Origin of the sequence: Bradyrhizobium genosp. SA-4 str. CB756 (assembly GCF_000473125.1) — a bacterium.
In the GTDB taxonomy this organism is placed as follows: Bacteria; Pseudomonadota; Alphaproteobacteria; order Rhizobiales; family Xanthobacteraceae; genus Bradyrhizobium; species Bradyrhizobium arachidis.
The window spans coordinates 2,926,593-2,980,387 of sequence record NZ_KI421499.1 but is presented as its reverse complement, the minus strand read 5'-3'; the positions used below and the strand labels follow the sequence as shown (position 1 = coordinate 2,980,387).

Sequence of the window (53,795 nt, the reverse complement as noted above, 5' to 3'; positions counted from 1 at the left end):
TTGATGCGCTGGATGGTCTTGAAATCGAACGGCAGCTTGACCGGCAGCGAGACGCGCTCGGTCGCCATGTCGACATAGCGCGCGAGCGTATGGCCGACCACTTCCGGCTGCTCGTGGATCTCCTTCGCCATGAAGTGGCGGTAATTGGCCTTGTCGACCAGCGAGGTCGAGGCGGCGTGCTTGATCTTCTCGCGCTGGACGGCGTTTCCGTCCTTGTCGAAGATGGTGGCGCTCTTGCGGGTCAGCACGACCCAGTCGCCGTCCTCGAGATAGCTGATGGTGTCGGTGAACGGGCCGAGCGCGATGGCGTCGGAGCCGAGATACATCTCGCCGTCGCCATAGCCGATCGCGAGCGGCGGGCCGTTGCGGGCGCCGATCATGAGATCGTCGTCGCCGGCGAAGATGAAGCCGAGCGCGAAGGCGCCGCGCAGGCGCGCCAGCGTCAGCTTCACCGCCTCGACCGGCTTGTTGCCGCGGGTCAGCAAATCGTCGACGAGATGCAGCACGATCTCGGTGTCGGTTTCGGTGTGGAACACCGTGCCCTTGGCCTCGAGCTCCTCGCGCAGCTCGCGGAAATTCTCGATGATGCCGTTGTGGACCACGGCGACGCGCTCGGTCGCATGCGGGTGGGCGTTGTTGACGGTCGGCTTGCCGTGGGTGGCCCAGCGGGTGTGGCCGATGCCGGTCGTGCCCTTCAGCGGCTCGGCTTCCAGCCGCTTCTCCAGATTTTTCAGCTTGCCCTCGGCGCGGCGACGCTCGAGATGCTTGCCTTCGAGCGTGGCGACCCCCGCGGAGTCATAACCGCGATATTCGAGACGTTTGAGCGAATCCACCAATTGCTCTGCAACCGGCTCGCGCCCGAGAATGCCGACAATCCCGCACATGCGGATCACTATCCCCCAAATCGTCGAAAAATCGCCTAAACGACGCGCTCGGTTTTTAGCGAAGTTCCTAAGGAACCAGATACTCAATAATTATGACGGATTACGACAGCAGCCGATGACGGCGCGTCGTCCGTCTGCGTCGATGTGGCCGGCCTTTAACCGCGCGCGTTAACGCCTTGTCAACAAGTTTGGCCAACGATTCCGGTCAGGAGAACAAGGCCATGAAAGGCTCATCCGACCGCAAGGGTCTGTCGTCGATGTATCTGCGTGCCAGCGAGACCTCGGGCACGCACCTTGCGCATTGGCCGCCCCCGATGCGCGGTAAGGAAAGCAAGCCGGTCTTCGTCAAGCATGTGCAAGGCGAGCCGGCCAAGCGCGCCAAGCCGCGTGGCTGGCGCCTGACCCGCGCGATCTTCTCCGAATTCGCGGACGACGAATAGCGGCGCGCCTCACCACCTCAGGACCGCGGCAAACACGAGGATGGCGAGGAGCCCCCAGAACACCATTCCTGCGAACAGCGAGGCGATCTCCTGCGGGCGCCGCACGCCGAACAGCTTCAGCACACCTCGTCCCGTCGCCGTAATGAATATCTCCACGAGAAAAGCGATCAGGCTGCCGATGAACTCGACCATAAGCGTGCAGTCCTAGCGACGCTCAGAAGAGCCTAGCACTCCGCCAGTCACTTCTCCGGCTTCTTGCCGCCCGTCTTCATCTCGCGATAGCGCGTCGCGCCGCCTTCCCGGACGGTCTGCTGGTTGCGCTCCAGCGCCATGGCGTCATCAGGCACATCGCGCGTGATCACCGAGCCCGAGCCGATATAGGCGCCATTTCCGATCTTGACGGGGGCGACCAGCGAGGAATTGGTGCCGACGAAGGCGCCCTGCCCGATGACCGTCTTGTGCTTCTTGAAGCCGTCATAGTTGCAGGTGATGGTGCCGGCCCCGATGTTGGAGTTGGCACCGACGGTGGCATCGCCAATGTAGGAGAGGTGATTGACCTTGACGCCGGCCTCCAGCGTTGCCGCCTTGGTCTCCACGAAATTGCCGATCCGCGCGCCGTCGCCGAGCGAGGTGCCGGGACGAAGCCGCGCATAGGGGCCGATCGAGACCTTCTTGCCGAGCGTGGTCTCGACGATGTGCGAGAACGAGTGGATCACCGTGCCGTCGGCGATCGACACGCCCGGCCCGATCACCACGAACGGCTCGATGGTCACGTCCTTGCCGAACACCGTGTCGGCCGAGAGATAAACGGTCTCGGGCGCGATCAGTGTCACGCCGGCCTCCATCGCGGCCTTGCGCAGGCGTGTCTGCATGACGGCTTCGGCCTCGGCGAGCTGCGCCTTGGTGTTGATGCCGCGCACTTCGTCTTCGCTGGTCTCGATCACCACGGACTCCCATCCCTGCTTGCGGACGATGCCGACCGCGTCGGTGAGATAATATTCGCCCTTCGAATTGGCATTGCCGATCTGCCCGAGGATGTCGAGCGCGCGGCGTCCGTCGATCGCCATCACGCCGGCATTGCACAGGTCGATCTTGCGCTCTTCCTCGCTGGCATCGGCCTGCTCGCGGATCGCGACCAGGCGGTCGCCCTCGACGATGAAGCGGCCATAGCCAGTGGGATCGGCGGCGCGGAAACCGAGGGCGGCGATTGCAGCGCCCTTGGCCAGCGGCGCGCGCAGCCGCGCAAAGGTCTCGGCCGAGATCAGCGGCGTGTCGCCGAACGCGATCAGGAGATCGTCGACGCCCGGCGCGATCGCCTCGCGCGCCGCCAGCACCGCATGCGCGGTGCCGAGCCGCTCGGCCTGCACGAAGGTGAGCGCGTCGGGCCTGATGCGCCTCGCCTCGTCCGCGACCGCCTGATGGTCGGGGCCGATCACCACGGCGAGCGAGGTGCCGGTTCCCTTGGGCGCGGCGGCGAGCACATGGGCGAGCAGCGTCTGATGCGCGACCGGATGCAGCACCTTCGGCAGGCTTGATCGCATGCGCGTGCCCTCGCCGGCGGCGAGCACGATCGTGAGGCTTAAGCGGGCGGTCATCGGAATCCTGTCAGATATGGCCGAATCAATTGCGTGACGGGTGGCGAGCCGCCCTCATGGACGCCTTGCTACCTCCGCAAACGCCCGGAATTCAAGTGCGAGTGGGTTTTCCTGTTAATGTTCCCTATTGATTCGGGGACGCCCGATGGGGCTGGGCACTTAACGTTCATGGCAAAGGATTCCGACCCACTGGCGGACGCCTTCGGCACCAAGGAGACCGGCGGGCTGTTCTCCGGACTTTTGGCCGAGGAAAGTGCGTTCGACCGCCGCATGATGTGGCGGCTGGGCACGTGGGGCGTGGCGGCCGTCGGCGCCGTCGTGGTGGCGGTGATGGCCAATCAGGCCCAACTCGGCTGGCGGCGCGACCAGGTCGCCTCTGCCGATCTCGTGCGCCAGGCCGACCGGCTCCAGCTGCTGACCAAGGAGAGCCAGAACGAGGCGCGCCGGCTCGCTGCCGCCATCGAGACCCTGAACACCGATCGCGATCGGCTCTATTCGCGCGTCACCGTGCTGGAGCAAGGGCTCGATTCCGTCACCGGCGCCATCGCAAACCAGACCGCTGCGACGCCGCAGGCGGCAAGGCCCCAGGACGCCGCGCCTGTGCCCCCCAGCGTCGCGCCGGTCGCCTCGACGCCGGCCCCCGGCGGCGACAAGCCGCGCAGCGAGGCGTCCAGAGACACCGCGAAGGACGCGCAGAAGGACACTGCAAAGGAGCCGGCAAGCCCGCCGCCGCAGACCGCGGCCGCCGCCTCGCTGGTGCAGCAGGCGCCGGCAACGACCTCGGCGCTGCCCGTCATTGCGCTGGTGCCGTCCAAGTCGATCATGGCCCCGCCCGATCCGGCCGCATCGAAATTGATGCAGGCTGAGGCGACCGAGAAGGCCGCCGAGAAGAAGACGGAGCCGGCGCCTGCCCCGACCGAGATCGCGGCCGCGTCAGCCAAGCCGCCGGAAGCTACCGAGAGCGAGGCGCCGGCGATCGCGGTCCAGCAGACGCGCTTTGCGATCGACCTCGGCGGCGCCAATTCGATCGACGGCCTGCGTGCGCTCTGGCGCGGCGTGACCAAGACCAACCCGGAGGTTGCGGGCCTGCGGCCAATCATCATGATCAAGGAAGGCGGCAGCGGCCTCGGCATGCAGCTTCGCCTCGGAGCCGGCCCGCTGATCAACGCCGCCGCCGCCGCAAAGCTCTGCGCGGGCCTCACCGAAAACGACCGCCATTGCGAGACCACCGTGTTCGACGGCCAGCGGCTGTCGATGCGCGGCGGCTCGGACAAGGGCCAGGAAAAGGGACAGGAGAAATCTCAGGACCGGGTCCAGGAGAAAAACTCCGAGAAGAACCAGGACGGCGTTCCGCAAGCCGAGACCGCCCCTGCTCCCGCACCGGCCGCCAAGCCGGAGAAGCACCGCCGCAGCTACTCCTCAAAGCGTTCATCAAAGCGCGAGGAACCCGCGCCTGCCCCCGCGGCGCCCCAGCAGCCGGCCGCACAGGCGCCGAAGCCGGAAACGGCATCGGCTGGATCGACGCTGTCGTCGTTCTTCAGGCGGTAGTCATCCCGATCACTTGATTTGGCCGGACATCCCTTGCGTCAATTCGCAGGAAACCTGGCCCTCCCTGTTGCCCCCTCCCTTCATCCCGACCATATTGGCCCCATGACAAAAAAGCCCTTCCGCCTCACGCCCTACCAGGTCCAGTTCCTGATCGTCGTCGGCTTCGCATCGGTCGGCTATGCGCTTTACTTGCGCTATCTCGGGATCGAACTCTCGACGGTCGGGCTTGCCTGCGACGCCGGCCTGCAGACGCTGATCTGCAAGGCGCGCTCGGTTTCGACCGTGCTGTTCAAGAATTCGGTGTTCGGGATCGTCGCGCTGGTGGCGGCGACGCTGAACCTGATGCGGCCCTCGATCGTGCTGCTCACCGTCGGCATCATCGCCGCCGGGCTCGGCATCGTGCTCTACAATGTCGTGCTGTCGGGCCTTGCGATCGGCCTGCTCATTCTTGGATTTGCTCGGCCCGCGCCCGCCACAGCGTGAGCGCGAACAAGAAATAGATCGCGCAGGTCCACAGCGACTGCCAGTTCTCGCGGCCCTCGTTGAACAGCACATAGACCGCCGACAGCGCGAGCACGCCTGCGAACACCGCTTCCGCGATCGGGCGCTGGCCGATCTGCGGCCGGTTCAGCATCAACAGCGCGAACGGCACCACCGCCATCGTCAGCGAAGCGTAGGGGAAGTCGTGGTAGCGGGGGTCGAACACGAAGGCGAGCGCGGTCTGCGCCGCGATCACGGCAGTCAGCGCCAGCGTGAGACCCAGCACCGCCGTCAGCTTCGACCATTTGCGTCCCTCGCGCGGGCCGAGCAGATCGAGGAAGGTCGGCAGGCTCCGGCCGATCACCATCGCCTGCGCGCAGAAGATCGGCGACAGGATGCCGGCGAGCAGCAGTGCGCCCCAATGCACCCAGCCGCCGATGCCGTAGCTCTCATAGTACATCTTGTCGGCGCCGATCCCGAGCAGGATGCCCGCTGAGGTCGCCGAGATGGCGACGCCGAGCCAGGCCGGGAAGCGCGGCGTCCAGGGCCGCCGCCGCAGCGTGAGGCCCGCGACCGCGAACACCAGCACGCAAAGGCCCATGCCGGCGCCCATGTACCATTTCCAGTACGGGAAATTGCTGATCGGCTGGCCCGGCGGATATTTCAAGTTCCTGCGCACCGAGTCATAGAGACCCCAATAGCCGCCGACGGTGCCTTCTAGCTTGCGCTTCCAGGGCTGGTCGTAGGACTCGATCAGATTGACGCGGAATTTCTGCGCTTTTGCGAGGCTGAGGATTTCCGAGACGACGCGCGCCTGGTTGGTGCGCGAGGGCAGCGCGCCGTCGCGCATGCGGCCTGCGCTCGGCCAGCCGGTCTCGCCGATCAGGATTTCCTTGCCCGGAAACGCCACCGCCATGCGCTCGCGGATCGTCTCGACGTGGGCGGCTGCGAACTTCGCCTTCACCGGGAAATCCTCCCAATAGGGCAGGATGTGGATCGTGACGAAATCGACCGCGTCATAGATCTCGCGGTTCTTCAGCCAGAACTCCCAGACGTCGGCATAGGTCACGGGCACGCTGACCTGCGACTTCACCGAGCGGATGATCGAGACGAGGTCCGCCGTCGTCATCTCGCCGCGCAGCAGCACCTCGTTGCCGACGATGACCGCGGTGATGACCTCAGGGAATTGCTTGGTGAGGCGGACGGCGAGCGATGCCTGCTCGAAATTCTTGGTGCGGTTGCTGGACAGCCAGATGCCCTGGAGCACCTTGATGCCGCCGACCTTGGCGGCGATCGCCGGCACCTGGTCGAGCCCGTTCTCCATCGAATAGGTGCGGACGCAGTCGGTGATTTCCTTGAGCTGGCGCAGGTCCTGCTCGATCTGATCGGCCTCAATGTGAGTCCAGGCGTTCAGCGGCGACTGCTCGCCGCGGAACGGCGCGTAGGAGACGCATTGAACCTTCTCGGTGGGATCGATCGGGGCGCGCGCGAGCGTGATCGGCGTGGCAAGCCACCACCACACGGCAGCGATCACCCCAAGTGAGACGAGCAGAAGCGCCAGTGGCGTACGAAGAGAAATCGGTTCCGTCCTCCGCGAAGGGCCGTCGATTACCCGCATCCACGCCGTCTGCCAAGGGGGCACCCGGCGTGGATCCATCCCTCCCCCGAGGAATTTACCTGCGGCCGTTCGACAGGGGCCTAGCATCGTGACTTTGCTGGACAAAATTCCAAATACAGGTCATGGGACTCGGCGGGAATTTTCCGCCGCATTGGAGACCCATTTGGACGCCATCACCGTCGCGTCCGCGGGATCCTGACGCGGGCGGTCAGTGGAGAAGTTGGGGAATTCATGCGGCAACGGGTGCGTCAGTTACGAAATGCGGTCCTGCGGCAGTTCGCCGCCACCTTGGCCGTTTCCTCCCTGGTGGTCATGGTCGGTTTCGGTGGCGCGTTCGCCCAGAGCGGCACGCCGGCCCCGGACCAGGGCAAGGCCGCCGCCCAGCCCGCCGATGCCGCCGCCAAGGACGCCGCCCAGAACCAGCGCCGCACCGACGAGTTCGCCGAAGCCGCCCAGGTCATCAACGGTCCGGCCGGTAACCCCGAATGCGTCTGGCTCGGCCGGCGCGTTGTCCGATTGATGTGGCGGGATGACCTCGATACCGCGTTCCGTCATCTCGACCTCTACGACCGCTTCGGCTGCCCCGGCGGCCACATCCAGGCCGCCTTCCGCTGCCTGACCCGGTTCGGCGGCCAGATCGATCCCAAGGTCGCCGAGACCCTGGACAGCCGCGTGCACGCCTGCTGGATCAATCCGGCGTCCCAGCCGCAGCAGGCGGCGGCCGCGGCCTCCCAGCCCGCGGCGGCGGCGCCAGGCAATTCGCCGGCTCCGCAGCCGGCCGCGAGCCCCTCGCCTGCGGCAAGCCCGACGCCGGCGCCGTCGAAATAGTCGCAGGCACTTTCACCCGCCGTTCAGGAACGATCCTCCAAAGAGACGGTTGGCACTGCCGCGCATTTCCTGAAAAGGCCATGCCCTCATAAGGACATGAGGCCATGACAGTTGTGAAACCGCGCGGCGGAGGTATGCTCCATTTGCCGCGGACTCGGTCGGATCTCGGGGTCGGATCCGCTTCCCTGCCACCTCAGCCCCTTTTGGTTTAGCCGCGATGCGCGTTGTCGCCGCCGTTCTGTTGCTTGTGTCCGTGCTTCATGCGGGGCTGTGGGGAGTCTTGCGCGACAGGGAGCCCGCGCCGGACTTTAAGGGCCTGTTGCCGAGCCTCTCCTACACGCCGTTTGAGCCGGGACATGTCGTCGACAACAACGTCGACCCCGAAAAGATTCGCGCGGACATGAAGAAGCTCTCGACCCTCACGCGGGCCATCCGGTCCTACTCCGCGACGGAGGGCAACGAGCTGGTGCCGCCGATTGCCGCCGAGTTCGGTCTCAAGGTCACGGTCGGCGCGTGGATCGACAAGGACGAGGATCGCAACGAGCGGGAGATCAAGGCCGCCATCGAGCTTGCCCGCAAGAACAGCAACGTGATCGGCATCGTAGTCGGCAACGAAGTGATCTTCCGCGGCGAGCAGAAGGTCGAAGACCTCATCAACAAGATCAAGAAGGTCAAGAGCGCGGTTCGTGTCCCCGTCACGACGGGCGAGATCTGGAACATCTGGCGCGACAATCCCGACCTCGCCTCCAGCGCCGATTTCATCGCCGCTCACGTGCTGCCTTACTGGGAAAATTTCCGCTCGGACCAGGCGGTCGACCAGGCCGTCGACCGTTACAACCTCCTGCGCGATCTGTTCCCTGGCAAGCGCATCGTGATCGCCGAGTTCGGCTGGCCGAGTGCCGGCTACAATCTGCGCAATGCCGATCCCGGCCAGTTCCAGCAGGCGCTGACCCTGCGCAACTTCGTCGGCCGTGCCGAAGCCCTTGGCATGGAATACAACATCGTCGAAGCGATCGATCAGCCCTGGAAATTCTTCGAAGGCGGCGTCGGTCCTTACTGGGGCATCCTCAACGCCAGCCGCGAGCCGAAATTCGCCTGGACCGGCCCAGTGGAGAACCCTGATTACTGGAAGCTGATGGGAATCGCGCTGCTGGTCGGCATCCTGCTGTCGCTGCCGATCGTGCGACTGTCGCAGCCGACCGCGCCGCAGGTGTTCCTGCTCTCGGCGACCGCCAATGGCGTCGGCGCGTGGGCCGCGACGGTGTTCGCTTATTGGAACGGGCACTACTTCCTGTTCGGCTCGGCCTTCGCGCTGACGCTCGGCATGATCCTCCTTGTTCCGCTCGTCCTCATTGCGATGGCGCGCATCGACGAGATCGCGGCCGTCGCCTTCGGCCGGCCGCTGCAGCGGTTGCTCACCAAGGGCAAGCCGGTCGAGAACGTGCCTGACAATTACTATCCGAAGGTCTCGATCCACATCCCAGCCTATTTCGAGCCGGTCGAGATGATGAAGCAGACGCTCGATGCGCTCTCGCGGCTGAACTATCCGAACTACGAATGCGTGGTCATCATCAACAACACGCCGGATCCAGCCTTCTGGCAGCCGATCCAGGACCATTGCCGCGCGCTCGGTGAACGCTTCAAGTTCATCAACGCCGAGAAGGTGCAGGGCTTCAAGGCCGGCGCGCTGCGCATCGCGATGGACCGCACTGCCGTCGATGCCGAGATCATTGGCATCATCGATGCCGACTATGTCGTCGATCCCGACTGGCTGAAGGACCTCGTGCCGGCTTTCGCCGACCCGCGCGTCGGCCTCGTGCAGGCGCCGCAGGAGCATCGCGACGGCGACCTATCGATCATGCACTACATCATGAACGGCGAGTATGCCGGCTTCTTCGACATCGGCATGGTCCAGCGCAACGAGGTCAACGCCGTCATCGTGCACGGCACGATGTGCCTGATCCGCCGTGCCGCGATGGACATGGCCGGCGGCTGGTCGTCCGACACGATCTGCGAGGACTCTGATCTCGGCCTTGCGATCCAGGAGCTCGGCTGGGTCTCGCATTACACCAATCACCGCTATGGCCGCGGCCTCCTTCCCGACACCTACGAGGCCTTCAAGAAGCAGCGTCACCGCTGGGCCTATGGCGGCCTCCAGATCGTCAAGAAGCACTGGCGCCACTTCCTGCCCGGCAAGAGCCGGCTGACGCCGGACCAGAAGCGCGAATACGGCCTCGGCTGGCTGAACTGGCTCGGTGCCGAAAGCCTCGGCGTGGTCGTGGCGCTGCTCAACCTCGTCTGGGTGCCGATCGTCGCCTTTGCCGACATCGCAATCCCCGACAAGATCCTGACGCTGCCGATCATCGGCGCCTTCATCGTCTCGCTGGTGCACTTCCTGTCGATGTACCGCGCCCGCGTCGCGATCAAACCCGGCCAGATGCTGGGCGCCATGATCGCGGCGATGAGCGTGCAATGGACGGTGTCGCGCGCGGTCGCGCAGGGCCTGATCACCGAGCACATTGCCTTCGCGCGCACCTCCAAGGGCGGCCTGTCGCGGATGTCGATCGAGTTCCAGGCGTTCTGGGAGGCCGTGATCGGCATCCTTCTGCTGGTCGGCGCCGGCGTGCTGGTCGCCTCCAACAGCTTCCGCCAGATCACCGAGATCTACATCTTCGCCGGCGTGCTGGTGCTGCAGAGCCTGCCGTTCCTGGCGGCAGTCGCGATCGCCATCCTCGAGCTCAGCCGCATCAACTCGTTCCAGTTCTGGCGCGACAGCGCGATCCGCACCGCCGAGCTGATTGGCCTCCGCCCCGTCGCCCTGCCGACCCCCGCCGGCACGCCGCAGCCGGTGCCGAGCGAGGTCCGGCGGGAGGCGAACTGAGGGGCGCGTGCCTTGCGGCGCGAACAAAAGCTCCGCGCCGAAGCCGCAAGTGGCAGTTCGGCGTGGATGACGGGCCGCCAATCGGGTTGAAAAATCCGCCTTAAGCCACGGACGCCGCGAGCAAATCCCCGCCCCTGGCGCTAGTTTCGGCAACCACCCGCACTATTGACCTCCGCAGCCACTGCCCCTACACAGCGCGGGCCGAAAGCATGATCCGGAAACAGCCGGTTTTCCCCGCAACGCCAAAGTCAGACGTCGCGGCAAGACATGCTTCTCAAATGTCCGAAGGCGATGGCGATTTCTTGCAAGCCATCCGCGGCCATGGGAGCGCGTAGCTCAGCCGGTAGAGCACGTGACTTTTAATCACGGGGTCCTGGGTTCGAGCCCCAGCGCGCTCACCAATTGAATCAAGCCGCCAGCATGTGTGCCTCGGGTCCATATCAGCTCGCCGTGCTCTCAGCCTCTTCTGAAGAGCCCGAGAGGGTGCGGTATGCCTGGTCCGCCTGCTCTTTCGTCAAGTTGGCTGCCCAATCGGTCTCAATTAACGCTGGACCCCGGCGCACTCGATCATAAACCATCCAACCAACACCTCCCATCCGAATGAGGAACCTGCTCGCTGGCGGTGCCCTTTCGCTCACTGTGGCCTCCTCTCGCTCGGCGATATGGGGGGCAGCAGCGTGAACCTGCAGCCCCTAGATCAACGCCATATCGTAGGTGGATTCAGGGCCTTGCGGCCCACCGTTCTCAATGCGTCGGTCGAAAGATGTCCCTGTGCCGCGGCCTCAAGGATCTTCGACGCAACATGCGTTCGGGCGCCGACTTCGCTGACGGGGATGTTTTCGCAGACTTCTTCAAGGACGGCTCTAAGGAGCGCAGTCGTTTCCGCACTGAACATGCACCAACCTCAAAATAAGAGACCGAGTTGCACACTGCTCGCGCGGAGTATGTTCGCTTGGCAGCGTTGGCAAAATGCATTCCAGTCTGGGCTCTGAAATCCCAGCCGGCAGACGCTGGCACACGTCCGTCAAGGTTTTGTGACAGAGCCCCCCAAGAGCGAGAACGGCAGATTCACAATTGTTGTGGCGGGAACCGAATGCGCCGGGAAGATTCGGCAAACCGGGGCTGGCGAATAGTTCACCTAAATCGTTTCACCCGGTTCATTTGACCGTGTCGCGGGCCGCAGCGATCAGTTCGCTGCGGCCTTCGTCATCGTGGCCCCGACGCATTGGCGGTGGCGCTTTACTTACCCTCGCCGTAGCTCGCGATCTCGCGGAGCGATAGCCGCACGGTGTGTATCGGCTCGAGCGCGAGCCCGACCACCTCCTGAGGCAGCGTAAGGGAGTTCTTCTCGATGTAGAGCCGCAGGTCGACCAACGCCTTTGGGTCGGTCGGGAGTAAGTTGACCGCGCCCTCAACCTCGTCCGTTCCAACAGCCTGATCCAAAAAGCCGCGAGACACCGCGCCGGAAAGGTGTAGGATTCAAGAAAATCAGGAGGGAGCGGCATGTTTGAAATCAAGGGCTTCGACACGGCAGGCGTCGTTAGCCTCAAGCGGCTGTCACTCGCGGCGGCCCTCAAGAAGGCCAGAGAGCTCGTCCAGGACGGGTGCTGGGACGTTCAGATCGTTGATCCAACCGGCCGCATCTACACCTCGTTTGAAGAGCAAGCCGCCTAAAGCGCGATGAGATTGGGATGAATCGTCATCGCGCTTTAGGTTGTTGTTTGAGCATGATCTTTTCGGAAAACCGCTTCGCACTTTTCCGGGTCATGCTTTAGCCGCTCCGCCTTCGCCATCCAGAGATTAGTCCCCCATCGGATCGCCGGCGCGGGCTGGCGATGCAATCGATCGTTATCCCCCTCGGCCGACATTGGACGAGGCATTGTTCAGCCAGCGCTGCGTTGCTTCGTCGCTCCAGCCGGGAACTGCGAAGCGCGCCCGAGGATTCACGTCCGGACCAAAACGATCGACCGCGGGATCGCGCGGGTGATGTGCGCGGGAGCGATGCGCGGGCGCAGCGTTCGCAGCGGTGCACAGGACAATCAACAGGCCCATCAACAGCCCGTTGGCGAGGACAGAGCGCATCGTATCAGCTCCTATCGGGCTACCGCCGGGGCTGATGTGATGTGCCGCCGATCCCACCGCAACATGAGGCGGCATCACGGCTTGGCGATGGACATTGCACTTGATGCGGAGCGGTCTAGCGTTCGCCTTGATACGCCTTCAGCTCTCTGGAGCCGACGTTCGCAGATAGGAACGTTTCTACGCGTGGGGAATCTTACAGGCGCAAATCGATCCTGTGTTGCGCGTAGATCGAACGATGGAAAAAGCCCTGGCCTATGCCATCTCAGCGCTCCTCGTGGGCTTCGGTGCCTGGATACTGGTTGTTGGCCTTTCCTCCAGCTCGCCCGCCCTGTGGACCGTCGTGGCGCTGGTCCCAATCACGATCGGACTCGTGAGCGCTTTTGGCCCGACGTGACTTGATGGGGACAATCGGGGATGGGTCAGCGCGTCTGCATTTTCCGAATCGACGTTCTGTGGTCGCTCCACTGATGGGTCGCGTTCAGGGATGTAAGCGTGAGCCAGTTTCTATCGATGCTGCTGCTAGTTGCCGCCGTGGTTCTGACCGTCTGCTTCGGAGTGGCGGCCTGGCGCCTCTCTGACGAGAAGGAGCTCGAGGTCACCGGCCAAATCGCGCGTCAGACCTATGGATGGAAGGCGCCTCCGACCCGGTAACCCCTCGCGCTCGAGCTCCGCCGCCACCGGGCATCGTAGAGCCGTCAGCAGCTGAGGCGGCCTTACGGTCCAGCGTCTTTGCGCCGCTCCAGCATCGCCATCTCGACCTGTTGCGCGAGCACGGTCAGATGATTGGCCAGCCGATCGAATAGCTCGCGCTTGGCCTTGTCGGTCGCAAGATCACGGATCAGTGCGCACTCGGCCGCGTCCGTGCGCAATTTCTCCAGCTGAGCCTGATAGTCCTTCATGGCGCGCGCCCATCTGCCATCTTTTCCCGAATATTTCGACAGGGAGACAGCAGAGTCAATCCGACTCACGGAGGAAGACTTGGGAAGCCCTGACGCATCTCGACAGAGCCGCAAGACGGCCCCGGCCGTGGGGCTTTTGGGGGGGTAAGGCCGGGGCCGCTGGAGGTGCTCGGCCTTAGGGGAAGGCCCAAGCAGCTGCGAGCTTACCCTGAGATCGAAGCGGCGCTCTGTTCGTTTCAGCACATTCGAGACGTGTTCCGGGCAGGAACACAGCACGACAGCAAATTGCCAGTTTTTCCCGAATCGATTCGCATGCACGAATGCATTCGAGAAAATGGTGCGGCCTACTTGGCCCGTCGCGGCAAGTAAGTGGGAGGCTATCCGTGAGTGACAGAGCGCTGGCGCAGGGCAGATTTTTGGTTCGGACGGGAGGCATCGGCTGGATGGTCTACGATCGAGAGCGCAAGGGGCCGGCACTGATCGGAACGGACTGGGCAGCCAACTTGACCAGGGAACAAGCAGACGAAGCCTACCGGATACTCTCTGAAGCGGAGGAGAGCTGAAAGGTTGATCTCAGAAGCAACGCGCCAGCACGAACCGGCCGCCCCTGGTCAGGGGCGATGGCCAGCTTGATCGGGACATCGCGCCAAACGATCTGCCTTCAGCTCTCCGGAGCCGACGCCGCAGCCGGCACGCTCAGCGGAGCCCCGCCGACCGAAACAGGCCCAACAGGCCCGACTGGTCCGGAAGGTCCGGAAGGTCCGGAAGGTCCGACTGGCTTCGACTGCCGCACCAGCCGCTTGCGCATCGCCGCGGACATTCCATAGCGGGCATTCGCGCGTCGAATGGACGACGTGACGTCCGACATCATCGTGTTTTGCAGCGAGTCGACTTTCGCGATCAGCGTGGACAGCTGCGAAGATATCTTCCTCACATCGACCCGCTCGTCCGTGATGCTCTGGCGCAGGGACAGCAGCACCATCGAGTCCTGCTGGAGCAGAGCCGCATTCTGCTGCACAAGATCGTTGTTCGCCTGCAACGAAGCCGTGTGTTGCTGCTGGGCCGACTGAATGTCCTTCAACGCAGCGACGACCGGATCCGGTTTCGGTGCGGGAGCCTTCGGGCGCGGCAGCAGTTCGGCCAGACGACCGACATCCAGCGACGGCAGATCAGACGGCAGCGTGTAGATCGCCGCTGCGCCATTGATGGCCAGGGCACACACGGCCAGGACCAGCACCGATTTCCGGCTGGAAGGCCTGATCGGCAGTTCGGCTTCCGGGGCTAGGGGTTCAGGCGCTGCGGCGAGCGCGAGCGCTACGGGATCGAGTTGTTCGACAAGGCCTTGCGCTTCAGATGTCGTGGTCACGGGCATTGACCTCAAATGAGCGAGCAAAAGGAAGCCGACGCTGGAACGTCCTCGCGACGAGTCCTTTACGCAGCACCCACTTACACAACTGCCTAAAATTGTGGACTTTTTTTGATTAATTCCACGTTAGCGGCGTAGCCGTCTGACGGGCCTCGCCACCCCGGCCGATTACGGGGTCCATGCGATGGAATGAAGCTGCGCCGACGATGCGCTGCCTGCGGCCCGGCGGCAGCTATAACGGATTTTCCGAATTTTGCCAGAATGCCACTGTTTTGCCCGACGTGTCAAACCGATCTTTCCGCCGGATTGCACAAGTCATTGTGCCGGCAGCACTTGCTACTGTGCATGGGGTTGTTTTCGCGTTTTGAGACGCCTACCCCTCGTCCAGCACCTCGAACAACTCCTCGACCCGCTCGAACGGCGCGTCCTGCATCTTGGCGTGATACACGACGCGATCGCCGTCGCGTTGCAGTGACTTCCCGCGCGACTTGCGCAGCCGCCCCGGCAGGAACGTTGCGGCGACCGCTCCAGGGCCGACGTCGAGGCGAACGATGCCCCTGCGCTTGCACTCGATCCTGAGCTTGGCCGCGGCGAAGAAATCGCGCGCGGCCTTCGGCAGCGAACCGAAGCGGCGGGAGGTTTCCTCCTCGAGGTCGTCGAGCTCGTCCTCGTTGCCGCATCGTGCGGCGCGCGCATAGAGCTCCAGCCGCACCGGCTCGGACTGCACATAGGTCTCGGGCAGCATGTCTCCGACCGGAAGGTTCAGGTCGGGCACCCAGACCGCGGCGCGCTCCTCGTCGACCTTCTCCGAGGCCATTTTCAGGAGGTGGCTGTAGAGCACAGGCCCGAACACCTGGACATGGCCGGACTGCTGCTCGGAGAACAGGTCGCCGGCGCCGCGCAGGTCGAGATCCCGCTCGCTGATGGCAAAGCCCGCGCCGGGCCGGCTGAACTCCTCGAGCACGGCGAGCCGCTTCTCGGACTGCCCGGACGCCGTCTCGGTCAGGAGATGGGCGAAGGCGCGGATGCCGCTGCGGCCGACACGCCCGCGGAGTTGGTGCAGCTGGGCCAGACCGAATTTTTCGGGCCAGCACACCACGATGGTATTGGCGCGGGGAATGTCGAGGCCGCTCTCGACGATGTTGGTGGCGAGCAGGACGTCGGCTTCGCCCTCGACGAAGCTCATCATGCGGTCGTCGATCTCCTCGGCCGGCAATCTGCCGTGCAGACAGACGATGCGCAGGTCCGGCGCCACCGCCTGCACCCGCGCCAGCATGGGCTCGAGATCCTGGATGCGCGGGCAGATCAGGAAGCTCTGTCCATGGCGCCGCTGCTCGCGCAGCAGCGCGGAGGCAATGGCCGCATCCGACAGCGGCGCGATCCGTGTTGCGACCGGAAGCCGGTGCACCGGGGGCGAGGCGATCACGCTGAGGTCGCGGAAGCCGGCAAGGCCCGCGGCGAGCGTGCGCGGGATCGGCGTCGCACTCATCATCAGCACATGGACGTTCTTGGCGAGCGCGGCGAGCTTCGCCTTCTCGGCCGCGCCGAAATGCTGCTCCTCGTCGATGATGACGAGGCCGAGATCGTCGAACCTCACGTCCTTGCCGGTCAGCGCCTGCGTGCCGATCACGACCTTGATGCGGCCGCTGCGCAGGCCCTCCCGGGTCTCGCGCAGCTCCGCGCCCGAGGTTGCGCGCGACAGGTTGCCGACCTCGATGTCGAACGGAGCAAAGCGCTTCTGGAACGTTGCGGTGTGCTGCCGTGCCAGCACCGTCGTCGGCACCGCGATCGCCACCTGCTTGCCCGAGAGCACCACAGCGGCGGCCGCGCGCAGCGCCACCTCGGTCTTGCCGAACCCGACGTCGCCGCAGACCACGCGGTCCATCGGGTGACCTGAGGCGAGATCGTCCAGCACGTCGCGGATCGCGTTGGCCTGATCGACGGTCGTGAAGTAAGGGAAGCGCGCGACGAACTTCTCGTAAGCCGATCCCGGCGGAACCAGCTTCTCGCCGCGCCGCCGGCGGCGCTGGCTGATGTGCTTGGCAAGGGCCTTGCCGGCGATCTGGATTTCGCGCTCGGCTTCGGTGCGGCGGGCCCACCAGGTGCTGCCGTCCGCCTTGTCGAGCGCCAGCTTGCCGAGTTCGGTGGAATAAGGCCACATCAATGCCAGATCCGGCGGCGGCACCAGCACCGCATTGTCGCCGGCAAAGGACAGCCTGACCATCTCCCGCAGCGCGCCGCCGCCGGTGTTCACGGTCTGCAGGCCGTCGAGCACGGCAAGACCGCGCTGGAGATGCACGACCACGGTGCCCTGCTCCGGAGCGTCGGCATGATCGAACGCCGTGCTCCAGGCGCGCGCCATCGGCTGGGCATGATGCGCCCGGCTGCCGAGCACGTCGGAAGCGGTCACGACCACGAGCGGCTTTTTCCCGGGCACGATGAAGCCCGCATCGAGATCGGCCAGAAGCGAGGCCTCGCCGCCCCGCCCGCTTGCGGCCTCGTCCCAGTCGTCGCAGCGCTCCGTCTTGACGCCGCTCATCCGCTCCATCACGCGCAGATCGTCCTCCTGCGCCGCGACGAAGATCAGCCGCGAGCCAGCCCGCTGCACGTCCTCGACGAAGGCGCGCAGCACCTTCCGCGCGGACGTGACTTTGGAGAAGTCCGGCACGGTCTGAAGGGCGGCCGTCCGCGGCAGCACCTTCATGCCCTTCGAAAGCTGCTTCCAGTCGCGCTGTCCGAGATATTCGCGCTCCCGCTCCGCGCGCGGCGCGGCCTCCTCGATCGTGCTCAGCCAGCCGTCGGCATGCGTGGGCACGCCTGCATCGGCGATCCATTTGGCCCGTCCGCAATAGTCGAACAGGCTCGCGCGCTTGCCGCGTTTGCCGGCAAAGGCGAGCCGCTCCGACATGGGATCGACGAGCAGCTCTTTGGTCTCGAAGATGATCTCGTGCTCCTTCGGGTCGAACGCCACGATGCGGTCGATGGTGCGATCCGAATGCTCGATCCGGAACGGGCCGAGCGCGCCCGCAGGGAATATCTCGAACGTCTGGCCGTGAAACAGCGCCCCGCCCGGATAGTCCGGTTCGTCGTCGAGATCATATCCGAGCGACTGAAGGCGCGCCTCGAGCTCGGGCTCGGAAAACGCGCCGCCCACCTTCAGGCTCACGCTGAGGCGCGACAGGCTCGCAGGCGGCGGCAGGCGCTCCATCACGGCTTCCGCCGTCGCAATGAGAAATACCGGATTCCTGGATTTGGTGAGGCGCCTCAGCACGGAGGCTCTGCGCCCTGCGAGCTCGTGGGACGGCTCCAGCTGATCGAACGGCAAGGTGTTCAGACGCGGAAACACCAGGACCTCGCAGGCCGGGTCGAGCGCGTGAATGATGCTGCCGAGCCGCTCCGCCCTGGTCTCGCTCTCGGCGAGAAAGACGATGCCGCTCTGCCCGGACTGCTTCCATTGTGCAAGCAGATGCAGCGCCAGCAAACCGAGAGGCGACGAGGACGAGATCGTGGCGCGCTTCGATCCTTTGCTCTTCTTGGGCGATGTCTTGGTCACCCGCGCTTTTTTGGCAAGCCTCACTTGAACCCGTCTCTGGTCGTCAACTGAACGCGCGCGGTCCGCATGTCGATTCGGCGGCGCGCCGCCCTGCATATGGGATTTGTCCTGCGAACGCACGCCTCCTGGCAACGTTCGGGCCGCCGTCGCGCTGCTAAATATTTAGCTGTTGACCAAGCCCAGCCGGGAACTTGCCTCTTGCTCAGAGTGCGATCGAAGGCGCGCATGGCAAGCACGAAAAACCCCAGCGCTTGGAGCCACGCTGGGGCGTTTCGTTCAAAATGAATTGGTCAAGTAATGAAGCACTCATAGTAGCGATTTCGCCCCGCGCTTGTGAACTGGTTCACATTTGGCGCGGCAAAGCAAACGACCCCAGTGCAGGGGGCTACTGAGGTCGCCAACCTTGTGGGAAGGTTTTCTCACGGCCCGGGGGCTTGGGGGGCTTGGGGATGGGCCGGGAGCCCGGAGTCTACGTTTTGCGCGCACAGTCGTTCCAATGCCGGTGTGCGGGAAGTTCGCCGGGCTTGGGCCAGCCCATGTTGGCGGAACGGGGTACCGCACCGTGCCGGTTTGAGCGTTCGCGCGCCGCGCGCTAGGATCGCGCTTTTCAAGGAGGCTCATTTGAAACAGCTCATTGTCGTTGCGGCCATTGCACTGTCTTTTGCGGCGCCTGCGCGGACGCAGCCGCTGGTCGATCCCAACAAGGTTGCTCCCGAATACCGCGAAGCCGCCGAGAAGCGCCGCGCCGAACAGTTGCGACAGCGCGAATGCGCCATCAAGGCGGATCTCGAGAAGGTGCTGCCGAGGGATCGCACCGCCTATCTCAATCATTGCCTGGACATGATGGCGGCCAAGCAATAGCGGCCGATGATGTCGTGCGCGCCCGCAGGTGGCGGGCTTTCGCGGCGCAAGCACATGCCGCGCCGCGAGGGCGACGCGCGCGATGAGTCCTGGAGCGCGTTCAAACTTTCTTCAGACATTTGGGATGAGCTGATGATCCATTTCCATCAGTCATTGTTGTCCGCGCATGAGTTCGGTCCAGATTCAGTGCACGCGGTGCAAGAGCGTGTTCCGCGATCGCGCCGGGCGGTTGCAGGACGGCTATTCCAGGCAATGTCCGAGCTGCGAGGTGGTGCTGTTCTTTGCCGAGGATTCCCAGCACCCGTTCATCAAGCGTGCGATGCGGAGCGCGCGCCAGGTCCGCAAGGAGCTGCGCGAGGCCGAAGCGGCGAGGCTCCTCGCGCCAGAGACGCAAGCGGCGCCGCCACGCTCGTTCGAAGGCCGCAAACGGTCGGCCGGCAGATCGGATTAGAAGCCGCCTTGGCGCAGGCGATTTGTCGCAGCCGCACAGCGCAGCAACGACGCTACTGGCGTGACCGCTTCCTCGGAAACAGGCGATCGCGGATGTAGCGGGAGGTCGCGGTCAGGCGGATGCCGCGCGGCTTCTGCCAGGCGGCGCGATCGATCTCGTTCTTGTCGCCGATCGCAAGCCGGCCCTTGGCGTTCTTGGCGATGAAGATCGCGTCGCTCATCTTGCGGCCGGACCGCTTGTTCCTGGCCGTCACTTCCTTCCAGAGGCTGATCCTGCCGAGCTTGAGCTTGGGCAGCTCCTCCTTGATCTCCCGCCGGAGGCAGTCCTTGTCGGACTCGCGCGCACGCTTGCGGCCGCCCGGGAACATCCACAGGCCGTCCGATCGCCGCCTGACCAACAAAACCTTGCCGCGCTTGGCGGCGACCAGCTTGGAAGACTTCGCCATTACTTTCGTAGACTATTGCAGGCTCACAACCAGAATCTCGCCTATCGTAACTTGTCTAGCTCGATAGACAAGTTCGGCGGGGACATTGATCACAGCCTTGGCGGGACGCTCAGCCCTCGCCCGCCTCCGCCCGGTCCTCGGTCCTGATCCAGGCCATCATCATCTCCCAGGCGACCGACAGGATGATCGGACCGATGAACAGGCCGACGATGCCGTGGGCAAGCGTGCCGCCGATCACGCCGACGAAGATCACGATGGTCGGCGTGGTCAGCCCGCGCCCCATGACGAGCGGCTTCAGCATGGTGTCGATGAAGCCGACCAGGACGAGAAACACGGTGAGCAGCAGCGCCGTGGTGACGTCCTTGGCGGTCCAGATCCAGATGATGACCGGCAGCAGCACGAGGAAGGCGCCGATCTGCACGATCGAGAGCAGCAGCACGATGAAGGCGAGCAGGCCAGCGCTCGGCACCGCTGCGAGCTTGAAGCCGATGCCGGCGAGCAGCGCCTGCACGATCGCGACGCCGATCACACCCTGTGCCACGGCGCGGATGGTCGCGCCCGCGAGCTCGAGGAAATGCTCGCTCTGCTCGGGCACGATGCGAAACAGGAAGCCGCGGCCTGCCGCGACCAGCCGCGGCCCATGCGGAAACAGGAAGCCCGCCACGAACACCGAGACCAGAAACTGCAGCGTGCCGACGCCGGCATCGCCGGCGAGCGACAACAGCGGTCCCGCCAGCGGCTGGAGATACGGCGCCACCTCGCGCAGCACTGCGCGGATGTTGTTATAGGCCTGCTCCCAGAGGTCATAGAGCCACGGGCCAACCAGCGGCCAGGATTTGAGCTGCTCCGGCGCCGACTGGAGCGCGAGATCGCCGGTGCCGAGCTGGCGCGCCAGCTCGCGCACGCCATCCACCGCGCTGATGCCGAGCCAGGTCGCCGGTCCAATGACGATGCCGAGCGTGATCAAGGTGAGGATCGCAGCCGCGGTCTTGGGCCGGCCGCCCAGGACTTTGGCGACCCAGCTGAACGCCGGATAGAACGCGACCGCGAGCACGCCGCTCCAGGCCAGGATCGGCACGAACGGGCGAATGATCAGGAAGGTCCAGATGATCAGCAGGCCGAGCAGGACGACCCTGATCAGGAGCTGGATGATGTCCTCTCCCGTCAGGAGCTGACGGAGACTTTTCACGGGCACGACCTTCCTTGCTGCATGAACGCGGGGTTCCGAGATTTGCGCAACCTTGGCGTTATTGCGAGCCGCGCCACCGGCGTCAAGACAACCGGCCTGTCCCGCGCCCCGGCGATTAGGAACGCATCGGGCCCATCCGCATTCCGGATTGATGGCGCCCCCTCCCAGACAGCCCGATGCACACGCGGGAATCCACCGCGGCGTCCACTATTCGCTGAGACGGAACGGCGCGCCCGGCTATTGGCGCTACGCTTACGCCATTGGCGAGAAGGTCCATTCCGGCCGGGTGCAAGGCAGGCTGGCGCTGCTCGCCATCAGGCGCGTGCAGATGCGCATCGATCGGGAGATGCGGAATGGTCAGACCAACGACTGAGCTTGCGGCGGCATCGGCGCAGCGCGGCTTGGCTAACGCTCGTTAACCGGATTTCCCCGGCCCGGTTTACGCCGCTGCAAATGCCCGTGGCTACCGTGGGATCGAGGTCCCAAGAAACATTCCGTGCAAATGGCCAACAGCATCTGGACGATCGAAGAATTCACCTGTGCGGGTTGCAGCATGAACTACACTGCGACACGCGAGGAGCACGCCGAAGCGCACTCCGGCAGCTTCAAATGCAGCATCTGCAGCGGCGTTGTGCACAGCTGGTCCGGCAAGCATCACTTCTTCGGCTGGCAAGCCGTGAAGACCAAGCCCCCCGTGTTCGGACGGCGCTGGGCCGGCGTTGCGTGATAGCTGCCGGCGATGGTCTCGTAGCCCGCTCCTCCTGCCGCGAAAGCTCCACACTCCCTCATAACGGCCTGCGCGAACTGCGGCTTCTGCTACTCTGCGGCACGGGTTAGATTCCCCTTCCCGCAACTGAAGCCGATCCGCAATGACCGCTCCCTTCGTTCCCCAGATCGCCCTCTACCGCAACTGGCTCGCCACGCAGCGCGGCCTCACCTTCGCGAGCTATGAGGAGATGCGGCAGTGGTCGGTGCGCGATCTCGATGCGTTCTGGCGCAGCATCTGGGACTATTACGACCTGCAATCGCCGAGCCCGTTCCAGGCCGTGATCGCCGAACGCAAGATGCCAGGCGCGGTCTGGTTTCCCGGCGCGCAGGTCAACTACGCGCGGCAGGTGTTCCGGCATGTCGAGGCGGCCAACGCCGCCGGCCTGCCCGCGATCGTCAGCAGTGGCGAGGACGGCAACCTCACAGAAACGAGCTGGCTAGAGCTGCGGCGCAAGGCGGCTGCGCTCGCGCTGCATCTGAAGGAAAAAGGCATCAAGCCGGGTGATCGCGTCGCGGCCTACCTTCCCAACATCCCCGAGACCATCATCGCGTTTCTCGCCAGCGCGAGCATCGGCGCGGTCTGGAGTGTCTGCGCGCCCGACATGGCCGCGCCCGCCGTCATCGACCGATTCAAGCAGATCGAGCCGAAGGTGCTGATCGCCTGCGATGCCGTCACCTATGCCGGGCGGCGGCACGACCGACGCGATGTGGTGGCCGAGCTGCGGCGATCGCTGCCGACCGTCGAGCACGTGATCCTGCACAGCGAGGCCGCTGCTGGTGCCGCTGACGCCCTGCTGTCCGATATTCTCGCAAGGACGGGCGCGGCGGTCGAAGCGTTCGAGCCGATGTGGCTGCCGTTCGATCATCCGCTCTGGATCGTCTACTCCAGCGGCACCACCGGCCTGCCGAAACCGATCGTGCACGGTCATGGCGGCATCGTCATCGTGGTGCTGGCGCTGCTCGGCCTGCACAACGACGTCGGCTGCTCCTACCACGAGAATTCTTTCGGCGAGCGCTATCACTGGTACTCTTCGACCGGCTGGATCATGTGGAACAGTCAGGTTGGCGGCCTGCTCAGCGGCACCACCTGCTGCATTTTCGACGGCAGCCCTGGCGGGACCAAGGACAAGCCGGACTGGGCCACGCTGTGGCGCTTCGTGGCGCAGTCGAAAGCGACCTTCTTCGGCGCTGGCGCTGCGTTCTTCGCCAATTGCGCCAAGGCCGAGATCGATCTTGCCGCCGCCGGCGATCTGTTGCGGCTGCGCTGCCTCGGCTCGACCGGCTCGCCGCTGAGCGCCGATACGCAGGCCTGGTTCAACGACCGCTTCGCGGCGCTGGCGAAGATCAACGGCAGCAAGGCACAGGCCGACATCTGGTGGGCCAACATCTCCGGCGGCACCGATTTCGCCGGCGCCTTCATCGGCGGCAACCGCGAATTGCCGCAGACGCCGGGCGCGATGCAGTGCCGCCTGCTGGGCGCTGCGGTCGAAGCCTTCAGCGAACAGGGCCACGCCGTCACGGATGAGGTCGGCGAGCTCGTCTGCACCGAGCCGATGCCGTCGATGCCGCTCTATTTCTGGAACGACAAGGACGGTGCGCGCTATCGCTCCAGCTATTTCGAGACCTATCCGGACAATTTCGACGACAGTGGCCGCGGGCCGGTGTGGCGGCACGGCGACTGGCTCAAGGTCAATCCGGACGGCTCCTGCATCATCTACGGCCGCAGCGATGCGACGATCAACCGACACGGCTTGCGCATGGGCACCAGCGAGCTCTACTCCGCGATCGAGGCGCTGCCCGAAGTGCTCGATAGCCTCGTCGTCGACCTCGAATATCTCGGCCGCGACAGCTACATGCCGCTGTTCGTCGTGCTGCGCGAAGGAACAGCGTTCGACAGCGCGATGCAGGCCAAGATCAACAAGGCAATCGAAGCCAGTCTTTCCCGGCGCTTCCTTCCGAACGAGATCTTTGCCGTCGCCGAGATCCCGCGCACGCTCTCCGGCAAGAAGCAGGAGCTGCCGATCAAGAAGCTGCTGCTCGGCCAGCCCGTCGAGAAAGTCATCAACAAGGAGGCGATGGCCAATCCCGCCTGCCTCGACTGGTATCTGGAACTCGCGCGCAAATATCTCGCGCGGACCATGGCATAAGCCGCCTGAAGCGCGATGAGATCAGGATAAATCGTCATCGCGCTTGAGCTTGTAGTCGACGCATGATCGTTTCGGAAACCGCTGCGCAATTTTCCGGATCATGCTTTAACCGCCGCCGAAGTTGGACGGATCCAAATTCCTGTTCTCCGATGGCGGGATCGGCGGATAGCCGGGAAACTTGTACCAGCCTGGCGGCACGGGCGCGTCCTCGGCCGGACGAACCACGACATGATGGCGCGGGTAGGCGTGACGGACCGGCGCGGCAACAGCCGGCGCGCCGGTTGCGATCACGAGAATCAGGACCAGGACAGAGCGCATTGAACCGTGCTCCAGACGTCCACCCGCAATGTCATGTAGTGCGGACCACGCTGCACCCCACGCCTCCGTGGCTCACGATCGGTCACATCGACGGCATCGACCGTGCCGCCGGTCCGAAAGATCCGCCCAATTGCGCCGACTGCATTTGGAGTCCGTTCACCGATCGCCGCTAGATCAGGATGAACTCTCCGCAACCAGTGTTTGCCATGGCCGACCTCAACGCCGTCCTCACCAGGCTCAACGACCGCCTGCTCCGCCTCGAGGGCGAGCTGTTCGTGCTGCGCTCGCTGGCGCGCGCGACGCTGACGGCGGGCGACGACCACGCCGCGCGCATGCGCAAGCTGGTCGAGGCCGCCAAGGTCGCGCTCGACGACGAGGCGAAACGCGAGCTCGACAAGCCGACGCGCAAATATGTCGATGCAGCCACCGCATTGGTGGAGGAATTGCTGGTCGAGCCGACCCCGGCACGGCCGCTGTTCACCGTCATCGACGGCGGCCGGCGCGACTAATTCGTCAGAATGGCTGGCGGCCGCCCGATGTGGCGGAATCCCCGGCCTTCAGCCGGCTGAGACCCGCCTCGATGACGGCGATCTCCTCGTCGATCTTTTCGATCGGCCGGCTGAAATCGTAGCCCGACCTACTCTTCAGATCGACCGCAAGCCGCTGCCTGTGCATCATGAGTTCGTCGAGCCCACGGCGGTTCTTCAGCCGCACATAGGCGTCCACGATCTGCTCAATTGCGCTCGGCATGAAATCGGTCCCGGCAAAAATGCCCGCGCGGCGCACCCACGCCGGCGGGACATTCTTGGTGTCGCGGTACGCAATACAAATCCGCGACGGATTCGTCGATACGACAGCCAGGTTGAAAACGTGTTACCGTCGTGTGATTTCGTGATGCACGGCATGAAAAAGCCGCTGGCGATAACGCCAGCGGCTTAAGCCGGGTTCGAAAAGGGCTTCGGATTGAAATGCAGCCAGCCCCGGTGGACGCTAGTCTAGCGGCACACTGGATGGCCTTCTGTCTGAAAAGAAACACAGGAACCGGCGCATCCGCATTTGCCGTCCGATCGTGGCCGCGCGGCAACGCTTAATCGACCACGCAAAAATACTTGCGCGGCCATTTGCGATAGGCGCTGTAGCGGTAATACGGCCGGTAGGCGTAGCCGCGATAGATCGCCGGCGGCTCCTCGCCGTAATAGGCGCCGTGGTAGAAATTATAGGGCACCCCTTCGGCGCAACGATAGACGTCCCAAGTCGGACCGATGAACGGCGCGACCCCGATTTCGGGCGGTATCGCCGGGTATGGCCCACCGGCCTGCACCGGAGCCGCCACGATCAGTGCGGCGAGAACAACAAACCACGCGCTTCGCATTCGCTCGCTCCTGGCCCTCGAAAGTGCGCCCATCGAAACGCGCCAATGGAAACACCGGCGCGGACGGCCGCGCAATCGCCGAGTTCGGCGCAGCCCCCGGCCGACGCATTGTTGATAACCGGCCGTAACGCCTCGTGGGTGGTGACAGGATGCTCCAGCGTGTTATCGGGAGTGTGACGCAGTTGCGAGAGAGATCGGACACCCATGCGCATTACCCTTGTCGGCTCCCGCCATTTCGGCGTGACCACCCTGAACATGCTCCGGGAGCACGGCGTTGGGGTCGTCCGGGTCGTGGTAGCCGACGCCGAGGACCGCCTCGCCGCAGCCGCCAAGGCGGCCGGGATCGAGGTGGCGGTGCAGGCCAATCCGAAGCTGGTGGTCGCCTCCGAGATCGCCCCCGACACCGACCTGATCATCACCGCGCACAGCCATGCCCGGATCGGCAAGGACGCCCTCGCTGCGTCGAAGCTGGGCGGAATCGGCTATCACCCCTCGCTGCTGCCGCGACATCGCGGCAAGGCCGCGGTGGAATGGACCATCAAGGAGGGCGATCCGGTCGCCGGCGGCACGATCTATCATCTCGCCGACCGCATGGACGCCGGCGCCATCGCCGCCCAGGACTGGTGCTTCGTGAAAAAGGGCGAGACCGCCCGCGAGCTCTGGGAGCGCGCCCTCGCCCCCCTGGGCCTCAAGCTGCTGGCCGACGTGATCGACTATGCCAAGGTCCACAAGGCGCTGCCGGCGAAAGTCCAGGACGAGCAGTTCGCGACCTCGGCACCAAGCCTTTCCTAAATCCCCGCCCCTGAGTCTCTCGCCTCACGTTTACAATTAACGTGAGGTCGCATTGATTTTGCTTCGAAAATTGGAGCCGGAAACGCAAATAAACTATTGTTTCCACAGGAACAATTTTCGCTTTGGCATTGCAACAAATTTCCGTCACATTTCGTCCGAATAAGCGTCAGCATCTCAGACATGTTCAAGGACGGAATTCATGCGTTTTGGTCGCATCGCGGCGTTCTGTGCCGCTTCAGTTGTCGCCGGCACCCTCGCCGCTCCCGCTTTCGCCCAGAGCCCCTATGACGGCAACTGGCATGTCACCATCGTGACCAAGACCGGCTCCTGCGAGCCCACCGCAAGCTCCATGCTCACCGTTGCCGACGGCAAGATCACTGCGCCCGGCGCTAACGTTTCCGGCACCATCGGCAGTGGGGGACTTGTGAAAGTTTCGATCAATGGTGCATATGCCAACGGTCAACTCAACGGCAACGCCGGATCGGGGAAGTGGAATGGAGCATCTGCAGGCATACCGTGCAGCGGGCGGTGGGAAGCATCGCGCCAATAAACCTATCGAGGCTCGCGCCCGAAACCGGCGGCTGCTGATCGCGGCCGCCGTTTTGTTTGCGGCAGGGCTGGCCAATTCTGAAGGCAAGGCCCAGTCCAGCCCGTTTGCTTCGCTGGCGGGGACGTGGAGCGGTGGTGGCACCGTCACGCTGGACGACGGCTCGACCGAGCGGATCCGCTGCCGGGCCAAATACGCCCCGATCGGCCCCACCATGGAGATGTCGCTGACCTGCGCCAGCGACGCCTACAAGTTCAACCTCGGCGCCAACGTGAGGGCTGAAGGCGGCGCCATCGCCGGCAGCTGGTCCGAGGCCAGCCGCAACATCTCGGGATCGCTGCAGGGCCGTGGCGCCGGCGGCAATTACGAGCTGGTCGCCTCCACCGCCGGCTTCAACGCCAACATCTCGCTCAAGACGAGTGGCAACAAGCAGAACGTCGCGATGCGCGCCGACAGCCAGTTCCGCGGCGCCAACATCTCGCTGTCGAAGTAAGACAATCAGTGACACGACAATCGACCCGGCGTCGGCGCCGGGTCGATTTTTTTATGCGACAGGCACGAACGCGGTGACCTCGATCTCGACCTTGGCGCGCTCGTCGACGAGACCTCCGATATAGAGCAGCGTCGAGGGCGGGAAATTGCGCCCGAGCGTTTCCTTCCAGGCCGCGCCGATGCCGGCGCCAGCAGCCTCATATTCGCTGCGGCTGGTCAGGTACCAGGTCAAGCGGACGATGTGCTCAGGACCGGCGCCGGCCTCACCCAAAAGCTTGATGATCCGCTTCAGCGCGGTCGCAACCTGCGCCGCCATGTCAGACGCGTAGTTGCCGGCCTCGTCGCCGCCGGTTTGCCCGGCAAGCACTACCCAGCGGCCCGGCCCCTCCACCTCAACGCCATGAGAAAAGCCGCGCGGTTTTTTCCATTCGGCCGGCTGCAAGATACGCATGAGCGATATTCTCCCGGTTTTTGTCGTTGTTCACCCAAGCCTTAGCACGCCATCCTGCATCGCTGCATCCGCAGATTTGGGCGTTGCAAACGGTGCCGATGTCGCCGATACCGGCCGTCCCCTCACGTTCGATCTCCCACGCCGCCGATGACCCCGACACCGTCCAAAACGATGGCTGCACTCTGGATGGCCGGCTGGCTGGCACTGATGCTGGTCATGGCGGTGGCCGGGCGCGAGACCACGCGCGAGCTCAACGTCTTCCAGATCATGGAAGTGCGCTCGGTGATCGGGTTCACGCTGCTGCTGCCGATCATCTACCGCAGCGGTGGCTTCAAGGCGGTCGCGACCAAACGCCTGCCTCAGCACCTCGCCCGCAACGGGGTTCATTATTTCGCACAGCTCGGCTGGTTCTATGCCCTGACGCTGATCGGAATCGGCCAGGTGGTGGCGATCGAATTCACCATGCCGATCTGGACCGCGCTGTTGGCTGCAACCTTCCTGTCCGAGCGCATGACCGTCTGGAAGATCGCCGCGGTCGTGCTCGGTGTCGTCGGCGTCGTCATGATCGTGCGTCCCGCCACCGGCGAGATCAATCCGGGTCAGCTGATCGCACTCGGCGCCGCCATCGGCTTCAGCATCTCCATGATCCTGGCGAAATCGCTGACCCGGACCGAGAGCGCATTGTCGATCCTGTTCTGGATGATCATGGTGCAGATGGTCGTGGGCCTGCTGCCGACGCTCTATGTCTGGACCTGGCCGTCGACTTATCTCTGGGGCTGGCTCTTCATCATCGGAGTCTGCGGCACATTCTCGCACTACTGCCTCGCCAGCGCGCTCCGCTACGCTGACGCCACGATCGTGGTTCCCATGGACTTCCTGCGGGTTCCGCTGACCGCGACCGCCGGCTGGCTACTGTATTCCGAACGGCTCGATAGCTGGACCGTGCTCGGCGCTGCACTGATCCTCTCCGGCAATCTGTTGAATTTGAAGCCGGCTTCGCCGGTTCCCGCCCGCGCGCAGTGAACCCTGCGCCGCCTCGCGCGACAAAACAGAGTGGTCGAGCGTGATTTGGATCACGTTGGAGAGCCCCTCCAACGTGCACATTCGGCCACACAGCAGCGGGTTCAACGAGACGTCCTGCCGTTTTGGTGGCGCGGAGTCGGGCACTTCGTGTAGCTTCGTTGTCAATTTGTTGCTGCCTGCAATTCGATTCTGGGGATTTCAGATGCGCTTTCTCACCCTCCTCGCCTCGTTGATGTGCGTGGCGTTGTCGGTCAGTGCCGCGAAAGCCGACCGCCGCGTCGCCTTCGTCGTCGGCAACGGCTCCTACAAGAACGTCGCGCAATTGCCGAACCCGCCGATCGACGCCAAGGCGATGGCATCGACGCTGCGCAACGTCGGCTTCGAGGTGATCGAAGGATCGAACCTCAGCCGCGACCAGATGACCGAGAAGCTGCTCGATTTCGGCCGCAAGGCGCAGGGCTCCGACATCGCGCTGTTCTATTATGCCGGCCACGGCATCGCCGTCGGCGGCACCAACTATCTCTTGCCCGTCGACGCCGACATCAAGTCGGAGATGGACGTCAAGCTTGGCGCCGCCATCAACATCGACCTGACGCTCGAGCAGACCATGGGCGATGCCAAGGTCAAGCTCGTGTTCCTCGATGCCTGCCGCGACAATCCGTTCGCCGCCAAGATCAAGTCGAACTCGGCGACCCGCAGCGTCAACGTGCAGAGCGGCCTTGCCGAGATGAAGTCCGGTGAAGGCACGCTGATCGCGTTCGCCACCGGCCCCGGCCAGACCGCGCTCGACGGCCAGGAAGGCAACAACAGCCCGTTCACCCGCGCGCTGATCGACAACATCACCAAGCCCGGCGTCGAGATCCAGCAGGCGATGACGTCGGTGCGCGCCCAGGTCAACGAAGAGACCCACAAGGGCCAGCTGCCCTGGGGCCACACCAATCTGATCGGCGCGGTCTATCTCAACCAGGCTCCGACCACCCAGGTTGCCAACGCGGCCCCCACCGCTGCCGGCGTCGTACCGGCGGCGAGCGGCAGCAATGACGGCGTCGAGCTCGAATACTGGCGCTCGGTCAAGGAGAGCAACAAGCCGGAAGAGCTCAACGCCTATCTCGCGGCCTATCCGAACGGCCAGTTCAAGGCGCTCGCGCTGGCGCGGATCGCCGCGATCAAGAGCGGCCCGTCGACCACGACCCGCACCCTCAATGCTGGCGTCGATCCCGCTGCCTTTACCGATGAGGCCTCTCAGCTCACCGAGGACCAGATCGGCCTCGACAAGAACCAGCGCCGCGACGTGCAGCGCCGCCTCACCGGGCTCGGCTTCGACACCAAGCAGACCGGCGTGTTCAGTGAGGAGACCCGGTCCGTCATCAAGCGCTGGCAGGCCGCGCGCGGCTATCCTTCGTCGGGCTATCTCAACAAGCCCCAGCATAAGGCCCTGCTCGCCGAGGTCGTGGCCGCGCCGCCGACCGCGAGCGATAACAGCCAGAAAGCGGCCCGCCGTGCTAGCGCCCCCGCAGGCAGCAGCGCGCCGGCTCCGGCTCCCCAGCGCAGCAGCCCCGGTGATGCGGCCGGCGCAGCCTTCGTCGGCGGGGTCGTCGGCGGCATGATGGGCGGCATGTTCCGCCGCTGAGGCAGGCCAGTTCGCGAAACACAAAAGCCCGGCTCGCGCCGGGCTTTTTTCTTTTGGTCGCTCCTCATCCTGAGGAGCGCTCCGCAGGAGCGCGCGTCTCGAAGGATGAAAGGCCCGGCCGGCAGCAGCGGGGCCTTTCATGGTTCGAGACGGCGCTGACGCGCCTCCTCACCATGAGGAGTTGAGACTTACTTCCCCGCCGCCTTGCGCAGCGCCTCGTTGATGCGATCCTGCCAGCCGGGGCCGCCTTCCTGGAAGAACTCCAGCACGTCCTGGTCGATGCGCAGCGTCACCTGCTCCTTGATGCCGGGGACGGCGGTCTGCTTCGGCGGCGCCGCGGCGACCTTGGCCGTCACCTTCTTGAACGCCGCCTCGGCCTCGGTCCTGGCATCGCCGAGCGTGCGTGGCCGCCTCGGTGGTTGATCCGCCATGTTCTAGATTCCCTCAAACAGAGCCGTCGAAAGATAACGTTCGGAGAAGGACGGCACCACCGCCAGGATGGTTTTTCCCGCAGCTTCCGGCCGCTTGCCGATCTCGAACGCTGCCGCGATCGCCGCGCCCGAGGAGATGCCGCCGGGAATGCCCTCATGCCGCGCCAGCGCGCGCGAGGTCTCGATCGCGGTGGTCGAGTTGATCTTCACGATCTCGTCGATCACCGAGCGGTCGAGAATGTCAGGCACGAAACCCGCGCCGATGCCCTGAATCTTGTGCGGCGTGTGCTGGCCGCCCGACAGCACCGGGCTCTCCTCCGGCTCGACGGCAACGACGCGCAACGACGGCTTGCGGGGCTTGAGCACCTGGCCGACGCCAGTGATGGTGCCGCCGGTGCCGACGCCGGCAACGAAGAAATCGATATTGCCTGCGGTGTCGTTCCAGATCTCCTCCGCCGTGGTGCGGCGATGCACCTCGGGATTGGCGAGGTTCTTGAATTGCTGCGGCATCACCGAGTTCGGCGTTGTCTTCAAGAGCTCCTCGGCGGTCGCAATCGCGCCCTTCATGCCTTGCGCGGCCGGCGTCAGCACCAGCTCAGCACCGAGGAACGCCAGCATCTTGCGCCGCTCGATCGACATCGATTCCGGCATCACCAGCTTCAGCCGATAGCCGCGCGAAGCGGCGACGAAAGCGAGCGCGATGCCGGTGTTGCCGGAGGTCGGCTCGATCAGCACGGTATCGGGCTTGACGATCCCCGCCTTCTCCATCGCGATGATCATGGCCGCACCGATGCGATCCTTCACGCTCGCGGCAGGGTTGAAATATTCAAGTTTTGCCAAAATGGTCGCGTTCACGCCGTGCATGCCCGGCAGCCGGCGCAAGCGCACGATCGGCGTGTCGCCAAAGGCCTCGACGATCGAAGAATAGATCCGGCCGCGGCCGGGTTGGTGCGCTGCACCCGTGTTTGCGGCCTTTTCGGACGATGCGTCCATGATGAACTCCCTGTGGCGATATTCGCGCTTCTTTCACAGCTCTTGCGCAGTTACGGACAGCTTGCGACGGCACGCAAGCGACAATGCGGCACATGTTAAATACGCTGCATCGCAAAATTGCGTGAGCAGTAATTATCAGAAAACCAACGCATTTGTGTTGCGACCTCGTCAACTGATTCTGCTTATGTTAGACTTAGGTCTCAAGCAGGGAAGCAGGGAGGTCACCACGATGTCAGCAGTTGCTGAAGTGTTGTCGGCCGTCGCGTATCATCGCGATCCGCGTTGTAGCGAGTTGCCCACCTGTCCAGTCTGCGCTGACTCCATGGTCGCCGCCGAAGCATCTGCCTACGTCTCGGACCAGATGATCTCGTATCTCTGGACCTGCGACAATTGCGGCTACGGCTTCGTGACCAAGCACGCCGTCAAGCAACGGATCGTCTGCAATTGACGTTGCGCCGTTGATCAGCGCGGGGCGATGTCGCCCCTCGACCAGTCTGCGCGCGTACGCTGATAGAACTCCTCGAACGTTCCGTGTGCGATCGCGTCCCTGATGCCCTGCATCAGGAACTGGTAGTAGGCGATATTGATCTCGGACAGCAGCATCGCCCCCAACGTCTCGCCGGCCTTGACGAGATGGTGCAGATAGGCGCGCGCGTAGTTGCGCGCCGACGGCCACGTGCTCGCCTCATCGAGCGGACGCGGATCGTCGGCGTGGCGCGCGTTGCGCAAATTGACCTGGCCGAAGCGCGTGAAGGCGACGCCATGGCGGCCATTCCGCGTCGGCATCACGCAATCGAACATGTCGACGCCGCGCTTCACTGCTTCGAGGATGTCGTCAGGCGTGCCGACGCCCATCAGATAGCGCGGCCGGTCGGTCGGCAGCGCCGGCGCGGTCTCGTCGATCATCGCCAGCATCACCGCCTGAGGCTCGCCGACGGCAAGGCCGCCGATCGCATAGCCATGGAAACCCATCTCGACCAGGCCCTGCGCGCTCGCGTGACGAAGCTGCGGGATGTCGCCGCCCTGCACGATGCCGAACAGCATGTAACCGTCAGGCGCGCTTTCGAAGGCGCGCTTTGAGCGCTCGGCCCAGCGCAGCGACAGCCGCATCGCGCGCTCGATATCGTCACGCTCGGCCGGCAGCCGCACGCATTCGTCCATCTGCATGGCGATGTCGGAACCGAGGAAGCGCTGCACCTCGATCGAGCGCTCCGGCGACAGCTCGACCTTGGCGCCGTCGATATGCGAGCGGAAAGTCACGGCGTGCTCGCTGACCTTGCGTAAGTCGGCGAGCGACATCACCTGGAAGCCGCCGGAATCGGTCAGCATTGGCCCGTTCCAGCCGGTGAACCGCTGCAATCCGCCGAGCGCCGCAATCCGCTCCGCGCCGGGACGCAGCATCAGGTGATAGGTGTTGCCGAGCACGATGTCGGCGCCGGCCTCGCGCACCTCGCGCCAGTGCATGCCTTTCATGGCGCCGGCGGTTCCGACCGGCATGAAGGCGGGCGTGCGGACCATGCCATGCGGCGTGGTCAGGCGCCCGGTGCGCGCGGCGCCATCGGTGGCGAGCAGTTCGAAATGATTGGGTAGAGTCATGGCCGTGCTTATTGCGTGTCGGGGGATGCCGATCAACCCGCCCGGACCGCGCCATGCTCCAGACTGGGACACAACGGGCGCGGATATTTCCACGCGCCGCGCTTGTTAAATAAAACGATACAGTGTAGTTTTACCGTGGGGCTGGACGAGATGCCGCGGCAAAGTTGCCGGCGGCCTTAGATGCGTGATCGCCAGCCACCGACGATGCCCCCCGCTTCATGTTCGACCGAGATGTCCGGCCCCACGCGCGGCTGGATCACGCAGGCAGGTGCCCGCCTGACCGGCGCCCTGGCCCTGACGTGCAGTCTGGCGCTCGCGGCCTGCACGTCCCTGCCCCGCACGCCCTATACGGCAGCTGAGGCCAGCGCATCGCGTGTGCTCGATATCGACGGCCTCAGGCGCTATGCCGACGAGCCGGTCACGAAATTCAGCTTCGAGAAGGACACCAGCACCGCGACGAAAACCTATCTGGCGCTCTCGGGCGGCGGCGCCGACGGTGCCTATGGCGTCGGCGTGCTCAACGGCTGGACCGCGGCCAAAACCCGTCCGACCTTCTCGGTCGTCTCGGGCGTGAGCACCGGCGGCCTGATCGCGCCATTTGCGTTTCTGGGGCCGCAATACGACGACACGCTGAGAGAGGTCTACACCAGCGGCATCGCGGAGAGCCTCCTGAACGACCCCAGCATCGTGCGCGTGCTGTTCGGATCCGGCCTGTTCGGCAACACGCGGCTGCGCGAGCTGGTCGCCCGCTATGTCGGGCCGGAGATCCTGGCGCAGGTCGCGCGCGAGAATGCCAAGGGCCGAAGGCTGCTGGTGGTCACGACCGATCTCGACACCCAGCGGACCGCGATCTGGGACATGGGCAAGATCGCAGCCGTCGGCACGCCCGAGGCGCTCAAGCTGTTTCGCGACGTCATGGCCGCCTCCGCCAGCATTCCGCTGGTGTTTCCACCGATCATGATCGACGCCGAAGGCCAGGGCCGCAAATTTCAGGAGATGCACGTCGACGGCGGCGTGACGGCGCCGGTGCTGACGCTGCCGGAGGCCCTGCTATTCCAGGGCAGCCGCCTGCCGGGCACCGCGAAGATGGACATCTACATCCTCGTCAACAAGAAGATCGAACGCAATTTCGAGCTGGTTTCCAACAGCACCATCGACGTCGCCTCGCGCAGCCTGTCGGCGATCACGCAGTCGCAGACGCGCTCGATCATCTTCTCCACCTACGATTTCGCCAAGCGCAACCGCCTTGGCTTCCATCTGTCCTACATCGCGCGCGATTATCCCGCTCCGCCGTCGGAAGGGTTCGACACCGCTTATATGCGGGCGCTGTACCAGTACGGATATGAGAAGGCGGCGGCGGGCGAGGCCTGGACCTCGACGCTCCCATGAGCACGTCGTGACGGAACGAGGTCGTATCGAGACCGTTGACGATACGGCCAATTCGGCCAGATTCGCGATGACGCCCTCGCTCCCGCGCGATATAGAGCGAATGACAGGCAACGCGCAGGAATCATTGGGCATGGGATTGACTGCGACCAGGACAAGATCGGCAGCGCAACGGCGCGAGGTGCCGAAATCGCGTGGCGGCCGGCCGACCAAAACCGCCGCGATCGAGCGCGACCAGCGGCTGATCGAGGTCGCCACCCGCCTGTTCCTGGACCGCGGTTTTGATGCGACCTCGCTCGACGCGGTCGCCGAAGCTGCACGGGTCAGCAAGCCGACCGTCTATTCCCGTTACGGCGACAAGCGCGGCCTGTTTGCCGCCGTGCTGAGGCGCGAGATCGAGCGCTGGCTTGCGCCGCTGTCGGCGGCGGCGGAGACGCAGCTCTCCAGCGCCTCGGATATCCCTGTCGAGCAGCGCCTGGTCGAGATCGGGCGCGAAATGCTGACCTTCACCTGCGGACCCGATGCCGTCGCCTTCAGCCGCATGATGACGTCACAGGCCATCAACTTCCCCGACGTCGCCAAGCTCGGCAAGGAGGAAGGCTGGCTCAAGGCCGTCTCCACCACGGCGCGCTTCTTCGACCATCTGGTGGCGCAAGGCGCGCTCGACCTCGAGGACACGACGATCGCAGCGGAAGTGTTCCTCGACGTCGTCGTCGGCCACACCCACCGCATGGCGACGTTCGGAATGGCGCTCGAGATGAAGCCGGCGGAAAAGCGCATGCGCGCCGCCATCAAGCTGTTCCTGGCCGGTGCGCTCGGCCCTGCGGCCCGCGTCCAAGACGCGGCTAAAGGCCCGCAACGGCGGCGTCCCTCCCGCTGACAATTCCGTGAGCTTGCGATCTATCCCCTGGGCGAGCGCGCCCTCGCCATTGACCAAAATAAAACGATACGGTATGGTTTAGTTATAGGTGAGGCGGACCGCTTTTTTCACCAGCCCCAAAAGAGGTCCGTATCGCCAAGATCGCCGCGACGGGTACAGCCCGCCACGACGCTCCGCGGCCGACCGATGCCCAAGGTCGGCCGCGTCTACTCTGGGTGACCAAGCCCGCTCGCCGACCAAAGGTTTCGAGCATGACGACAGCCACACGATGGACCTTGCCGTTGCTGGCGATCAGCCTGTCCGCGCTTCTCTTGGCCGCGCCCGCGCGAGCGATCGTGACCGCGGGGACGCCGACCTCCCTGCACAGCGACACAGATGGGGATGCCGAGGCCGACCGCCAAGCGGTCAGCCGCGAGATCGAACGCTTCCGCAGCTCGTCGATCTCGATCAGCCAGGCCATGGCGATCGCCGAGGCCCGTCACGCCGGCGCCACCACCGCGGATGTGAGTTTTGACGGCGGCTCCGGCGTGCCGGTCTACCGCGTGAAGACCCTGCACAACGACCGGATCTGGCGCCATACCATCAACGCCAGGACCGGCGAGCTCGTCGGCGGCGAGGCCGCCCTTCCCCTTGCCGAGCTCGACCTCGAGGACCGCGACAACCTCGCAGCGCTCGGCGCGATCAGGCACCGCCTCGTGGACGCCGTACGCGTCGCCGAGCGCGCCGCCTCGGGCAAGGCGATCAGCGGGGGCCTCGTGCGCGAACGCGGTCGGCTGAATTTCTCGATCGTCGTCGTCAGCGGCGACGATCTCAAGGAGGTCACCCTCGAGCCGCCGGGTGCCCGGGCCAAGTAGCGGCGGCCACATTCCCGCCGAAAAGCCATTGACGGGCGCCAGACTCTCCCGCATAAGTCGCCGCCATGTTCACGACCACCAAACGCACGACCAAAACCACCACGGCCTTCGGGGCCCGGGGAGGCGTGCGCGTGTAGTCGTCGACTAAAACGCATCAGGTCTACCGAAGCCCCGCCCTCGATGGTCCGGGGCTTTTTTGTTGTCTCAATCGATCTCAATGGAGGACAAAGTGAGTAACGATCCCGTCGTCGCGATTGTCGGCGTCACCGGTGCGGTGGGCGCCGAATTCATCGCCACCATGGACAAGCGCGGCTTCCGCGTCGGCAAGCTCAAGGCGCTGGCGAGCGCCCGCTCGGCCGGCAAGACGGTGTCGTTCCGCGGCCAGACCGTCGTCATCGAGGAGCTGACCGAGCGCGCCTTCGAGGGCGTCGACATCGCGCTGTTTTCGGCCGGCAGCGGCATCTCCAAGAAGTTCGCGCCGATTGCGGTCAAGTCGGGCGCCGTCGTCGTCGACAACTCCTCCGCCTTCCGCATGGATCCGAACGTGCCGCTGGTGATCCCCGAGGTGAACGGCAACCGCATCCGCGACCACAAGGGCATCATCGCCAACCCGAACTGCGCCGCCATCACCGCACTGGTGCCGCTCTGGCCGATCCACCAGAAGAACCGCATCAAGCGCGTCATCATCTCGACGTATCAGGCCGCCTCCGGCGCCGGCGCCGCGGCGATGGAGGAGCTCGTCGAGTCCACCCGCGCCAATCTCAACGGGCAGGTCTATACGCCCAAGGTGATGCCGCACCCCTACGCCTTCAATCTCTTCAACCACAATACGGCCGTCGACCCTGACACCGGCTACAACGACGAAGAGACCAAGGTCATCAAGGAGACCCGCAAGATCTTCGAGGACGAGAAGATCGCAATCGGTGTGACCTGCGTCCGCGTGCCGGTGCTGCGCGCCCATTGCGAGGCCATCACCTTCGAATGCGAGAAGGAGATCACCGAGGACCAGGTTCGCGCGATCATGGCGCAGGCGCCAGGCGTGAAGGTGGTCGACGACCGCGCCAGGAACTATTTCCCAATGCCGATCGACGCCTCAGGGCAAGACGACGTCCTCGTCGGCCGCATCCGCAAGGATCTCAGCGATCCCTCCGGGCATTCGATCTCGATGTTCGTGGCGGCCGATCAGCTGCTCAAGGGCGCCGCGCTGAATGCCGTGCAGATCGCAGAGCTGCTGCCGCAGCGGGTGATGGCGTAACCGGTGCTGTAGGAACAGGTATCGTAGGGTGGGCAAAGGCGCGCAAGCGCCGTGCCCACCACTTCTCTCGTGCATTCAAGAAAGAAGACGTGGGCACGCTTCGCTTTGCCCACCATACGGCGCCGGCGCTAGCCGTCTGCCCGGAACAGCAGACACGCATCCCCATACGAGTAGAACCGGTACTCATTCGCAACGGCGTGCGCATAGGCCTGCTTCATCGTCTCCAACCCCGCGAATGCCGACACCAGCATGAACAGCGTCGACTTCGGCAGGTGGAAATTCGTCATCAGGACATCGACGGCCCGGAAGCGGTAGCCGGGCGTGATGAAGATCGAGGTCTCCGCCGTAAACGGCTGGATGGTGCCGTCTTCGCTCGCCGCGCTTTCGAGCAGCCTTAGCGACGTTGTGCCGACGGCGACGATGCGGCCGCCGTTCTTCCGCGCAGTGTTGAGCCGCTCCGCCGTCTCGGCCGAGATGGTGCCCCACTCCGCATGCATCTTGTGGCCGTCGGTGTCGTCCACCTTCACGGGGAGGAACGTCCCTGCCCCGACATGCAGCGTGACGCGGTTGATGCCGACGCCGCGCGCGTGCAATGCCTGCTCAAGCGCCGCCGTGAAATGCAGGCCCGCGGTCGGCGCTGCGACCGCGCCTTCATTGGCTGCGAACATGGTCTGGTAGTCCGCAAGATCCTGATCGTCGGGCGTGCGCTTGGAGGCGATGTAGGGCGGCAGCGGCGGGCTGCCGAGATCGGCGATGGCCTGGTCGAGTGCGGGCCCATGGAACGAGAACGACAGCGTCACCTCGCCCTCGCTGCCCTTGGCCTCGACCTCGGCGTCGAGATGGCCGAGCAGGCAGATCTTGCCCTCATTGCCGAAGCGGATGCGGTCGCCGGCAACAAGCTTCTTCGCCGGCTTCACCAGCGCCTGCCAGCGCGAGCCGTCGAGACGCTTGATCAACGTCGCCTCGATCTTCGGCTCGGTCTCGCGGCCGATGCGGCGACCCTTCAATTGTGCCGCGATCACCTTGGTGTCGTTGACGACGAGCTGGTCACCCGCCTTCAGCCATTGCGGCAGATCAGCGATGGACTGGTCGCGCAGCGCGCCGCCCTCCACGACCAGCATCTTCGCGGAGTCGCGCGGGCTCGCCGGGCGCAACGCGATGCGCTCGGCGGGCAGATCGAAGTCGAAGAGATCGGTGCGCATGTCTCACTAGCGCCGTCATTCCGGACGCCGCGCCTCGAGCGCGGCGATCCGGAATCCCGAGATTGTGGTGCGAGATTCCGGGTTCGCGCTTCGCGCGCCCCGGAATGACGGGCAACTATTCCTTATCCGCCGCCATCCGCGCCTTGACGATCTTGTCGGGGTTCTGCACCGGCTCGCCGCGCTTGATCTTGTCGACGTTCTCCATGCCCTCGGTGACCTTGCCCCACACCGTGTACTGGTTGTCGAGGAAGCGGGCGTCGTCGAAGCAGATGAAGAACTGGCTGTCGCCGGAATCGGGATTGGCGGCGCGGGCCATCGAGGCGGTGCCGCGCACATGCGGCTCCTTGTTGAACTCGGCCTTCAGCTTCTTGCCGGAGCCGCCGGTGCCGGTGCCGTGCGGGCAGCCGGTCTGCGCCATGAAACCCTCGATGACGCGGTGGAATACGATGCCGTCGTAGAAGCCTTCGCGGACCAGCTCCTTGATGCGCGCGACATGACCGGGCGCGAGGTCAGGCCGCATCTCGATGGTAACGGGGCCCTGCGTGGTCTCGAGGATCAGGGTGTTTTCGGTGGCGCTCATGCTCGTCTCTCTTGCGTTGGAGGTGAAGTCTTACGATTACGGAACTGGATCACGAATGGACGCCCCGCGGCCGCGCCGGCCATTGCATCGGTAAATGGCACTGGCGTGCAGCGTTGCAACGCCTCCATCACAGCGATCCGGTATTGCAGCCGGTCATTGTCGGAGGCCTCCGCGGATTCATAGGTAATCCTCGGATGGCCCAGAATGTTTCCGGACCGGTTAAAGCTCACGACGACGGTGATGTCGATAGGGCGGGCCTTGGCGGGCGGCGGCGGCTTCCAGCAGGTCCGCAGGTGCCGGAAGATGTCCTGGATGGTGTTGACCGGCGCGTCCTCGGCGGCCGCACTGGAGACGCCGGAGAGCAGCACCGCGGCAGTCAGCAGAAGCCTTTTGCCGCAGCGCGCCATGGCTCCATCCTTGCCTACTTGATGTCGGAGGCGACCTGCACCTTCACCATCTTGTCGGGATCGGTGACGGTGCCGCCGGGGGAGCCGGGCGGAGCCTTCTTCAGCTTGTCGACGACGTCCATGCCCTGCACGACCTCGCCGATCACGGTGTACTGGTTATCGAGGCTGCCGCCGTCGGCGAACATGATGAAGAACTGCGAGTTGGCGCTGTCGACGCTGTCGCCGCGCCGGGCCATGCCGACGATGCCGCGCGCGAAATGCACCTTGGAGAATTCCTGCTTCAAGTTCGGATATTTCGAGCCGCCGGTGCCGTTGCCGTTCTGGCCGTCGCCGGTCTGGGCCATGAAGCCGTCCATGACGCGGTGGAACGGCACGTTGTTGTAGAAGCCCTCACGCGCGAGCTGCTTGAGGCGCTCGGCATGCTGGGGCGCGATGTCGGTCCGCAGCTTGATGACGATGCGGCCCTTGGTGGTGTCGATCACGAGCGCATTGGCCTTGTCGAGATTGGCCGGCAGCTGCTGCGCCACCGCCGGGACCGCGCTCAAGGGAACGGCCACGAGCGCGACGAACATCGTGGCAAGAATTGCGAGACGACGGATCATGGAAACTCCGGATCAGGTGAGATGAAAAAGCGCGCCGTTATCCGGCGAATTTTGCCTTGAGCAGGTTTGCGACGAGCGGCGGGACGAAGGCCGAGACATCTCCGCCCATGCCGGCGATCTGACGCACCAATGTGCCGGTAATCGGGCGCACCAGCGGAGAGGCCGGCAGGAAGACGGTTTGCACCTCGGGCGCCATCGTGCCGTTCATGCCGGCGAGCTGCATCTCGTAGTCGAGGTCGGTGCCGTCGCGCAGGCCCCGGATCATGATGGTCGCACCGTATTTGCGCGCCGCGGTGACGGCGAGATCGTCGTAGGTCACGGCCTCGAGCGTGCAGCCGCCCTGGGCTGCCACCGGCCCACAGACGTCATGGAGCATCTTGAGCCGCTCCTCGGTCGAAAACAGAGGCTTCTTGCCGGGATGGATTCCGACAGCGACCACCAGCCGGTCGCACAGCGGGACACTGCTCCGGACCACGTCCAGATGGCCGTTGGTGATGGGGTCGAAGGAACCTGGGTAGAAGGCAATGCGCGGCATGGCCACGTCCTACCGCGCCCGGCCCGGCGCGGCAAGCCAGACAGGTTCCCTGCCCGTTTCCCGCAGATTCTACCGCCCATCCTGTCGGCGGCGGCCCATTTGTTTCGTCCTCGGGGCGGCCACGAAACAAAACGGAGCGCGAACGAAACCATTTCCGACATCCGCGAAGACGTCCGGAAACTGGCCATGGTTACTAATCCGCCCAACAAACGACGGGCCGCACACTGGGCGTCGCGGCCGCATCACAGGGGACTGTCAATGATCAAGGCTCTCTCGGCGATCGCCATCTCTGCGTGTGTTGCTGCCGCCCTCACCCTCCTGCCCGGCTTTGCCCCGAAGGTCGAGGCCAGCGTTCCGCAGCCGCTCGCCAAGAGCGACCGTCTCGATATCCGCACCATCGGCAAGGATTGCTCCCAGCAGGCCTGGCCGAATTTCGAAGCCTCGTGCCTGCGCCGCGCCGGCACCAAGGCTGATGTCCGCGAGGCGCGCCTCGTGACCGCGGATCGCACGCCGTAGTTGCGGTTGTCAGCTTCGCGTCAGAAAAGCTTCCTGATATAAATTTCATGGATATTTGCGACGTCTCGTCGCAGACTGTCTGATGTTCGCGCCCGTCGGAATGGCCCGCCGGGCGCGATCCCATCGGGGGGTCGCCATTGTCCAGTACACCCGCAATCGCCTCCGGCCATCATCATCCTGATCCGCTGCCGCTTGCCATGACCATGGGCGCCCTCGGGGTGGTCTATGGTGATATCGGCACCAGCCCCCTTTACGCCCTGAAGGAAGCCGCCAAGGCTGCAGCCCATGGCGGCACGCTAAGTCACGACGCTGTCCTGGGGGTTGCTTCGCTGATCCTCTGGGCGCTGCTGCTGATCATCTCGCTGAAATACGCGCTGCTGATCCTGCGCGCGGACAATCGCGGCGAAGGCGGCATCGTCGCTCTCCTGGCCCTGCTCCACGCCCGCAACGCCCAGTCCGGCACCTGGCGCGCGCATCTGCTCGTGGTCGGCCTCGTCGGCGCCGCCTTGCTCTATGGCGACGGCGCGATCACGCCGGCGATCTCGGTGCTGTCAGCCATCGAGGGCCTCAAGGTCGACGCGCCCTCGCTCGCGCCTGTGGTGGTGCCCGTCACCGTCGCCATCCTGATCGGGCTGTTCATGATGCAGAAGCAGGGCACCGGCTTCATCGGCCGCATCTTCGGGCCGGTGATGCTGGCCTGGTTCGGCGTACTCGCCGCCCTCGGCGTCCACGGCATTGTCAAGGCGCCGGCGGTGCTGGCCGCGCTCAGCCCGTTCTATGCCTTCAACTTCCTGATCCACCAGGACTTCCACATCTCGTTCGGAATCCTCGGCGCGGCCTTCCTCGCGGTGACCGGCGGCGAGGCCATGTATGCCGACATGGGGCATTTCGGCCGCCTGCCGATCCGGCTCGCCTGGTTCGCGATCTGCCTGCCCGCGCTGGTGCTGAACTATTTCGGCCAGGCCGCGCTGCTGATCACCGATCCCAGCATGATCGAGAATCCGTTCTTCCAGCTCTGCCCCGATGCCCTGCATTATCCGCTGGTCGCGTTCTCCGCGGTCGCCACCGTGATCGCGTCGCAGGCGATCATCTCCGGCGTGTTCTCGCTGACCCAGCAGTCGATCCAGCTCGGCTTTTTGCCGCGCATGCAGATCCGCCACACCACGAGCCATGCGATCGGCCAGATCTACGTGCCGCTGGTGAACTGGCTGCTGGCGGCGGCAACGCTCGGCGCGGTCTTGAGCTTCGGCACCTCGGACGCGCTCGCCGGCGCCTACGGCATCGCGGTGTCGCTGCTGATGGCGATCACGACGCTGCTCGCCGCCCTGGTTGCGATCCAGTGGGGCTATTCGCCCTGGCTGGTCGTGGTCGTGAACGGCTTCTTCTTCGTGATCGACGTGATCTTCTTCTCCGCCAATTCGATCAAGCTGTTCGAGGGCGGCTGGTTTCCGCTGCTGCTCGCAGCCCTCGTCGCCTTCCTGATGCTGACCTGGCGCAGCGGCGTGAAGCTGGTCGAGGCCGCGCGCGGCCGCCTGCGCCAGCCCGAGGAGGATTTGATCGAGACGGCGGTGAACAAGTGCAGCGCGCGGCTGCCGGGCACGGCCGTGTTCCTGGCCTCGGCAGCGAAAGGCGTGCCGCTGGCGCTGACGCAGTTCGTCAAGCACAACCACGTCCTGCACGAGCGCATCGTGCTCGTCACCGTCCTGATCGAGGAATCCCCGCACATCGCCGAAGCGGACCGCGCCGAGGTGAGCGAGATCATCTCCGGCATCACCCGCGTGATCCTGCATTACGGCTTCATGCAGAACCCGACGATCTACGAGGGACTGACGCTCGCCTGCCGCCAGGGCAAGCTGCCCGGTATCGACCTCTCCGACATCACCTATTATGTCGGCCGCGAGACCATCATCCCGCGCGAGGACGTTCCCGGCATGTGGGTCTGGCGCGAAGGCCTGTTCGCCTTCCTTCAGCGCAACGCCGAACGCTCAGCCGCGTTCTTCGGCGTGCCGACCAAACAGGTCGTGGAGTTCGGAACGGAGCTGGAGATTTAGCGCAGCCCGGATGAGCGAAGCGTAATCCGGGATACGGGCGCGACACTGTCGGTGTCGTCCCCGCGAACGCGAGGACCCATAACCACAGGAAGTGTTTGGCGAAGACTCGCGGTCGCAAATCTCGCGCGACAACTTTTCCCTGTGGCTATGGGTCCCGGATCTGCGCGCGCCTAAGGGCGCGCTTGTCCGGGACGACAGTGGAGTGTGGGGGGCGCGCGCTACGCCCCGTTGCCGTTCTCGCCGTTGCCGCTCTCGGCCTCTTCCGTGATGTGCTCGACCGAGACCACGTGCTCGTCCTCGGCGGTATCGAACACGATGACGCCCTGGGTCGAGCGGCCGGCGATGCGGATGCCTTCGACCGGGCAGCGGATCAGCTGGCCCTTGTCGGTGACCAGCATGATCTGGTCCGCATCCTCCACGGGGAAGGACGCAACCAGGTTGCCGTTGCGGTTGTTGACGCTCATGGCGACGATGCCTTTGCCGCCGCGCCCCGTCGTGCGGTACTCGTAGGACGAGGTCCGCTTGCCATAGCCGTTGACGGAGACGGTCAGCACGACCTGCTCCTGCGCCGACATCTCGACATAACGCTCCTGGGCGAGCTGGAAGCTGCCGGAGGTCTCCTCGGCCTCCGTATCCGCGGCCCCCTCTTCGGCCGCGGTTTCACCGGCGACCGCGCGGCGCATCTTCAGGTAAGCCGAACGCTCGTCGGATGTGGTCTCGACATGGCGCAGGATCGCCAGCGAGATCACCTTGTCGCCCTCGCCGAGCGCAATGCCGCGCACGCCCATCGAGGTGCGGCCGGTGAACACGCGCACGTCGGGGACCGGGAAGCGGATGCACTGCCCGCCCGCAGCGGTCAGCAGCACGTCGTCGCGCTCAGTGCAGATCTGGACGTCGACGATCGCCTCGCCGTCGTCGAGCTTCATGGCGATGATGCCGGAGCGGCGGACGTCGACGAAGTCGGACAGCTTGTTGCGCCGGACATTGCCGCCGGTCGTCGCGAACATCACATCCAACTGGGCCCAGGTGGACTCATCCTCGGGCAGCGGCATGATGGTGGTGATGCGCTCGCCCTGCTCCAGCGGCAGGATGTTGATCAGCGCCTTGCCGCGCGCGTTCGGCGCAGCCATCGGCAGGCGCCAGACCTTCTCCTTGTAGACCTGGCCGCGCGACGAGAAGAACAGCACCGGAGTATGAGTCGATGCGACAAAGAGCCGGCTGACGAAGTCCTCGTCGCGGGTCTGCATGCCGGCGCGGCCCTTGCCGCCGCGGCGCTGCGCCCGGTAGGCCGACAGCGGCACGCGCTTGACGTAGCCGGCGTGCGAGACGGTGACGACCATGTCCTCGCGCTGGATCAGGTCCTCGTCCTCGACCTCGCCTTCCTGCTCCATGATCACGGTGCGGCGCGGGGTGGCGAACTCGGCCTTCACCTCGGCAAGCTCGGTCTTGATGATGTCGAGGATGCGCGCTCGGGAGCGCAGGATATCGAGATAGTCGCCGATCTCGCCGGCGAGCTTTGCCAGCTCTTCGCCGATCTCGTCGCGGCCGAGTGCGGTGAGGCGCGCCAGCCGCAGCTCGAGGATCGCCCTCGCCTGCTCCAGCGACAGACGGATGGTGCCGTCCTCGTTGATGCGATGGCGGGGATCGTCGATCAGCGTGATGATGTCCTCGACGTCGCGCGCAGGCCAGTCGCGCGTCATCAGGGTCTCGCGTGCGGCAGCCGGCGTCGGCGAATGCCGGATCACGCGGATGATCTCGTCGATATTGGCGACCGCGATCGCAAGGCCGACCTGCTCATGCGCGCGCTCGCGCGCCTTGCGCAGCTTGTACTTGGTGCGGCGGGTGACGACCTGCTCGCGGAAGCCGACGAAGATCGTCAGCATGTCCTTCAGGTTCATCGTCTGCGGACGGCCAGAGTCGAGCGCGACGGCATTGACGCCGAAAGAGGTCTGCAGCGGCGTGAACTTGTAGAGCTGGTTCAGCACCACGTCGGGCACGGCGTCGCGCTTGAGCTCGACGACGACGCGGTAGCCGTCGCGATCGGACTCGTCGCGCAGATCGGAGATACCCTCGATCTTCTTTTCCTTGTAGAGCTCGGCGATGCGCTCGACCATCGTCGCCTTGTTCACCTGATACGGAATCTCGGTGATGACGATCGCCTCGCGCTCTTTCCGGACCGTCTCGAACGTGACCTTGCCGCGCATCACGATCGAGCCGCGGCCGAGATGATAGGCGCTGCGGATGCCCTGGCGGCCCAGGATGATGCCGCCGGTCGGGAAATCCGGGCCCGGAATGATGTTGTTGAGCTCGTCGATGGTCAGCGAGGGGTTTTCGATCAGCGCGACACAGGCGTCGATGACCTCGCCGAGATTGTGCGGCGGGATGTTGGTGGCCATGCCGACCGCGATGCCGCCGGCGCCGTTGACCAGCAGGTTCGGGAACCGCGCCGGCAGGACCACCGGCTCCCGCTCGGAGCCGTCATAGTTGTCCTGGAAATCGACCGTGTCGTCGTCGATGTCCTCAAGCAGCTTCAGCGCGATCTTGGTCAGGCGGGATTCGGTGTAGCGCATCGCCGCCGGCGGATCGCCGTCGACCGAGCCGAAATTGCCCTGTCCGTCGATCAGGGGCGCGCGCATCGAGAAGTCCTGCGCCATGCGCACCAACGCGTCGTAGATCGCCTGGTCGCCATGGGGGTGGTACTTACCCATGACCTCACCGACGGCACCGGCGGACTTCTTGTGTTTCTTGTCCGGGGTGTCGCCGCGATTGTTCATCGCGTAGAGGATGCGGCGATGCACCGGCTTCAACCCGTCGCGCGCATCGGGCAGCGCACGCGACACGATCACGCTCATGGCGTAATCGAGGTAGGACTTCTTCATCTCCTCGTAGATCGAGACGGGGCGAATGTCCGAGGGTTGCGCCGGCTGGTCGCCGGGCTTGTTGTCGTCGTCAGCCAAGGGGAAATCCGGTGAGGTTTTATCTGGGAATCATATAGCGCATCGCCCCCCCGATAACCACCCTTGCAGGGCCAAGGGAAGCGCTTTTTCCGACTGTTTTTCCAGAGACTTACGCACTCCGCGCCGGTGCTGGAACAAGGCTCGAAATCGGCCGGCGCAAACCGCGCCTTAAGCCCCGAAAATCACCCGGTGCATGATCCGCCCGGGCACCAGCGTGAACAGCCCCGCCACCACCAGCGCACCGGCGAAAATGAAGATCATCATCCGCCGGTGATCGGCGACGCGATGGGTGTGCGCCCGCCACACCGCGAGCGGCAGCACGACGAGCGTGAAGATCGACAACAGATGGATCGGGCTGAACGGCCCGACCAGACGGATCTGGTGGATCCAGAACGACGAGGCGGCCACCGCGACCATCAGGAGGACCCAGATCCAGCCGATGGTCCGGTGCGGCAGCGTGCCCTTGGGCGCGGCGAACTGGACGAGGCCGAGCACGAAGGCGGCCATTGCGGCAAAGGCATGCAGCGGGATCGCTGGGGCGGCCTCAAGCAGCGGCGCGAGGTTCATGCGACGCGTCCTCCGATCGGCGGGAGAGCCATGTAAACAGGATTAACATTAAGTTAATACCATTCACATCATCGCCGGTCAAAGGCTTGAAGTAGCACTTGAGGCAGGCCCGGAAAAACCGAGCCTTGCCCGCCAATTGGTAAGGGATCCTGTCGCTTTACGCGAGCGGGCGCCGCTCGTGGAGAGACGCTCGCGAGCCTCAGAACGGGATGTCGTCGTCCATGTCGCTGTTGCGGCCACCGCCGCCAGCGGCCACGGGACGGCGCGGCGCGCTGCTGACGGGGCCCGAGGAGCCGAAATCGCCGCCCGGCTCGTCGCCGAAGCTGCCGCCTCCTCCGCCGCCGCCGCGGCCGTCGAGCATCGTCAGGGTCGAGTTGAAGCCCTGCAGCACGACCTCGGTGGAGTACTTCTCAGCGCCGCTCTGGTCGGTCCATTTGCGGGTCTGGAGCGCGCCCTCGATGTAAACCTTGGCGCCCTTCTTCAGGTACTGCTCGGCGACCTTGCAAAGACCTTCGTTGAAAATCACGACGCGGTGCCACTCGGTCTTTTCCTTGCGCTCGCCGCTGTTCTTGTCGCGCCAGGTCTCCGAGGTGGCGATGCTCAAATTCGCGATCGGCCGCCCGTCCTGGGTGCGGCGGATTTCAGGATCCTTGCCGAGATTTCCAACCAGAATGACCTTGTTGACGCTTCCCGCCATCGCCGCTCTCCACTCCAAATGCCACTGAATTCCGGAACGGCGCGCCCGCGCTGCCGCCTTGTTGAGCCGACCTATACGCTTACGAGCGCCGATCGGCCCGCCACACCCTCGGTTATCCCCACATATAGCATGGGCCCGAAATTTGTTCCAGATTTGTTCCTGTGAAAGAGAATGCAACCCAAGCGTGCATACCGGAACCCAGCGCCACTGTGCACGCCACAATGAATTGGAACCCGACCGCACGGAAAAACGCTTAACATTCATTAGGTTACTCGCAGACAATTGCCCAGCGACTGTTGCATTCCAGCGACGGATTCTGCCTGCCGGTTGAGCTAAAGTTACGTTGGAATTGTTCATATGGGCGTCGCGCCTGATTGACCGCTTTGGGGACCTCTGGAGCGGACGACACTGGGGAGACTGCAATGAAGAAAATTCTGTTTGGCACAATCGGTATCGTTGCGTTGGGTCTGTCTGCACCTGCGAGTGCAGCGGATCTTGCGGCGCGTCCCTACACCAAGGCGCCGCCGCCGATGGTTGCCACTATCTATGACTGGAGTGGCTTTTACATCGGCATCAACGGTGGCTGGGGTACGAGCCGCAATTGCTGGGACTTCGTGACGCCTGTCGTCGGCACGCTGATCACAGACGGTTGCCATGACGCATCGGGCGGCACGGTCGGTGGTCAGATCGGCTATCGTTGGCAGTCCGCCAACTGGGTGTTTGGCGTGGAAGGCCAAGGCAACTGGGCTGACTTCAGCGGAAACAACGTCAGCCCGACCGCCCCGGCTCAGCAGGACCGTACGCGGATCGATGCCTTCGGCCTGATTACTGGCCAGGTCGGCTATGCCTGGAATAATGTTTTGTTCTACGTAAAGGGCGGTGGCGCGGTCGTGGGCGACAAATACGACCTCATCGTCGGGCCAGGTTTCGTGGGTGCGGGCACTACCTTCGGTTCGGCCCGGGAAACCCGCTGGGGCGGAACGGTCGGCGCGGGTCTCGAATTTGGCTTCGCCCCAAACTGGTCGGTTGGCGTCGAGTATGATCACATCTTCCTCGGCCATCGTAACGTCGATTTCACCTTCGGCGGCGCGTTCGTTCAGACCGAACGCATCGGCCAGGACGTCGATATGGGCCTCGTTCGCGTGAACTATCGCTGGGGCGGCCCGGCCATCGCGAGATACTGATATCCATCTGATATCATTTGGAGATCAAAGGCCGGCCTCGCGCCGGCCTTTTTGCTGGATGCGAGCGGCGCGACAATGTGTCAGCAATTGTGACGTTTTGCGGCTGTCGTGGCTTTTGAGAGACACAACTTGCGGCTTTGGTGGTGTAAGCACGCCGTCAGTTGGACCACAGCGTCCGATGCCCTTCTGCGCGCGGAAGGCAACAACAGAAACTGGGACTGGGATTTTGATTGAGATGAAGAAGGTTTTGTTGGCTTCGGCCTGTTTGTTCGCTCTGGCTGCCCCCGCGTCGGCGGCTGATCTCGCGGCTCGCCCGTACACGAAGGCTCCGGTGGCTGTGGCCTCGGTCTACAACTGGAGCGGCTTCTACCTCGGTATCGTCGGCGGCGGCGCCTGGGAAAACGCTTCGGGTGACCCGAAGATGAAGGGTGGCTTCGTCGGCGGCACCGCCGGCTACAACTGGCAGACCGGCAATGTCGTGTTCGGCATCGAGGCCGACGGCGCTTGGGCTGACGTCAGCGCGACGGCGACCGGCGCGACCGTCGTCCCGGGCTTCGGCGTCGTGACCGCGACCGCCACCTCGAAGACCGACGCCATGGGCACGGTGCGTGGCCGCATCGGCTGGGCCGTCAACAACGTCCTGTTCTACGGTACGGGCGGCTACGCCTGGATCGACAACAAGATCACCCTCTCCGCGCTCGGCGTGAGCGCGTCGGACAGCAAGTGGCACTCCGGCTGGACCGTCGGTGCGGGCGTCGAAGCGTTCATCGCGCCGCAGTGGTCGATCAAGGGCGAGTACCTGTATCGCAGCCTCGCTGGCGAGACCTACTTCGCCGGCGCCCTGCCCACCGGCACGCTCAACTTCCACACCGTGCAGGTCGGCGTGAACTATCACTTCGGCGGCCCGATCGTCGCCAAGTACTGATCTCAAGAAGTACTGAGCTTCGTCTCACGACCGACGTCACATCGTCACGAAAGGCCGGCCTCGCGCCGGCCTTTTTGTTTTCGCGCGACCTCGCGCCCAACCGTCATGGAATCGAGAGTGCGGTGTGCATTGCGCCGCTGATTGGCTCCGATGCGTTGGGGAATTGACATGAAGACGTTGGTGCTGGCCTCGGTCAGCTTGCTCGCGCTCGGCGCGCTCGCACCGGCCGGTGCTGCCGATCTGCCGCTGTACAAGGCGCCGGTGGCGCCCGTGCTCGCCTATGACTGGATCGGCGCCTATGTCGGCATCAATGGCGGCGGCGGCCTTGCGCACGCCTGCTGGAGCGTCGTCGCTGTCGCCGGCGTTCCCATCGACCCGGCCGTCGGCGAGGGCTGTCACAATGCGAGTGGCGGCACAGTGGGTGCTCAACTCGGATATCGCTGGCAGAAGGCGCGCTGGGTGCTCGGCGTGGAAGCCCAGGGCAACTGGGCCGACTTCAAGGGCAGCAATGTCAGCTTCGTGCTGGCGCCGCTCAACAACCGGACCACGATCAACAGCTTTGGCCTGTTCACCGGCCAGCTCGGCTACACCGTGAACAGCCTGCTGTTCTACGGCAAGGCGGGCGCAGCCGTCGCGCACGACAGATACGACGAATTCATTCCGGGCGTTGGCGTCGTGTCCAATACCCTGAGCCAGACCCGCTGGGGCTATAGCGCCGGCTTTGGCGTGGAATACGCCTTCGCGGAGAATTGGTCCGTCGGCGGCGAGTACGACCATCTGTTCCTCGGGCATCACGGCGGCGACCTCGCCAGCGCGATCCTCGTCCCACCCGTGCGTACCGAACGGATCGGCCAGGACATCGATATCGGACTGATCCGCGTCAACTATCGCTGGGGCGGCCCCGTCGTCGCCAAATACTGATCCGCCAAAGACCAATCCCCAAGGGACTCCTCCAGGTCCTGCTTGAATGCGGATTGCCCCCAAGATCCGCATCTAAACGCGAACAAAGGGCCGGCCACGTGCCGGCCCTTTGCCTGTTCCGCGCCCTGCTCCTGCCAGATGCCGCCAGTGCGCCAACAATCCGTTGACGATTCGCAACTGCCTCTGGAAATCCGTCGCCGTTCTTCCTACGTTCGCTGCCATACCCATCGGCGCCGATCCCGGTTCCGGGCGAAGCGTGCCTTTTCGTTGGCGCGATCGCGCGCTTTTGGGATTCCTTGAGGGCAACTCGGATGGATGAAGTGATCAAGGCGAAGCGCCAACAGCAGAACGCGGGCTCGAGCCTGCGCGCAATTACGATCCGTGGTGCGCGCGAGCACAACCTCAAGAACATCGACGTCGAGATTCCCCGCGACAAGCTCGTGGTCTTCACCGGGCTCTCCGGCTCCGGCAAATCCTCGCTCGCCTTCGACACCATCTATGCCGAGGGCCAGCGCCGCTACGTCGAGTCGCTCTCGGCCTATGCCCGCCAGTTCCTTGAGATGATGCAGAAGCCTGACGTCGACCAGATCGACGGCCTGTCGCCGGCGATCTCGATCGAGCAGAAGACGACCTCGAAGAATCCGCGCTCGACCGTCGGTACCGTGACCGAGATCTACGACTACATGCGCCTGCTCTGGGCCCGCGTCGGCGTGCCCTATTCGCCGGCCACGGGCCTGCCGATCGAAAGCCAGACCGTCTCGCAGATGGTCGACCGCGTGCTGGCCCTGCCGGAAGGCACCCGCCTCTATCTGCTCGCCCCGGTCGTGCGCGGCCGCAAGGGCGAGTATCGGAAAGAGCTCGCCGAATGGCTCAAGAAGGGCTTTCAGCGCGTCAAGATCGACGGCACCTTTTACGAGCTGGCCGAAGCGCCCAGCCTCGACAAGAAATTCCCGCACGACATCGACGTCGTGGTCGACCGCATCGTGGTCCGTGCCGACATCGGCCAGCGCCTCGCTGAGAGCTTTGAGACCGCGCTGAAGCTGGCCGAAGGCCTTGCCGTCGTCGAGTTCGCCGATGCGCCCGCGGCCGCGCCTGCCGAGGAAAAGAAGAAGACCGCAAAGATCCACGACAAGAGCGGCCCCGAGCGCATCCTGTTCTCGGAAAAGTTCGCCTGCCCTGTCTCCGGCTTCACCATCCCCGAGATCGAGCCGCGCCTGTTCTCGTTCAACAACCCCTATGGCGCGTGTCCTGCCTGCGGCGGCCTCGGTGTCGAGCAACATGTCGACGAGGACCTCGTCATCCCCGACAGGGAGCTCGCCATCGGCAAGGGCGCGATCGCGCCCTGGGCCAAATCGTCGTCGCCCTATTACACGCAGACGCTGACGGCGCTCGGCAAGCACTACAAGTTCACGCTGACCACCAAATGGAAGGATCTGCCCAAGAAGACGCAGACCGCGATCCTCCATGGGTCGGGCGAGGACGAGATCAAGTTCTCCTACGAGGACGGCGTCCGATCCTACGACACCAAGAAGCCGTTCGAGGGCGTCATCACCAACATCAACCGCCGCTACCGGGAAACCGAGAGCGAATGGGCGCGCGAGGAGCTCGCGAAATACTTCCACGACGTGCCCTGCGGCGCCTGCAACGGTTTCCGGCTCAAGCCCGAGGCGCTCTGCGTCAAGGTCGGGGCTAAGCATATCGGCGAGATCTCGGAGCTGTCGGTCAGGAAGGCCGGCGAATGGTTCGAGACCGTGCCGGCGGCGCTGAACGCGCAGCAGAACGAGATCGCCGGCCGCATCCTGAAGGAGATCCGCGAGCGCCTGACCTTCCTGCTCGACGTCGGCCTCAACTATCTTACCCTGTCCCGCTCCTCCGGCACGCTGTCCGGCGGCGAGAGCCAGCGCATTCGCCTGGCCTCACAGATCGGCTCGGGCCTGACGGGCGTGCTCTACGTGCTCGACGAGCCCTCGATCGGCCTGCACCAGCGCGACAATGCGCGCCTGCTCGACACGCTGAAGAGGCTTCGCGACCTCGGCAACACCGTGGTCGTAGTCGAGCATGACGAGGACGCCATCCGCCTCGCCGACTACGTCCTCGACATCGGCCCCGGCGCCGGCATGCATGGCGGCAACATCGTCGCCGAAGGCACGCCCGCCGAGATCATGCGCAACCCGAAATCGCTGACCGGCAAGTACCTGACCGGCGAACTCGAGGTCGAGGTGCCGGAGCGGCGCCCGCCGAACCATCGCCGCACCATCAAGGTGGTGAACGCGCGCGGCAATAACCTCAAGAACGTCACCGCCGAGATTCCGCTCGGCCTGTTCACCTGCGTCACCGGCGTCTCCGGCGGCGGCAAGTCGACGCTGCTGATCGACACGGTCTATCGCGCCATCGCCCGCAAGCTGAACGGCGCCAGCGAAGGCGCCGCTCCCCACGACCGCATCGAGGGTCTCGAGCACATCGACAAGATCATCGACATCGACCAGTCGCCGATCGGCCGCACCCCGCGCTCGAACCCTGCGACCTATACCGGCGCCTTCACGCCGATCCGCGAATGGTTCGCGGGCCTCCCCGAAGCCAAGGCGCGCGGCTACGA

At 64.7% G+C, this 53,795-nt stretch carries 57 protein-coding genes and 1 tRNA gene (2 of these 58 cut by a window edge); 31 read left to right on the top strand and 27 right to left on the bottom strand.

What is annotated here, in order from left to right; all coding sequences use genetic code 11:
* Positions 1-884: the beginning of a glutamine--fructose-6-phosphate transaminase (isomerizing) gene (glmS, locus tag BRAGE_RS0114700; RefSeq protein ID WP_027559235.1), read on the bottom strand. The gene continues 943 nt to the left of window position 1, outside the view; the window shows 884 of its 1,827 coding nt (coding positions 1-884); it begins with the start codon at positions 882-884; the stop codon falls past the left edge of the window.
* Positions 885-1,105: 221 nt separating this feature from the next.
* Between glmS and BRAGE_RS0114695 the strand changes: the two genes are divergently transcribed.
* Positions 1,106-1,324 (top strand): hypothetical protein, encoded by a 219-nt coding sequence (locus tag BRAGE_RS0114695; RefSeq protein ID WP_027559236.1) that lies wholly within the window; start codon positions 1,106-1,108, stop codon positions 1,322-1,324.
* A 9-nt stretch (positions 1,325-1,333) separates the two neighbouring features.
* Here the strand turns inward: BRAGE_RS0114695 and BRAGE_RS0114690 are convergent, their stop codons facing one another.
* Positions 1,334-1,516, bottom strand: a complete 183-nt coding sequence (locus BRAGE_RS0114690) for a hypothetical protein (RefSeq protein WP_027559237.1) — start codon at positions 1,514-1,516, stop codon at positions 1,334-1,336.
* A gap of 47 nt (positions 1,517-1,563) precedes the next feature.
* On the bottom strand, positions 1,564-2,919 hold the full coding sequence (gene glmU / locus BRAGE_RS0114685; protein WP_027559238.1) for a bifunctional UDP-N-acetylglucosamine diphosphorylase/glucosamine-1-phosphate N-acetyltransferase GlmU: 1,356 nt from the start codon (positions 2,917-2,919) through the stop codon (positions 1,564-1,566).
* 168 nt (positions 2,920-3,087) lie between these two features.
* Here glmU and BRAGE_RS0114680 point away from each other — a divergent pair, with 168 nt between their 5' ends.
* Together BRAGE_RS0114680 and BRAGE_RS0114675 are read left to right on the top strand one after the other, a co-directional pair.
* Positions 3,088-4,467 carry a hypothetical protein gene (locus BRAGE_RS0114680; protein ID WP_027559239.1) on the top strand — a complete coding sequence of 460 codons (1,380 nt, stop codon included), beginning with the start codon at positions 3,088-3,090 and terminating at the stop codon, positions 4,465-4,467.
* A gap of 102 nt (positions 4,468-4,569) precedes the next feature.
* Positions 4,570-4,950, top strand: coding sequence for a hypothetical protein (locus BRAGE_RS0114675; protein ID WP_027559240.1), 381 nt, complete (start codon positions 4,570-4,572; stop codon positions 4,948-4,950).
* On the opposite strand, the gene BRAGE_RS0114670 is transcribed toward BRAGE_RS0114675, so the two are convergent.
* Positions 4,910-6,565 carry a beta-(1-6) glucans synthase gene (locus BRAGE_RS0114670; RefSeq protein ID WP_092214223.1) on the bottom strand — a complete coding sequence of 552 codons (1,656 nt, stop codon included), beginning with the start codon at positions 6,563-6,565 and terminating at the stop codon, positions 4,910-4,912. The genes BRAGE_RS0114675 and BRAGE_RS0114670 overlap by 41 nt on opposite strands.
* Positions 6,566-6,796: 231 nt before the next feature.
* Here BRAGE_RS0114670 and BRAGE_RS0114665 point away from each other — a divergent pair, with 231 nt between their 5' ends.
* From BRAGE_RS0114665 to BRAGE_RS0114655, 3 genes are all read left to right on the top strand, one after another.
* A complete protein-coding gene (locus tag BRAGE_RS0114665) occupies positions 6,797-7,393 on the top strand; it encodes a hypothetical protein (protein ID WP_027559242.1) in 597 nt (198 codons plus the stop codon).
* A gap of 217 nt (positions 7,394-7,610) precedes the next feature.
* Positions 7,611-10,274, top strand: a complete 2,664-nt coding sequence (locus tag BRAGE_RS0114660; protein ID WP_027559243.1) for a glycosyltransferase — start codon at positions 7,611-7,613, stop codon at positions 10,272-10,274.
* 325 nt (positions 10,275-10,599) lie between these two features.
* A tRNA-Lys gene (locus tag BRAGE_RS0114655) sits at positions 10,600-10,675 on the top strand.
* A 296-nt stretch (positions 10,676-10,971) separates the two neighbouring features.
* On the opposite strand, the gene BRAGE_RS56820 is transcribed toward BRAGE_RS0114655, so the two are convergent.
* Both BRAGE_RS56820 and BRAGE_RS0114650 read right to left on the bottom strand, forming a co-directional pair.
* A complete protein-coding gene (locus tag BRAGE_RS56820) occupies positions 10,972-11,169 on the bottom strand; it encodes a hypothetical protein (protein ID WP_035729724.1) in 198 nt (65 codons plus the stop codon).
* A 344-nt stretch (positions 11,170-11,513) separates the two neighbouring features.
* Positions 11,514-11,717 carry a hypothetical protein gene (locus BRAGE_RS0114650; RefSeq protein ID WP_141263048.1) on the bottom strand — a complete coding sequence of 68 codons (204 nt, stop codon included), beginning with the start codon at positions 11,715-11,717 and terminating at the stop codon, positions 11,514-11,516.
* A gap of 60 nt (positions 11,718-11,777) precedes the next feature.
* On the opposite strand from BRAGE_RS0114650, the gene BRAGE_RS55835 reads away from it, so the two are divergent.
* Complete coding sequence (locus tag BRAGE_RS55835) at positions 11,778-11,948, top strand: hypothetical protein (RefSeq protein WP_167336501.1); 171 nt, start codon at positions 11,778-11,780, stop codon at positions 11,946-11,948.
* A 174-nt stretch (positions 11,949-12,122) separates the two neighbouring features.
* On the opposite strand, the gene BRAGE_RS0114640 is transcribed toward BRAGE_RS55835, so the two are convergent.
* A complete protein-coding gene (locus BRAGE_RS0114640; protein ID WP_027559245.1) occupies positions 12,123-12,356 on the bottom strand; it encodes a hypothetical protein in 234 nt (77 codons plus the stop codon).
* Positions 12,357-12,591: 235 nt separating this feature from the next.
* On the opposite strand from BRAGE_RS0114640, the gene BRAGE_RS55830 reads away from it, so the two are divergent.
* Together BRAGE_RS55830 and BRAGE_RS54525 are read left to right on the top strand one after the other, a co-directional pair.
* Positions 12,592-12,750 (top strand): hypothetical protein, encoded by a 159-nt coding sequence (locus BRAGE_RS55830; RefSeq protein WP_167336500.1) that lies wholly within the window; start codon positions 12,592-12,594, stop codon positions 12,748-12,750.
* 98 nt (positions 12,751-12,848) lie between these two features.
* Positions 12,849-13,007, top strand: a complete 159-nt coding sequence (locus BRAGE_RS54525; protein WP_156950857.1) for a hypothetical protein — start codon at positions 12,849-12,851, stop codon at positions 13,005-13,007.
* A gap of 62 nt (positions 13,008-13,069) precedes the next feature.
* On the opposite strand, the gene BRAGE_RS0114625 is transcribed toward BRAGE_RS54525, so the two are convergent.
* The 3 genes from BRAGE_RS0114625 to BRAGE_RS0114610 form a co-directional block, all read right to left on the bottom strand.
* On the bottom strand, positions 13,070-13,255 hold the full coding sequence (locus tag BRAGE_RS0114625) for a hypothetical protein (protein WP_027559246.1): 186 nt from the start codon (positions 13,253-13,255) through the stop codon (positions 13,070-13,072).
* 661 nt (positions 13,256-13,916) lie between these two features.
* The gene (locus tag BRAGE_RS0114615) at positions 13,917-14,627 is read right to left on the bottom strand and encodes a hypothetical protein (protein ID WP_027559247.1); all 711 of its coding nucleotides are present in this window, start codon (positions 14,625-14,627) and stop codon (positions 13,917-13,919) included.
* A 367-nt stretch (positions 14,628-14,994) separates the two neighbouring features.
* Complete coding sequence (locus BRAGE_RS0114610; protein ID WP_027559248.1) at positions 14,995-18,102, bottom strand: DEAD/DEAH box helicase; 3,108 nt, start codon at positions 18,100-18,102, stop codon at positions 14,995-14,997.
* Between the two features lie 693 nt (positions 18,103-18,795).
* Between BRAGE_RS0114610 and BRAGE_RS0114605 the strand changes: the two genes are divergently transcribed.
* Entirely contained in the window at positions 18,796-19,035 is a 240-nt protein-coding gene (locus tag BRAGE_RS0114605) for a hypothetical protein (protein WP_027559249.1), read from the top strand.
* A gap of 166 nt (positions 19,036-19,201) precedes the next feature.
* Positions 19,202-19,486 carry a hypothetical protein gene (locus tag BRAGE_RS0114600; RefSeq protein WP_027559250.1) on the top strand — a complete coding sequence of 95 codons (285 nt, stop codon included), beginning with the start codon at positions 19,202-19,204 and terminating at the stop codon, positions 19,484-19,486.
* A gap of 52 nt (positions 19,487-19,538) precedes the next feature.
* On the opposite strand, the gene BRAGE_RS0114595 is transcribed toward BRAGE_RS0114600, so the two are convergent.
* Complete coding sequence (locus BRAGE_RS0114595; protein ID WP_027559251.1) at positions 19,539-19,931, bottom strand: NUDIX hydrolase; 393 nt, start codon at positions 19,929-19,931, stop codon at positions 19,539-19,541.
* Between the two features lie 109 nt (positions 19,932-20,040).
* Positions 20,041-21,126 (bottom strand): AI-2E family transporter, encoded by a 1,086-nt coding sequence (locus tag BRAGE_RS0114590; protein ID WP_027559252.1) that lies wholly within the window; start codon positions 21,124-21,126, stop codon positions 20,041-20,043.
* Between the two features lie 145 nt (positions 21,127-21,271).
* Between BRAGE_RS0114590 and BRAGE_RS0114585 the strand changes: the two genes are divergently transcribed.
* From BRAGE_RS0114585 to BRAGE_RS0114575, 3 genes are all read left to right on the top strand, one after another.
* On the top strand, positions 21,272-21,493 hold the full coding sequence (locus BRAGE_RS0114585; RefSeq protein ID WP_027559253.1) for a hypothetical protein: 222 nt from the start codon (positions 21,272-21,274) through the stop codon (positions 21,491-21,493).
* 129 nt (positions 21,494-21,622) lie between these two features.
* Positions 21,623-21,847: a hypothetical protein gene (locus tag BRAGE_RS0114580; RefSeq protein ID WP_027559254.1), complete on the top strand. Its 225-nt coding sequence runs from the start codon at positions 21,623-21,625 to the stop codon at positions 21,845-21,847.
* 142 nt (positions 21,848-21,989) lie between these two features.
* Complete coding sequence (locus BRAGE_RS0114575; protein ID WP_027559255.1) at positions 21,990-24,035, top strand: acetoacetate--CoA ligase; 2,046 nt, start codon at positions 21,990-21,992, stop codon at positions 24,033-24,035.
* 105 nt (positions 24,036-24,140) lie between these two features.
* Here BRAGE_RS0114575 and BRAGE_RS0114570 read toward each other — a convergent pair whose 3' ends face one another.
* A complete protein-coding gene (locus tag BRAGE_RS0114570; protein WP_027559256.1) occupies positions 24,141-24,353 on the bottom strand; it encodes a hypothetical protein in 213 nt (70 codons plus the stop codon).
* A 206-nt stretch (positions 24,354-24,559) separates the two neighbouring features.
* On the opposite strand from BRAGE_RS0114570, the gene BRAGE_RS0114560 reads away from it, so the two are divergent.
* A complete protein-coding gene (locus tag BRAGE_RS0114560; protein ID WP_011087444.1) occupies positions 24,560-24,862 on the top strand; it encodes a hypothetical protein in 303 nt (100 codons plus the stop codon).
* Between the two features lie 4 nt (positions 24,863-24,866).
* Here the strand turns inward: BRAGE_RS0114560 and BRAGE_RS0114555 are convergent, their stop codons facing one another.
* Together BRAGE_RS0114555 and BRAGE_RS0114550 are read right to left on the bottom strand one after the other, a co-directional pair.
* The gene (locus BRAGE_RS0114555; RefSeq protein WP_027559257.1) at positions 24,867-25,103 is read right to left on the bottom strand and encodes a hypothetical protein; all 237 of its coding nucleotides are present in this window, start codon (positions 25,101-25,103) and stop codon (positions 24,867-24,869) included.
* A 337-nt stretch (positions 25,104-25,440) separates the two neighbouring features.
* The gene (locus BRAGE_RS0114550) at positions 25,441-25,725 is read right to left on the bottom strand and encodes a hypothetical protein (protein WP_027559258.1); all 285 of its coding nucleotides are present in this window, start codon (positions 25,723-25,725) and stop codon (positions 25,441-25,443) included.
* A gap of 204 nt (positions 25,726-25,929) precedes the next feature.
* Here BRAGE_RS0114550 and BRAGE_RS0114545 point away from each other — a divergent pair, with 204 nt between their 5' ends.
* From BRAGE_RS0114545 to BRAGE_RS0114535, 3 genes are all read left to right on the top strand, one after another.
* Positions 25,930-26,517: a formyltransferase family protein gene (locus tag BRAGE_RS0114545; protein ID WP_027559259.1), complete on the top strand. Its 588-nt coding sequence runs from the start codon at positions 25,930-25,932 to the stop codon at positions 26,515-26,517.
* A gap of 199 nt (positions 26,518-26,716) precedes the next feature.
* Entirely contained in the window at positions 26,717-27,067 is a 351-nt protein-coding gene (locus BRAGE_RS52765; protein ID WP_084334320.1) for a hypothetical protein, read from the top strand.
* Complete coding sequence (locus BRAGE_RS0114535) at positions 27,012-27,557, top strand: hypothetical protein (RefSeq protein WP_027559260.1); 546 nt, start codon at positions 27,012-27,014, stop codon at positions 27,555-27,557. The genes BRAGE_RS52765 and BRAGE_RS0114535 overlap by 56 nt, the downstream gene beginning before the upstream one ends.
* 51 nt (positions 27,558-27,608) lie before the next feature.
* Here BRAGE_RS0114535 and BRAGE_RS0114530 read toward each other — a convergent pair whose 3' ends face one another.
* Positions 27,609-28,007, bottom strand: coding sequence for a RidA family protein (locus BRAGE_RS0114530; protein WP_027559261.1), 399 nt, complete (start codon positions 28,005-28,007; stop codon positions 27,609-27,611).
* A 147-nt stretch (positions 28,008-28,154) separates the two neighbouring features.
* Here BRAGE_RS0114530 and BRAGE_RS0114525 point away from each other — a divergent pair, with 147 nt between their 5' ends.
* Together BRAGE_RS0114525 and BRAGE_RS0114520 are read left to right on the top strand one after the other, a co-directional pair.
* Positions 28,155-29,030 carry a DMT family transporter gene (locus tag BRAGE_RS0114525; protein ID WP_027559262.1) on the top strand — a complete coding sequence of 292 codons (876 nt, stop codon included), beginning with the start codon at positions 28,155-28,157 and terminating at the stop codon, positions 29,028-29,030.
* A 202-nt stretch (positions 29,031-29,232) separates the two neighbouring features.
* Positions 29,233-30,660 (top strand): caspase family protein, encoded by a 1,428-nt coding sequence (locus BRAGE_RS0114520; RefSeq protein WP_027559263.1) that lies wholly within the window; start codon positions 29,233-29,235, stop codon positions 30,658-30,660.
* A gap of 188 nt (positions 30,661-30,848) precedes the next feature.
* On the opposite strand, the gene BRAGE_RS0114515 is transcribed toward BRAGE_RS0114520, so the two are convergent.
* A complete protein-coding gene (locus BRAGE_RS0114515) occupies positions 30,849-31,091 on the bottom strand; it encodes a BrnA antitoxin family protein (RefSeq protein ID WP_027559264.1) in 243 nt (80 codons plus the stop codon).
* Positions 31,092-31,094: 3 nt separating this feature from the next.
* Positions 31,095-32,084 (bottom strand): cysteine synthase A, encoded by a 990-nt coding sequence (gene cysK / locus BRAGE_RS0114510; protein ID WP_027559265.1) that lies wholly within the window; start codon positions 32,082-32,084, stop codon positions 31,095-31,097.
* 229 nt (positions 32,085-32,313) lie between these two features.
* Between cysK and BRAGE_RS0114505 the strand changes: the two genes are divergently transcribed.
* Positions 32,314-32,532 (top strand): hypothetical protein, encoded by a 219-nt coding sequence (locus tag BRAGE_RS0114505; RefSeq protein ID WP_027559266.1) that lies wholly within the window; start codon positions 32,314-32,316, stop codon positions 32,530-32,532.
* A gap of 14 nt (positions 32,533-32,546) precedes the next feature.
* Here the strand turns inward: BRAGE_RS0114505 and tgt are convergent, their stop codons facing one another.
* On the bottom strand, positions 32,547-33,680 hold the full coding sequence (tgt, locus tag BRAGE_RS0114500) for a tRNA guanosine(34) transglycosylase Tgt (RefSeq protein WP_035729719.1): 1,134 nt from the start codon (positions 33,678-33,680) through the stop codon (positions 32,547-32,549).
* Between the two features lie 231 nt (positions 33,681-33,911).
* Between tgt and BRAGE_RS0114495 the strand changes: the two genes are divergently transcribed.
* The 4 genes from BRAGE_RS0114495 to BRAGE_RS0114480 all read left to right on the top strand — a co-directional run bounded on the left by BRAGE_RS0114495 (position 33,912) and on the right by BRAGE_RS0114480 (position 38,055).
* The gene (locus tag BRAGE_RS0114495; protein WP_035729716.1) at positions 33,912-35,069 is read left to right on the top strand and encodes a patatin-like phospholipase family protein; all 1,158 of its coding nucleotides are present in this window, start codon (positions 33,912-33,914) and stop codon (positions 35,067-35,069) included.
* A 130-nt stretch (positions 35,070-35,199) separates the two neighbouring features.
* Entirely contained in the window at positions 35,200-35,946 is a 747-nt protein-coding gene (locus BRAGE_RS0114490; RefSeq protein ID WP_027559269.1) for a TetR/AcrR family transcriptional regulator, read from the top strand.
* Positions 35,947-36,197: 251 nt separating this feature from the next.
* Positions 36,198-36,800 carry a PepSY domain-containing protein gene (locus BRAGE_RS0114485; protein WP_028146279.1) on the top strand — a complete coding sequence of 201 codons (603 nt, stop codon included), beginning with the start codon at positions 36,198-36,200 and terminating at the stop codon, positions 36,798-36,800.
* Positions 36,801-37,017: 217 nt separating this feature from the next.
* Positions 37,018-38,055 (top strand): aspartate-semialdehyde dehydrogenase, encoded by a 1,038-nt coding sequence (locus BRAGE_RS0114480; RefSeq protein WP_027559271.1) that lies wholly within the window; start codon positions 37,018-37,020, stop codon positions 38,053-38,055.
* Between the two features lie 128 nt (positions 38,056-38,183).
* Here BRAGE_RS0114480 and queA read toward each other — a convergent pair whose 3' ends face one another.
* The 5 genes from queA to coaD all read right to left on the bottom strand — a co-directional run bounded on the left by queA (position 38,184) and on the right by coaD (position 41,381).
* Positions 38,184-39,257, bottom strand: a complete 1,074-nt coding sequence (gene queA, locus BRAGE_RS0114475) for a tRNA preQ1(34) S-adenosylmethionine ribosyltransferase-isomerase QueA (protein ID WP_027559272.1) — start codon at positions 39,255-39,257, stop codon at positions 38,184-38,186.
* Between the two features lie 115 nt (positions 39,258-39,372).
* The gene (locus tag BRAGE_RS0114470) at positions 39,373-39,837 is read right to left on the bottom strand and encodes a peptidylprolyl isomerase (protein WP_027559273.1); all 465 of its coding nucleotides are present in this window, start codon (positions 39,835-39,837) and stop codon (positions 39,373-39,375) included.
* Positions 39,834-40,244 carry a hypothetical protein gene (locus BRAGE_RS0114465; RefSeq protein WP_027559274.1) on the bottom strand — a complete coding sequence of 137 codons (411 nt, stop codon included), beginning with the start codon at positions 40,242-40,244 and terminating at the stop codon, positions 39,834-39,836. Before BRAGE_RS0114465 ends, BRAGE_RS0114470 begins: the two co-directional genes overlap by 4 nt.
* Positions 40,245-40,258: 14 nt before the next feature.
* Positions 40,259-40,846, bottom strand: a complete 588-nt coding sequence (locus BRAGE_RS0114460) for a peptidylprolyl isomerase (RefSeq protein ID WP_027559275.1) — start codon at positions 40,844-40,846, stop codon at positions 40,259-40,261.
* A 37-nt stretch (positions 40,847-40,883) separates the two neighbouring features.
* Complete coding sequence (coaD, locus tag BRAGE_RS0114455) at positions 40,884-41,381, bottom strand: pantetheine-phosphate adenylyltransferase (RefSeq protein WP_027559276.1); 498 nt, start codon at positions 41,379-41,381, stop codon at positions 40,884-40,886.
* A 258-nt stretch (positions 41,382-41,639) separates the two neighbouring features.
* Here coaD and BRAGE_RS0114450 point away from each other — a divergent pair, with 258 nt between their 5' ends.
* Together BRAGE_RS0114450 and BRAGE_RS0114445 are read left to right on the top strand one after the other, a co-directional pair.
* Positions 41,640-41,897, top strand: a complete 258-nt coding sequence (locus tag BRAGE_RS0114450) for a hypothetical protein (RefSeq protein WP_027559277.1) — start codon at positions 41,640-41,642, stop codon at positions 41,895-41,897.
* A gap of 197 nt (positions 41,898-42,094) precedes the next feature.
* Entirely contained in the window at positions 42,095-43,948 is a 1,854-nt protein-coding gene (locus tag BRAGE_RS0114445) for a potassium transporter Kup (protein ID WP_027559278.1), read from the top strand.
* Between the two features lie 218 nt (positions 43,949-44,166).
* Here the strand turns inward: BRAGE_RS0114445 and gyrA are convergent, their stop codons facing one another.
* The 3 genes from gyrA to BRAGE_RS0114430 all read right to left on the bottom strand — a co-directional run bounded on the left by gyrA (position 44,167) and on the right by BRAGE_RS0114430 (position 48,169).
* On the bottom strand, positions 44,167-46,905 hold the full coding sequence (gene gyrA / locus BRAGE_RS0114440) for a DNA gyrase subunit A (RefSeq protein ID WP_027559279.1): 2,739 nt from the start codon (positions 46,903-46,905) through the stop codon (positions 44,167-44,169).
* Positions 46,906-47,073: 168 nt separating this feature from the next.
* The gene (locus BRAGE_RS0114435) at positions 47,074-47,472 is read right to left on the bottom strand and encodes a DUF2306 domain-containing protein (RefSeq protein WP_027559280.1); all 399 of its coding nucleotides are present in this window, start codon (positions 47,470-47,472) and stop codon (positions 47,074-47,076) included.
* Between the two features lie 199 nt (positions 47,473-47,671).
* On the bottom strand, positions 47,672-48,169 hold the full coding sequence (locus BRAGE_RS0114430) for a single-stranded DNA-binding protein (RefSeq protein WP_027559281.1): 498 nt from the start codon (positions 48,167-48,169) through the stop codon (positions 47,672-47,674).
* Between the two features lie 422 nt (positions 48,170-48,591).
* Here BRAGE_RS0114430 and BRAGE_RS0114425 point away from each other — a divergent pair, with 422 nt between their 5' ends.
* The 4 genes from BRAGE_RS0114425 to uvrA form a co-directional block, all read left to right on the top strand.
* Positions 48,592-49,353 carry an outer membrane protein gene (locus tag BRAGE_RS0114425; RefSeq protein ID WP_027559282.1) on the top strand — a complete coding sequence of 254 codons (762 nt, stop codon included), beginning with the start codon at positions 48,592-48,594 and terminating at the stop codon, positions 49,351-49,353.
* A 235-nt stretch (positions 49,354-49,588) separates the two neighbouring features.
* Positions 49,589-50,278 (top strand): outer membrane protein, encoded by a 690-nt coding sequence (locus BRAGE_RS0114420; protein ID WP_027559283.1) that lies wholly within the window; start codon positions 49,589-49,591, stop codon positions 50,276-50,278.
* 168 nt (positions 50,279-50,446) lie between these two features.
* A complete protein-coding gene (locus BRAGE_RS0114415; protein ID WP_027559284.1) occupies positions 50,447-51,199 on the top strand; it encodes an outer membrane protein in 753 nt (250 codons plus the stop codon).
* A 311-nt stretch (positions 51,200-51,510) separates the two neighbouring features.
* Positions 51,511-53,795 carry the 5' portion of an excinuclease ABC subunit UvrA gene (gene uvrA / locus BRAGE_RS0114410; RefSeq protein WP_027559285.1) on the top strand. It continues 691 nt past the right edge of the window, so the window shows 2,285 of its 2,976 coding nt (coding positions 1-2,285); it begins with the start codon at positions 51,511-51,513; its stop codon lies beyond the right edge, outside the window.

Excerpts from the sequence above, each read along its gene's own strand:
- BRAGE_RS0114460 (WP_027559275.1), bottom strand. The coding sequence starts at position 40,846 with ATGATCCGTCGTCTCGCAATTCTTGCCACGATGTTCGTCGCGCTCGTG.
- BRAGE_RS0114520 (WP_027559263.1), top strand. The coding sequence starts at position 29,233 with ATGCGCTTTCTCACCCTCCTCGCCTCGTTGATGTGCGTGGCGTTGTCG.
- BRAGE_RS55835 (WP_167336501.1), top strand. The coding sequence starts at position 11,778 with ATGTTTGAAATCAAGGGCTTCGACACGGCAGGCGTCGTTAGCCTCAAG.
- BRAGE_RS0114690 (WP_027559237.1), bottom strand. The coding sequence starts at position 1,516 with ATGGTCGAGTTCATCGGCAGCCTGATCGCTTTTCTCGTGGAGATATTC.
- BRAGE_RS0114680 (WP_027559239.1), top strand. The coding sequence starts at position 3,088 with ATGGCAAAGGATTCCGACCCACTGGCGGACGCCTTCGGCACCAAGGAG.
- BRAGE_RS0114490 (WP_027559269.1), top strand. The coding sequence starts at position 35,200 with ATGGGATTGACTGCGACCAGGACAAGATCGGCAGCGCAACGGCGCGAG.
- BRAGE_RS0114535 (WP_027559260.1), top strand. The coding sequence starts at position 27,012 with ATGGAGCATCTGCAGGCATACCGTGCAGCGGGCGGTGGGAAGCATCGC.
- BRAGE_RS0114625 (WP_027559246.1), bottom strand. The coding sequence starts at position 13,255 with ATGAAGGACTATCAGGCTCAGCTGGAGAAATTGCGCACGGACGCGGCC.
- BRAGE_RS0114505 (WP_027559266.1), top strand. The coding sequence starts at position 32,314 with ATGTCAGCAGTTGCTGAAGTGTTGTCGGCCGTCGCGTATCATCGCGAT.
- BRAGE_RS0114600 (WP_027559250.1), top strand. The coding sequence starts at position 19,202 with ATGAGTTCGGTCCAGATTCAGTGCACGCGGTGCAAGAGCGTGTTCCGC.
- BRAGE_RS0114670 (WP_092214223.1), bottom strand. The coding sequence starts at position 6,565 with ATGCGGGTAATCGACGGCCCTTCGCGGAGGACGGAACCGATTTCTCTT.
- BRAGE_RS0114435 (WP_027559280.1), bottom strand. The coding sequence starts at position 47,472 with ATGAACCTCGCGCCGCTGCTTGAGGCCGCCCCAGCGATCCCGCTGCAT.
- BRAGE_RS0114450 (WP_027559277.1), top strand. The coding sequence starts at position 41,640 with ATGATCAAGGCTCTCTCGGCGATCGCCATCTCTGCGTGTGTTGCTGCC.
- BRAGE_RS0114480 (WP_027559271.1), top strand. The coding sequence starts at position 37,018 with ATGGAGGACAAAGTGAGTAACGATCCCGTCGTCGCGATTGTCGGCGTC.
- BRAGE_RS0114425 (WP_027559282.1), top strand. The coding sequence starts at position 48,592 with ATGAAGAAAATTCTGTTTGGCACAATCGGTATCGTTGCGTTGGGTCTG.
- BRAGE_RS0114640 (WP_027559245.1), bottom strand. The coding sequence starts at position 12,356 with ATGCGCTCTGTCCTCGCCAACGGGCTGTTGATGGGCCTGTTGATTGTC.
- cysK (WP_027559265.1), bottom strand. The coding sequence starts at position 32,084 with ATGGACGCATCGTCCGAAAAGGCCGCAAACACGGGTGCAGCGCACCAA.
- BRAGE_RS0114665 (WP_027559242.1), top strand. The coding sequence starts at position 6,797 with ATGCGGCAACGGGTGCGTCAGTTACGAAATGCGGTCCTGCGGCAGTTC.
- BRAGE_RS0114615 (WP_027559247.1), bottom strand. The coding sequence starts at position 14,627 with ATGCCCGTGACCACGACATCTGAAGCGCAAGGCCTTGTCGAACAACTC.
- BRAGE_RS0114445 (WP_027559278.1), top strand. The coding sequence starts at position 42,095 with ATGACCATGGGCGCCCTCGGGGTGGTCTATGGTGATATCGGCACCAGC.
- BRAGE_RS55830 (WP_167336500.1), top strand. The coding sequence starts at position 12,592 with ATGGAAAAAGCCCTGGCCTATGCCATCTCAGCGCTCCTCGTGGGCTTC.
- BRAGE_RS0114495 (WP_035729716.1), top strand. The coding sequence starts at position 33,912 with ATGTCCGGCCCCACGCGCGGCTGGATCACGCAGGCAGGTGCCCGCCTG.
- BRAGE_RS0114555 (WP_027559257.1), bottom strand. The coding sequence starts at position 25,103 with ATGCCGAGCGCAATTGAGCAGATCGTGGACGCCTATGTGCGGCTGAAG.
- BRAGE_RS0114660 (WP_027559243.1), top strand. The coding sequence starts at position 7,611 with ATGCGCGTTGTCGCCGCCGTTCTGTTGCTTGTGTCCGTGCTTCATGCG.
- coaD (WP_027559276.1), bottom strand. The coding sequence starts at position 41,381 with ATGCCGCGCATTGCCTTCTACCCAGGTTCCTTCGACCCCATCACCAAC.
- BRAGE_RS0114695 (WP_027559236.1), top strand. The coding sequence starts at position 1,106 with ATGAAAGGCTCATCCGACCGCAAGGGTCTGTCGTCGATGTATCTGCGT.
- BRAGE_RS0114470 (WP_027559273.1), bottom strand. The coding sequence starts at position 39,837 with ATGAGCGCCACCGAAAACACCCTGATCCTCGAGACCACGCAGGGCCCC.
- BRAGE_RS0114465 (WP_027559274.1), bottom strand. The coding sequence starts at position 40,244 with ATGGCGCGCTGCGGCAAAAGGCTTCTGCTGACTGCCGCGGTGCTGCTC.
- BRAGE_RS0114575 (WP_027559255.1), top strand. The coding sequence starts at position 21,990 with ATGACCGCTCCCTTCGTTCCCCAGATCGCCCTCTACCGCAACTGGCTC.
- glmU (WP_027559238.1), bottom strand. The coding sequence starts at position 2,919 with ATGACCGCCCGCTTAAGCCTCACGATCGTGCTCGCCGCCGGCGAGGGC.
- queA (WP_027559272.1), bottom strand. The coding sequence starts at position 39,257 with ATGCGCACCGATCTCTTCGACTTCGATCTGCCCGCCGAGCGCATCGCG.
- BRAGE_RS0114545 (WP_027559259.1), top strand. The coding sequence starts at position 25,930 with ATGCGCATTACCCTTGTCGGCTCCCGCCATTTCGGCGTGACCACCCTG.
- BRAGE_RS0114595 (WP_027559251.1), bottom strand. The coding sequence starts at position 19,931 with ATGGCGAAGTCTTCCAAGCTGGTCGCCGCCAAGCGCGGCAAGGTTTTG.
- BRAGE_RS0114560 (WP_011087444.1), top strand. The coding sequence starts at position 24,560 with ATGGCCGACCTCAACGCCGTCCTCACCAGGCTCAACGACCGCCTGCTC.
- tgt (WP_035729719.1), bottom strand. The coding sequence starts at position 33,680 with ATGACTCTACCCAATCATTTCGAACTGCTCGCCACCGATGGCGCCGCG.
- BRAGE_RS0114525 (WP_027559262.1), top strand. The coding sequence starts at position 28,155 with ATGACCCCGACACCGTCCAAAACGATGGCTGCACTCTGGATGGCCGGC.
- BRAGE_RS0114420 (WP_027559283.1), top strand. The coding sequence starts at position 49,589 with ATGAAGAAGGTTTTGTTGGCTTCGGCCTGTTTGTTCGCTCTGGCTGCC.
- BRAGE_RS0114585 (WP_027559253.1), top strand. The coding sequence starts at position 21,272 with ATGGCGCCCCCTCCCAGACAGCCCGATGCACACGCGGGAATCCACCGC.
- BRAGE_RS0114430 (WP_027559281.1), bottom strand. The coding sequence starts at position 48,169 with ATGGCGGGAAGCGTCAACAAGGTCATTCTGGTTGGAAATCTCGGCAAG.
- BRAGE_RS0114550 (WP_027559258.1), bottom strand. The coding sequence starts at position 25,725 with ATGCGAAGCGCGTGGTTTGTTGTTCTCGCCGCACTGATCGTGGCGGCT.
- BRAGE_RS0114515 (WP_027559264.1), bottom strand. The coding sequence starts at position 31,091 with ATGGCGGATCAACCACCGAGGCGGCCACGCACGCTCGGCGATGCCAGG.
- BRAGE_RS0114580 (WP_027559254.1), top strand. The coding sequence starts at position 21,623 with ATGGCCAACAGCATCTGGACGATCGAAGAATTCACCTGTGCGGGTTGC.
- BRAGE_RS0114570 (WP_027559256.1), bottom strand. The coding sequence starts at position 24,353 with ATGCGCTCTGTCCTGGTCCTGATTCTCGTGATCGCAACCGGCGCGCCG.
- BRAGE_RS56820 (WP_035729724.1), bottom strand. The coding sequence starts at position 11,169 with ATGTTCAGTGCGGAAACGACTGCGCTCCTTAGAGCCGTCCTTGAAGAA.
- BRAGE_RS0114415 (WP_027559284.1), top strand. The coding sequence starts at position 50,447 with ATGAAGACGTTGGTGCTGGCCTCGGTCAGCTTGCTCGCGCTCGGCGCG.
- BRAGE_RS0114485 (WP_028146279.1), top strand. The coding sequence starts at position 36,198 with ATGACGACAGCCACACGATGGACCTTGCCGTTGCTGGCGATCAGCCTG.
- BRAGE_RS52765 (WP_084334320.1), top strand. The coding sequence starts at position 26,717 with ATGCGTTTTGGTCGCATCGCGGCGTTCTGTGCCGCTTCAGTTGTCGCC.
- BRAGE_RS0114675 (WP_027559240.1), top strand. The coding sequence starts at position 4,570 with ATGACAAAAAAGCCCTTCCGCCTCACGCCCTACCAGGTCCAGTTCCTG.
- BRAGE_RS0114530 (WP_027559261.1), bottom strand. The coding sequence starts at position 28,007 with ATGCGTATCTTGCAGCCGGCCGAATGGAAAAAACCGCGCGGCTTTTCT.